Raw genomic sequence first — 57,671 nt, 5'->3', positions numbered from 1 at the left:
TTAAAGTGAGGGAAGGCGAACGTGTAAATGAAGGGGAGGTTCTTGCCCAAGTCGGTAACTCAGGAAGTTCAAGTGAACCACATTTACATATCCATCATCAAAGGCAGGATCCATCCAAGGTGAGTATGTTTTTCACGGAAGGCTTGCCACTTTATTTTCGAACTGAAAAAGGTGCGATAATGCCGGAAAGAGGGACATACATAAGTGGTAAGTAGAAGGAAATCATTTCATACAAAAAGGGTATTCCAAATCAAATTTGGAATACCCTTCTTCATTACCCTACAAATGTTTGATACAGTAAGAAAATATTTAAAACGATAATAAGTGCAGCGATTAACCACGCGATAAATGTTGTAATGCGATGGTTGACGAGTGCGCCCATAATCTTCTTATTACTTGTAAACATAATAAGTGGTACTAATGCAAAGGCAATACCGAAAGATAAGACAACTTGACTCATAACGAGAGCGTAAGTTGGATTTACACCTAAAGCGATAATAACGAGAGGCGGAATCATTGTTATAAATCGGCGTAAGTATAACGGAATATGCATTCGAATGAATCCTTGCATAATAATATCACCAGACATCGTACCAACAGAAGAACTAGATAAACCTGCTGATAAAAGTCCAATCCCAAATAATGCAGCCGATACAGGACCGACTAAATTACTGAACTGGTTAAAAGCAACATCAAGGTCTTCAACGTGCAAGCCGTTTTTAAAGAATAGTGCAGCTGCTACAATTAACATACTTGCATTAATTGCTCCAGCGATAACCATTGCAATAATAATATCGATGAATTCGAAGCGGAAAATCTTTTTCTTTTGTTCATCATTTGTTCCGACTACACGGCGCTGCGTTAAGGCCGAATGTAAATATATCGCGTGCGGCATTACTGTCGCACCTAAAATTCCAGCTGCTAAAAGGATGCTATCTACACCTTGGAATTTTGGAGTGAAAAGTCCTGAGAGTAGAGGGTTTAATTCCGGTTTTGCGTAAAAGACTTGGATACCAAAAGCGATAACAACGATAAAAATCATACCTGTTATGATAGCTTCTAATGGACGAAAGCCTCTGCGTTGAAATTCAAGAATAATAAATGATCCAACTGCTGTAATTAAAGCAGCTGGTAACATCGGAATTCCAAATAGTAAGTATAAGCCAAGTGCTGCCCCGATAAATTCAGCTAAATCTGTAGCCATAATAACGAGTTCCCCTTGTATCCATAAACCGATGGAAACTGGTTTGGGGAAGTTTTCGCGAGCTACTTCAGGAAGATTTCTCCCAGTAGCGATTCCTAATTTAGCTGATAAAGTTTGAATTAATACAGCCATTAAATTAGAAGCGAGTATTACCCAAAGCAATAAATACCCATATTGTGATCCAGCTGCGATATTTGTAGCGAAGTTCCCAGGATCAATATAAGCAACTGATGCGATAAAAGCAGGTCCTAAGAATGGTAACAGTCTTTTAAAGCCTTTTGTTTGTCCACTTAACGCTAAATGGGCTGATTGAACTGTTGTACTTTGAGAAGGGACTTGTTCATTTTTTGTTATATCTTTATTCATAGTAGTATTCCCCTTTGAAATCTTAACTTGATTAAAGTTTCACTTTATTCTTACTCGTTATTTCAATACGTTTAGATATATGATGTGGCAATTTCATTTGAACATAAAAGTTTCCTTAATGCAAATTATATGACTGTGTGCAATGAATGGTGTGACGATGCAAAAAAAATTGGGAGTTTATGGTTGCTGACTAAGGGAGAAGATAATAAATTATAGGGTTGTTTTTGAAATTTATGTGAACATACAGCCTATATTACAGCATATTAATTGATGGAAATGAAATTGTATGATATATAATATATTGGGATTACAACCTAACCGTAGTGTTTTGTTCTGTAATCTTGTTTTTATTTCTGTTAACTTATAGAAAAAATTGTAAATAGAAGAAAATAGGCTAAGTACAATTTAGTATGTATTTTCTTATTATATATGTTTTGATATGAACGTTAACTTATACATGATTTTAAAATTTAGATAGGTGGTAGAAATACATTGGCAACTACAAAACCATATAGAGTATTACTGTATTACATGTACACAACAATTGAAAATCCAGAAGAATTTGCTGAACAGCATTTAGAATTTTGTAAATCACTTGAGTTAAAAGGAAGAATTCTTGTAGCGACAGAAGGAATTAACGGAACTTGTTCTGGAACTGTTGAACAAACAGAAAAATACGTGGAAGCGATGAATAATGATCCACGTTTTGCTGGAATCGTATTTAAAATTGATGAGGCAGATGAACATGCATTCAAGAAAATGCACGTACGTCCTCGTTCAGAGTTAGTTACACTTCGTCTAGAAGACGACATTAACCCGAAAGAAATTACTGGGAAGTATTTAGAACCAAAAGATTTTTATGAGGCAATGAAACAAGAAGATACAGTTATTATTGATGCACGAAATGATTATGAATTTGATTTAGGACACTTCAAAGGTGCGATTAAACCAGATATTGAATCATTCCGTGAATTACCAGATTGGATTAGAGAAAATAAAGAAACACTTGAAGGTAAAAAGATTTTAACGTACTGTACAGGGGGAATTCGTTGTGAGAAATTCTCAGGTTGGTTAGTTCGTGAAGGTTATGAAGATGTAAGCCAGCTTCATGGCGGAATTGTAACGTACGGAAAAGATCCAGAAGTACAAGGTGAACTTTGGGATGGTCAATGTTACGTATTTGATGAGCGTATCGCTGTACCAGTAAACCAAAAAGAACATGTTATCGTTGGTAAAGATCACTTTACAGGTGAACCTTGTGAGCGCTATGTAAACTGTGCAAACCCTGAATGTAACAAGAAAATTTTATGTTCTGAAGAAAGTGAAGCAAAACATTTACGTGCATGTTCTCATGAATGTCGTGTACACCCACGTAATCGTTATATCGTGCAACACGAATTAACAGAAGAGCAAGTAGCTGCTACATTAGAAAAAATCGAAGCAGGTAAGTAAGCAAAATTAGCTTAATAAAAAAACAGATGGTAGCATCGTGCTGCCATCTGTTTTTTAGTTACTTTGTACTATCCTTTTCTTTCACAGCAGATAATACAGTTTGTTTTACCCATGCTTTTCTTCGTTTATGTTGTACACTCCATTGGTATAAACTTTGTATACCTAAAATAAGTGAAATGACTATACCACTAATCGCTATTAATAGAGCAAAAAATTCAAAAGGCGATGATATTTTGTTTGAATCGGTGTTTCTTAAAAGATCAATCATAGTAAACCCTAACATTTGGCCTACAACAGAGTAGAGCGTTAAAATTAATAATAAGAGGCTATCTTTTTTTGAAGCAACATTTTCTTGATATTTAAATAAACTATCGAGATTTTGTTTCGCGTTCGTGTACAGTACTTCAATGTTAAAAAGTTTTCTTAGACGAAAGAAAATATCTTCACTTTGTGATTGGGATACTAATTCTAAAGAAAAATAATTAGCTGTAAACGAATTTATTGAATAAATTAATTTCTCTATCTCATTTGTATCTTGTTCAATATTTAGTTCAGCATAAGCGTTTGCCATCTTTAATAAAACAACTTTATGAAATAAATTTAATAATAAAGCGTAATAAAACTCCCCGTACATTTGACTAGCAAGTTTAGTGACTGCTTGTTCACCTTCATTTGTAATACATGTGAAAATATGTTCTTCCATAATAAAGTAACGGTTAGGAGCCCATCTTTGATAAGAATGTTTTGTTAAATAATCGTGAATATAAGGAACATTATTTGCACTAATATATGGCTTACCATCATCTGATAATCCGGAAAGACTGGAAGTTCGATATACATCGATTATATGAAGGTCTGACTCTTTGTTTATGGATAATAGAGTTTGTACATACATTCGCTGGTCTTCAAAGAAAGGGAATGTTTGAAAATAAGAACTCCGCAATCTCTTGTTCTCAAAGAAGTCTGTTAAACCATGAAATAAATCACCGAATATAAGTTTTTCTACTTGTGAATATTTTTTTCCATCACATTCAATACAAATAGTCTCAGTCGTATCACTTTTAGTTTCAAGTACACGGAAGCGAGCCGCGAATTCAATTGCTTCTGATAATGTCATGTTAGGAGCGGTTTTTATTTCTGTCCGAATTGTTAAGAACCCAAGCTCATAAGGACAAAGTGTTACATCAATAGAATGTATCTTGAATGGAACGGAAATAAGGTTAGTTGTTAAATGTCCATTTAAATTAAGGTCTTTAGAATAGCGCTGTAATCCTTTTTGATGTTCTGAATGAGGAAAGAGAATTTTATTTGTAAAGGAAAGATAGTATGCTTCCATATTTTGATGTGAAACTTGAAATTTCCCGTAATATGTATTTTCATCTTCAAGATGATCGAGTCGAAAAGGTCGAAAATCATTTTTTTGTAAGAAAGGGAACATATTTTGTTCATATCCAGTTTTAAACGAAAACGGGAATATAAATTGAAATATAGCTGTTGTTACATCTTTTTCCTCGATTGTTTGTATTGCCTCCATTTACATTGTTTCCTTTCCGTATAAGCTATAGAAACAACATGCCCAATTTTTCTTGAAAATAACCTCTCTTGTTCATTAGATTAAGAATGAAAATTCAGCTTATTTAACAAGGGACATGTATAATGTTATGTATACTAAAATTAGTATAATTGTGTTAGAAAAAGGGGGATGTTGTATGCGTATTTTAGTATTAGGAGCTGGGGGCGTTGGCGGATTTTTCGGTGGCCGATTAGTAGAAAAGGGAGAAGATGTTACATTTCTCGTTCGCAGCAAAAGAAAACAGCAATTAGAAGAAAAAGGCCTTGTTATTCGTAGTGTTAATGGAGATTTTTCATTTCAACCGAAATTGGTAACGAAAGAAGATAGAACGACTCCATTTGATGTGATTTTATTTTCAACAAAAGCGTATCATTTACACGAGGCGACCATAGATTTAAAGCCGTTTGTAGGTAAAAATACTGTAATAATCCCATTGTTAAATGGTATCGCTCATTTATCACTATTACAAAAGGAATTCGGTGAAGAAAAAGTAATTGGCGGTCTATGCTTTATAGAGACGACATTAAACGATCAGGGAGAAATTGTACAAACGAGTGCTGCCAACAGACTTGTATTTGGAGAAATTAAGTCTCAAGATTCAGAGAGAATCAATCATATTTCCAAAGCATTTGCGGGTACGAAATCTAGTTTTGTTTTAAGTGAAAATATTACGCAAGATATGTGGCATAAATATTTATTTATTACTGTAATGTCAGGTGTGACAACATTAATGCGTGCACCAATAGGACCGATTCGCGAAAGCGAAGGTGGACGCGATTTTATCCAAAACTTATTTGAAGAATCTGTGCAAATCATGAGGGCATTAGGAGCTCCGGTAAAGGAAAACATTGCCCAGGAACATATGAAAACAATTGATAAAATTTCGTATGATATGAAGTCATCGATGCAACGGGATATGGAAAAAGGTTCGCTCATTGAAGGGAAGCATTTACAAGGATACTTATTGAAATTAGCAGAGGAAATGTCTATAGATGTGCCTTTATTAAGTGTTGTGTATCAAAATTTAAAGGTATATGAAAAAATGATTTTTACTAAAGAAATGGTATGAAAAAGAGTAAAGGATAGCAAAATATAAATGTTGCTATCCTTTTTTTATTTCTTTTTGACAATTTATTCGTTTCTTTTCGGTTTATCTGTCGTATTTCGTTCTCTTTCACGTTTACCATATAGCTGATTAATTTCATTTGCTACTGCATCTAAATATGAATCGGAAAAAAGTGGCTTCTTTTCTTTAGACATACGGGTCTCCTTTGTGGATTTTTAGTATTCATTATGTATATTTTTCGGTGGATTATGCGCAATCATTTTAATTTTTTTCTTTTTTAAAATTTTTGTTTACTTTTTGAAAATAAAGGAGTATTATAATCCACAGTTTCAATTTTCTAAATCGCTGAAGCCGCATGGTGCGGGGGACCCGTTCTTATGGATTAGTACTTAATCCAATGGGGTGAATCCTTGAAAAAGGTAGGGCTACTCATAGGCCCGAATCCGACAGCTAACCTCGTAAGCGTTATATTGAGAAGGAAGGTGGAGCTTGTGCGACAAAAAAAATAATGTCTACAAGTCTATTTCATTATGGCTTGTAGACATTTTTTGTTTTCTGAAGAAATAGTTTATCCGCTGTAATTAGCAGAAAAATTCGTGCAAAATTATTGGAGAGTGGACAGCGTTGGTTTCATCTATCAAAAGGTTTTTAATTGGAAGGCCGTTAAAATCAACAGAGTTAGGAGAGCAAAAGCTTAATAAAACGAAGGCGCTAGCAATTTTATCTTCTGACGCATTGTCATCGGTTGCATACGGACCAGAGCAAATATTAATTGCTTTAGCAGGTCTTGGAGCGGTAGCTTATTGGTATTCCATTCCGATTGCAATTGGGGTATTAGTATTATTGACAGCTCTTATTTTATCTTATCGACAAATTATTTTTGCTTATCCTCATGGTGGGGGTGCATACGTAGTATCAAAAGAAAATTTAGGGATGAATCCGGGATTAATAGCTGGAGGATCTTTATTAGTCGATTATATTTTAACGGTTGCAGTAAGTGTATCTGCAGGTACAGATGCGCTCACATCAGCTTTCCCTAGCTTACATGCACATAATGTAATCATTGCGATTATATTTGTCATATTGATTACCATCTTAAATTTAAGAGGCGTAACGGAATCAGCTTCCGTTTTAGCATATCCGGTTTATTTATTCGTTGTAGCATTATTTATATTAATTGGTGTAGGAATATATAATATTTTGACTGGTCACGTTTCACCCACGCTGCATTCGCCAATTGGAACACCAGTTGCGGGAATTAGTTTGTTCTTACTGTTACGAGCATTTGCTTCAGGAAGCTCTGCTTTAACGGGTGTTGAGGCGATATCTAACGCAATTCCAAACTTTAAAGATCCTGCACCTAACAATGCAGCAAAAACATTGCTTGCAATGGGTGCATTACTTGCAGTTTTATTTTCTGGAATTGTCTTTTTAGCTTATTATTACGGAATTAACCCAAGTAAGGAAGTAACAGTCGTTTCACAAATTGCTGAACAAACTTTTGGACGTAATTTCATGTACTATTTCATACAAGGTACAACAGCTTTAATATTAATTCTTGCGGCTAACACAGGTTATTCTGCATTTCCGCTATTAGCAGTTAACCTTGCAAAAGATAAATTTATACCGAGAATGTTTACGATTAGAGGAGACCGCCTAGGTTATTCAAACGGTATTATTATACTTGGGATTTCTTCGATTATTTTAATTGTAGCTTTTCAGGGAAAAACAGAACACTTGATTCCGCTATATGCAGTAGGGGTATTTATTCCGTTTACACTTTCTCAAACTGGAATGGTACTAAAATGGCTTCGTGAAAAGCCTGAAGGATGGGCTTTAAGATTAACGGTCAATTTAATTGGTGCAGTCATTAGTTTTATCGTTATGAGCATGTTCTTTTTAACTAAGTTCGCACAAGTTTGGTCAATCCTTATTTTCTTACCTTTCATTATCTTCTTGTTCCATCGAATTAAGAAGCATTATGATGCAGTGGGCGATCAATTAAGTTTAAAAACTTGTGAACCACTTGTTCCGATTGAAGGGAATGTAATTGTCGTTCCTGTAGCAGGTATGACTCATGTAGTAGAAAATTCACTGAACTATGCTAAAGCTCTTTCTGCAGATCAAGTTATCGCTGTGTATGTTGCTTTTGACAGAGAAGAGGAAAAGAAATTTGAAGAGAAATGGGAGAAGTGGCAACCTGAAGTAAGGCTTGTTACATTACATTCTCATTATAGAAGCATTATTCAGCCGCTTACAAAATTTATTGACACAGTGCAATATAAAGCGAGTGAATCAAATTACCGAGTTACGGTCGTTATACCACAGTTTATTCCGAAAAAAGGTTGGCATAACATTCTTCATAATCAGTCTAGTTTACTCATTCGTGCGTATTTACTCTATAAAAGAAATGTTGTTATTACGACAGTACCGTATCATTTGAAAAAGTAAGGAAATTTTTTAAGGATAACTTCACGAAAGTGAGGTTATCCTTTTTGTGTATATGCTATGCATAATTGCATATGGATTTAAAAAATATATTAGTATAATTTTAATGGTTATGAATATGTAGTGTTTCCTGTTGTGGTATATAGATAGTTTAATCGAGAAAGTGAATTGAATTTTATTTTGGGATAAGGACATGAGAGCTTGAAAATAAAGGGAATTAAAATACTTCTTTACGTTATATAAATAGCTGTGTTTAAATGACCTTACAGTACAAAACTTACATGAAAACAAAACGAAATTTCATACTTTCACATGTTAATTAGTTTAAAATGAATAATATTTTCATGTAATATATTCACTGTGTGAATGTGGAAATCGCAATAAAATAGAAAATTTATACAGTTTTATTCATACTAAGCACATATGAAAAGTTATGAAGTGTTTTATAGCAATAAGTAAGTACTGTAGAAATAAAGTTTGAGAGAGGTGGTTCGTACATGACTCACGGTGAGAACGTTCTCTATTTTTAACCATCTCAAATCATTTGCAAGAAAATAGAATACTAAAATGCGATAGTAATAGTTGCTAATACATAGGAGGAGTTAAAGTGAAAAAGACTTTAATTACAGGGTTATTGGTTACAGCAGTATCTACGAGTTGCTTCGTTCCTGTAAGCGCTTACGCTAAGGAGGGGCAAACAGAAGTGAAAACAGTATATGCGCAAAATGTAATTGCTCCAAATACATTATCCAATTCAATTAGAATGTTAGGATCACAGTCACCGCTTATACAAGCATACGGATTAGTTATTTTGCAACAGCCAGACATTAAGGTAAACGCTATGAGTAGTTTAACGAATCATCAAAAATTTGCAAAAACGAATGTACGAGAGTGGATTGATGAATATAATCCGAAGCTAATCGACTTAAATCAAGAGATGATGAGATACAGCACTAGATTTAATAGCTATTATAGTAAGCTCTATGAACTAGCAGGAAAAGTAAATGAAGATGAACAGGCAAAAGCAGATTTTACAAACGCATATGGAAAATTACAATTGCAGGTCCAAAGCATTCAAGAGAGTATGGAGCAAGATTTATTAGAGTTAAATCGATTTAAAACGGTATTAGACAAAGATAGTAATAACTTATCAATTAAAGCTGATGAAGCAATAAAAACACTGCAAGGATCAAGTGGAGATATTGTGAAATTAAGAGAAGACATAAAAAGAATTCAAGGGGAAATTCAAGCTGAACTAACTACTATTTTGAATAGACCACAAGAAATTATTAAAGGTTCTATTAATATCGGTAAACAAGTATTTACAATCACAAATCAAACTGCACAAACGAAAACAATCGATTTTGTTTCTATCGGTACGTTAAGTAATGAAATTGTAAATGCAGCAGATAGTCAAACGAGGGAAGCAGCTCTTCGTATTCAACAAAAGCAAAAAGAGTTATTACCGCTTATTCAGAAGTTATCACAAACTGAATTAGAGGCGACTCAAATTACATTTGTTGAAGATCAAGTAAGTAGCTTTACAGAACTAATTGATCGCCAAATTACAACTTTAGAAACGTTATTAACGGATTGGAAAGTTTTAAACAATAATATGATCCAAATTCAAACAAATATTGAAGAAGGCACGTATACAGACAGTAGTTTACTTCAAAAACATTTCAATCAACTTAAAAAAGTAAGTGATGAAATGAATAAGCAAACAAATCAATTTGAAGATTACGTTACAAACGTTGAAGTACATTAAACAGAAAAATAATTAGCGATATAGGGAGAGAAGAAAAATGACAAAAAAACCTTATAAAGTAATGGCTCTATCAGCACTTATGGCAGTATTTGCAGCAGGGAATATTATGCCGGCCCATACGTATGCAGCTGAAAGTACAGTGAAACAAGCTCCAGTTCATGCTGTAGCAAAAGCTTATAATGACTACGAAGAATATTCATTAGGACCAGAAGGCCTGAAAGATGCAATGGAAAGAACAGGTTCAAACGCTTTAGTAATGGATCTGTACGCTTTAACAATTATTAAACAAGGTAATGTTAACTTTGGTAATGTATCGTCTGTTGATGCGGCTTTAAAAGGGAAAGTGATTCAGCACCAGGATACAGCTAGAGGAAATGCGAAGCAATGGTTAGATGTATTAAAACCACAGCTTATTTCAACGAATCAAAATATTATTAATTACAATACGAAATTCCAAAACTATTATGATACTTTAGTCGCTGCGGTAGATGCAAAAGATAAAGCGACTCTTACGAAAGGTTTAACTAGATTATCAAGTAGTATTAATGAAAATAAAGCGCAAGTAGATCAGTTAGTAGAAGACTTGAAAAAATTCCGAAACAAAATGACGTCCGATACGCAAAACTTCAAAGGTGATGCAAATCAAATTACATCTATATTAGCTAGTCAAGATGCAGGAATCCCGCTTCTGCAAAATCAAATTACAACGTACAATGAAGCGATTAGTAAATATAATGCAATTATTATCGGTTCATCAGTTGCGACAGCTTTAGGGCCAATTGCAATTATCGGTGGTGCAGTAGTTATTGCTACAGGTGCAGGAACGCCGCTAGGAGTCGCGTTAATTGCAGGTGGTGCAGCAGCTGTAGGTGGTGGAACAGCTGGAATCGTATTAGCGAAGAAAGAGCTTGATAATGCACAGGCAGAAATTCAAAAGATAACAGGACAAGTTACAACTGCCCAATTAGAAGTGGCAGGACTAACGAACATTAAAACACAAACTGAGTATTTAACAAACACAATTGATACAGCAATTACAGCGTTGCAAAATATTTCAAACCAATGGTATACAATGGGATCGAAATATAATTCATTACTTCAAAATGTAGACTCTATTAGTCCAAACGACCTTGTTTTCATTAAGGAAGACTTGAATATAGCTAAAGATAGCTGGAAAAACATTAAAGACTATGCAGAAAAGATTTATGCTGAAGATATTAAAGTAGTAGATACGAAAAAAGCATAATAGCGATTAAACTGTTACAACGTTATGTATAGATAATTGGTTATTATAAAATAGAGAGCTCCTGTTCAGTAGTGAGCAGGAGTTCTTTTACCTCTAACGTTTCATATCCTCATAAAAAGAATAGGTGATAAGTATGCGTAGTAATTTCTATAAAAAATGCCTTTTAACGATAATGATTGCTGGAGTGGCAACGAGTAATGCATTTCCTTTACATCCTTTCGCAGCAGAACAAAACATAAAAACATTACAAGAGAGTGCAAAAAATTATTCTCTCGGACCAGCAGGGTTCCAAGATGTAATGGCGCAAACGACATCAAGTATATTTGCGATGGATTCATATGCAAAATTAATTCAAAATCAACAAGAGACTGATTTGAGTAAAATAAGTTCAATTAATGGTAATTTAAGAGGGAATATGATTCAGCACCAAAGAGATGCAAAAATTAATGCGGCGTATTGGTTAAATAATATGAAGCCTCAAATTATGAAAACGGATCAAAATATTATTGATTACAACAATACTTTTCAAGCGTACTATAGTGACATGCTATTAGCGATTGATCAAAAAGATAGCGTAAAGTTAAAAGCGGATTTAGAAAAGTTGTATGCGGACATTTTAAAGAATCAAAATGAGGTAGATGTATTATTAGGGAATTTGAAAGCTTTTCGCGATAGAATGGCGAAAGACACAAATAGTTTTAAAGAGGATACAAATCAATTAACAGCGATTTTGGCAAGTACGAATGCTGGTATTCCAGCTCTAGAGCAACAAATAAATACATATAACGATTCGATTAAAAAGAGTAACGATATGGTGATTGCTGGTGGTGTACTTTGCGTAGCACTAATAACATGTCTTGCTGGCGGACCGATGATTGCGATTGCGAAAAAAGATATTGCAAATGCAGAACGAGAAATAGCCAGTTTAAAGAATAGAATTTCTGGAGCACAAGCAGAAGTGGCAATTTTGACAGATGTAAAAAATAAAACAACAAATATGACAGAAACAATTGATGCAGCAATTACAGCACTGCAAAACATATCAAATCAGTGGTATACGGTAGGTGCGAAATATAATAATTTACTACAAAACGTAAAAGGAATCAGTCCCGAAGAATTTACCTTTATAAAAGAAGATTTAAATACAGCGAAAGATAGCTGGAAGGATGTAAAAGATTATACAGAAAAATTACATGAAGGCGTGGCGAAATAAATAGCGGACTAGTTCCACTGTTTATTTTTTTTATCCCGTTTTTTGTGAGAGACGAGCTTGTAATTTTACCCATAAGTTTGCCGTGTGTTTTATCAATGTAACTTTAGGATAATGTTTGATCAAATTGATACTAATAACCTCGATAAACTCCTGATCACGCTTTTTATATTTAATATTTTTAGTAAAAAAGCTATACTATAAGAAAAACTAAAAATTGGAAAGGAAATACTAGAACATGGAAAATTATTTGTTATTTATCCTTACAGCAATCCTAATCATAATAATGCCTGGTCCCGGTTTTGCTTTAGTTACAAAAAACACTATCTCGCATGGTAAAAATGGTGGGATAAAGACTGTTTTAGGAACGATATCTGGAATGATGATTCATACAATAATGGCTACACTAGGACTTTCTGCTATCCTAATGAAATTTGCTATGCTATTTACATTTATAAAATATGCTGGAGCTTTTTATTTAATTTTCTTAGCTGTAAAGTCAATTAAAAGTGCCTTACATAAAAAAGAAGATATGTCAGGTTCAGTGGGAATGAACTCTAAGGATATTGGAACGATTAAAAGTTTTAGACAAGGATTTACCACGGCAATCTTAAATCCAAAAACTGCTGTGTTTTTCCTTAGTTTTTTACCCCAATTTATTGTGAGTAATCAAAATCATTTCCTACAATTTCTTTTATTAGGAGTCACATTTACGACTTTGACAGCAATATGGTATTTACTTTATATCTCACTAATACGTCAATTAAGAACTTTTTTAAGAAAAGAAAAAGTGAACCGTACAATAGAGGGTATTACTGGCGCAGTATTGTTAGTATTTGGAGTTAGGTTATTTTTCCAAAAATAAATATGTATATGAAAAGAGAAATAATCAATGGTGGTTATTTCTCTTATTTACTTATTCTAAAACTGCCATTTTACAATTGATTTCACACCTTCATACTAATTTTATGTCCATATCTAATTTGAAGTTTAAAAATGAGTTCCTTAATAACCTGCCCAGTTTGCTTTATAAGGAAAAATATTACATTGTGAGGGAGGACTGATAATAAGTAAGGGATGGATAAAAAACCATTGATTAAAGTTTCATTGTATATACTAAGGGGAGTAGAAGTTTAGGCAGAGAAATTTAGGGAGTCGAAATTTCTTGCATAAAGCTGTATAATGCTTGTAACGAAAGGGAAATACAGGAAAGGGTTTGTAATGAGTTACTATGGATAAGGATAAACAACAATTAAGCGTTGAAGTTGCAAGATTATATTATCAATCAGATTATAGTCAGCAAGAAATTGCTAATAAATTAAATATTTCAAGACCGACGATTTCTAGATTATTGAAGTATGCGAAAGAAAAAGGATTTGTTCAAATTAGTATAGCTGATCCATTTGCTGACTTAGATAACGTTGGGAACTTACTTAAAGAAAAGTACAACTTGTTAGAGGCGCATGTTATATTTTCTCCAGTACCAGAATATGCAACGATTACGGAGTATATTAGTAAGTATGCTGCTGAGTATATGGAAAAGACAGTGAAAACTGGTGATATCGTTGGTGTAAGCTGGGGAATGACGATGTATGAAATCGCTAGAAAAATCGTACCGCAACATGTGAAAGGTGTAGAGGTTGTCCAGTTAAAAGGTGGCATTAGTCACTCAAGTGTAAATACATATGCGAATGAAACGATCGCGTTATTTGCAGATGCTTTTCAAACGACGCCAAGAAATCTACCTCTTCCAGTTATATTTGATAATGCGGTGACAAAAGAATTAGTGGAGCAAGATAGACATATTCATCACATTATTGAAATGGGGAAACAAGCAAATATTGCAATTTTCACTGTTGGAACAGTGCGTGATGAAGCGTTATTATTCCGATTAGGATATTTAGATAAGGATGAAACGAACATTTTGAAAGAACAAGCTGTCGGTGACATTTGTTCACGTTTCTTTGATGGAGACGGAAATATTAGTAGCGAAGAAATTAATAAGCGTACAATTGGAATTGAGTTAGAGGAACTTAAGTTAAAGAAACGTTCTATTTTAGTTGCAGGTGGTAATAGAAAAATAAAAGCAATTGACGGTGCGTTACGTGGCGGGTATGCAAATGTACTAATTATAGATCAGCATACAGCGAAAGAATTGTTACATTATCAAAAAGGTTAGAAATAAAAGGCTTTCTCAAAATATTAATTTTGAGAAAGCCTTTTATTTTTAGTATGAATAAATCAATGTGTAGTACCTTGTAAAGTATTTGTAAGGAACGCTCTTTGATTGATCTCCTTTTTCAAAAATTAGTGAGTTAGCCATAATATCTCTATCTACAAAACTCCAGCCATCTTGCTCCATCATATCGATAAAAGGTTCCATTTTTCCGCGCTTTACTAAGTAGGGGTATTGATTATCTATCGGTTCTACTTCCATCATTTCTTTATCTTGAATAACCATCTTAGACATAGCTAAAGCAAATGGAACTGGGTTTCCTTCTTGGAAAATAACATCCCTTTTATAAAAAATAAATATGGATAGTGAGGTGCATACTAGCAATGTGAATATAAAGAATTTTGACTTAAACAAGTGGTTCACATCCTTTATTTACAAGCTTATACTACTTTCAATGTATTACTAGAAATTCCCTTCTAAAAAAGAATGAACAAAAGTTCAAAAGTATATTTACATTTGTTCAACTAAGGGTTAGAATGAAGTTGTTAAAAGATATGAGGAGTGAAGATAATGAACATTGCAAAGTTAATTGATCATACAATTTTAAAACCAAATTCTACAAAAGAAGATGTTATGAAAGTAATCGAAGAGGCAAAGCAATACAAATTTGCTTCAGTTTGTATTAATCCTACATGGGTAAAGCTAGCTGCTGAAGAATTAGCTGGACATGATGTAGACGTTTGTACTGTAATCGGTTTCCCATTAGGAGCAAGCACTACTGAAACAAAAGCATTCGAAACAAAAGATGCTATCGCAAAAGGTGCAACTGAAGTTGATATGGTAATCAACGTAGGTGCTTTAAAAGATGGCGACAATGAGTTCGTTGAAAAAGACATTTATGAAGTAGTACAAGCAGCAAAAGGAAAAGCTCTTGTAAAAGTAATCATTGAAACTTGCCTTCTAACAGATGAAGAAAAAGTTCGTGCTTGTGAATTATCAGTAAAAGCTGGCGCTGATTTCGTAAAAACTTCAACTGGATTCTCAACTGGCGGAGCAACTGCTGAAGATATCGCGTTAATGCGTAAAACAGTTGGACCAAACGTTGGCGTGAAAGCATCTGGCGGCGTTCGTACACGTGAAGATGCAGACAAAATGGTAGAGGCTGGAGCTTCTCGCGTTGGAGCAAGTGCTAGTGTTGCAATCGTATTAAATGATGCAAAAGGTGCTACAGATAATTACTAATTAATAAAGTGTGAAAAGCAATAGATACACGTTTAAAGTAAAGTGTATCTATTGCTTTAACAATTGAAAATAATGTAAGCGGATACGAGTGGGAGGAGACGGCTTATGAAATACTTAATCGGTGTTTTAGGCCTCGTATTGATTTTAGGTATCGCTTGGCTTGCTAGTAATGATAGAAAGAAAGTCAAATATCGCCCAATCATAACGATGGTTATATTACAATTCATTTTGGGGTTTTTATTATTAAATACAAGCGTAGGGAATATATTAATTAGCGGAATAGCAGATGGTTTTGGAGAATTATTAAAATATGCCGCTGATGGTGTGAATTTCGTATTTGGTGGATTAGTAAATCAAAAAGAGTTTTCATTCTTTTTAAGTGTATTAATGCCAATCGTATTTATATCAGCTTTAATAGGTATTTTGCAACACATTAAAGTATTACCTATTATTGTGAAATCTATCGGTCTAGTATTAAGTAAAGTAAATGGGATGGGGAAACTCGAATCATATAACGCGGTAGCTTCTGCGATTTTAGGACAATCTGAAGTGTTTATTTCAGTTAAGAAACAACTAGGATTATTGCCAGAGAAAAGAATGTATACATTATGTGCATCTGCAATGTCTACAGTATCTATGTCTATCGTTGGATCATATATGGTGTTATTAAAACCGCAATATGTTGTAACCGCTTTAGTGCTTAACTTATTCGGTGGCTTCATTATTGCTTCTATCATTAACCCGTATGAAGTTACTGAAGAAGAAGATATGTTAGAAGTACAAGAAGAAGAGAAAAAGACATTCTTTGAAGTATTAGGGGAATACATTATAGATGGATTTAAAGTTGCGATTACAGTAGCAGCTATGTTAATTGGTTTCGTTGCCCTTATCGCATTCATTAATGCAGTATTTAAAGGTGTAATCGGTATCTCATTCCAAGAAATTCTTGGTTATGTATTTGCACCATTTGCATTTATTATGGGTGTTCCATGGCATGAAGCAGTTAACGCAGGGAATATTATGGCGACAAAACTTGTATCAAATGAATTTGTTGCGATGACAGATTTAGCACAAGGAAACTTTAATTTCTCAGATAGAACGACAGCGATTATATCTGTATTCTTAGTTTCATTTGCAAACTTCTCTTCAATTGGAATTATTGCTGGGGCAGTTAAGAGCTTAAATGAAAAACAAGGGAATGTAGTCGCAAGATTTGGTTTGAAATTACTTTTCGGTGCAACATTAGTAAGTTTCTTATCAGCAACAATCGTTGGCTTATTATTTTAACAGATTCATATAATATAAAAAGGAATGGTGATTGTAATGAGAATGGTAGATATTATTGCGAAAAAACGTGATGGAAAAGAATTAACAACTGAAGAAATTAATTTCTTTATTAACGGTTATACAGACGGAAGTATTCCTGACTATCAAGCGAGTGCACTTGCAATGGCAATTTTCTTTAAAGATATGACGGATCGTGAACGTGCAGATTTAACGATGGCAATGGTTGAGTCTGGAGAAACAATCGACTTATCAGCAATTGAAGGCATTAAAGTAGATAAGCATTCAACTGGCGGTGTTGGTGATACAACAACATTAGTATTAGGACCATTAGTCGCTGCTTTAGATGTACCAGTAGCAAAAATGTCTGGTCGTGGTTTAGGACATACGGGCGGGACAATTGATAAATTAGAAGCGGTAGAAGGATTCCACGTTGAAATTACGAAAGAACAGTTCATTGATATTGTAAACCGTGACAAAGTGGCTGTTATCGGACAAACAGGAAACTTAACACCTGCTGATAAAAAGATTTATGCATTACGTGATGTAACAGGAACAGTAAATTCAATTCCTCTAATTGCAAGTTCAATTATGAGTAAAAAAATTGCAGCTGGTGCTGATGCAATCGTACTTGATGTAAAAACAGGTGCTGGTGCATTTATGAAAACCGAAGAAGATGCAAAAGAATTAGCTCATGCAATGGTACGTATCGGAAATAATGTTGGACGTCAAACGATGGCAGTAATTTCAGATATGTCACAACCTCTTGGTTTTGCGATTGGTAACGCTCTAGAAGTGAAGGAAGCAATTGATACTTTAAAAGGCGAAGGTCCAGAAGATTTAACAGAATTAGTACTTGTATTAGGAAGCCAAATGGTCGTACTTGCGAAAAAAGCAAATACATTAGAAGAAGCTCGTGAAATGCTAATTGAAGTGATGAAAAATGGAAAAGCAACTGAGAAATTTAAAGAGTTCTTAAGCAACCAAGGCGGAGACAGCTCGATTGTAGACAATCCAGAAAAAATGCCACAAGCGAAGTATGTAATTGATGTACCTGCAAAAACTTCAGGTGTGATTTCAAACATTGTTGCAGATGAAATCGGTATCGCAGCTATGCTACTTGGTGCTGGCCGTGCAACAAAAGAAGATGAAATCGATTTAGCAGTAGGACTAATGTTACGTAAAAAAGTTGGCGATGCAGTAAAAGAAGGCGAGCCGTTCGTAACGATCTATGCAAATCGCGAAAATGTAGAAGATGTAAAAGCAAAAATCTATGAGAACATTTCTATCGCTGAAACAGCAGTGGCTCCTAAATTAGTTCATACAGTTATTACTGACTAATCAATATTACATTTACTTTGAGGAGGAAATAATATGGATAAGAAAAAATATATCGAAGAAGCAAATAAGATGTTATCGAAAGCGTATATTCCGTATTCTAAATTTCCTGTTGGTGCAGCATTAGTTACGAAAGAAGGTAAAATCTATACTGGTTGTAATATAGAAAACGCTTCTTACGGTTTATGTAACTGTGCAGAAAGAACAGCAATATTTAAAGCAGTATCAGAAGGTGAGCGCGACTTTAGTTACTTAGTCATTACAGGAGAAACTGACGGACCTATTTCACCATGTGGTGCTTGTAGACAAGTTATTGCTGAATTTTGTGATCCGAAAATGCCTGTATTACTAACGAATGTAAAAGGTGATGAAAAAGAAGTGACTGTGGAACAGTTACTGCCAGGTGCTTTCTCAATTGAAGATTTAAAATAAGTTAAAAGGCCATTCCACAATGAATAGTTGTGGAATGGCTTTTTTATTTTCAAAAATAGAATGTAATATTCCGTTCATATTCCGTTCATAAACTTTGCGTAAAATGATTGCATCGAATATGGAAAGTTTACAGCAGGAGGAATATGATGAAGAAATTATATAATGCAGCATTCATTTACTTAATTATTGGTTTATTATCAGGTGTATTTGCTAGAGAGTATACGAAAGCGCAAGGAATTAAAGGATCCACTATGTTGCAATTAGTGCATACACACGTATTAGTGCTCGGCTTCGTATTCTTTTTGATCGCTTTAGCTCTATTTAAAGTATTTAATGTCCGTGAAACAAAAAGTTTTCGTGCGTGGTTTGTTGTTTATAACATAGGACTTATTTTTACAATCGCTACAATGGTATTTAGAGGTATTCTACAAGTGAATGGAACTGACTTTAATGGTTTAAGCCATATGGCTGGATTAGGTCATGTCATTATAAGTATTGGGCTCGTTTGGTTTATGATTTTGCTCAGAAAATCTTTTAAATAGATAGGAGTGGAGAGTATGAGTTTAGCACTTTTATCAAGTATAGTAGCGGTTTGTATGGCTGTTGGAGTTATGTTTCTTCGCTTTAAGTCAGCGAAAAAACCGGTAACGAAAAAGAAAATTATATTACCGCCAATTTTTATGAGCACTGGTGCAATGATGTACTTCTTACCAGAGTTTCGATTAACGTCTTTAGAAATAGTAGAGGCAATTAGCGTAGGACTTATTTTCTCTATATTTCTTATTAAAACATCTAAGTTCGAAATAAGAGGCGAAGACATATATATGAAACCATCAAAAGCGTTCATATTTATTTTAGTTGGTTTATTAGCTGTCCGGGTAGCATTAAAATCATATTTAAGTCAATCAATTGATTTAGCACAATTAAGCGGGATGTTTTTCTTACTCGCATTTGCGATGATTGTATCGTGGAGAATTGCGATGTATCGCTCGTTTACTAAATTAGAAAAGACAATAAAAAGAGCTGGAATTTCTATATAGGAATTTCAGCTCTTTTTATGTTTTATACGATTGTTTTTTTAGCTTTGATTTCATTTGCTTAATTTTAAACGGATTTGAGCATCTTGTAATGCAACTGGTGTAACGTTAAGACCATTTTGATCAACGATTTTTGTGTTTAATAAAATGGAATCTAAGCTCCCGCGAAATGTTTTTGTATAGTTTTGACGCAACATTTGTTGTTCTTGTTTTTCATCAACTGTTAATCCAGATGTTCTTTCTTTTTTTGATAATTCGTTAATACGGAATAAAATGTTTTTCATTTGTTTTCACCTCTAGTTAGATTTAATTACATTAGTTACTTACTAATGTATAGTTATTGTAACGTATCTTTTAATAAGTGTCAATGCCTGTAAACATGCCTTGTTTTGTAAGTGTATGGGGTGATAAAGAATGAAAAAACTACAAATACTTGAAATAGAAAAGATGTTAATATACAATACCTAAGTAGGGTATATAGGGTATTGTTTTACTTTATGAGAGTAATAAGCAAAAAGGAGTATGTAATAATGAATTCAGTAATTTCAAGGAAAGAAACAATCATATCATATAGCATTGCAATTCTATTTATATTAGCGATGGTTACAGCTGGTGTACTATTAGATGATCCAGAAGTAATTTTGCCGGAAATAGCTGCGATGGCAATAGCTTTATGGGCATATCGTGAGCCGGGATGGCTAAGACAACCAGAAAAAATCTTTATTGCGCCGTCAATAACAGCTGTTATTGGTTTTGCAGTGAATCAAATGGACATTTCCTATATAGGAAAAGTTAGCTTAACACTTATATTAATGATGTTGTTTTTACGTGTTATTCAATCCAATTTAGCACCATCTATTGCGACAGGTTTATTACCATTAGTAACAAATGCGACGGAATGGTCATTTGTTATCTCAGTCTTCGTTTTGACATTTATTTTAATGATTGGTGTTCTTATTTTTAAATTGAATAACGGTATTGAGAGAAAAGTTAAAATCCAATATAAATATATGGTTGTATTTCTATTTTTAAATTTTGTATGGATCAATTTATGTTGGATAACTGGTTATGAACAATTAGCGGTTATTCCGCCAATTCTAGTCGTTGTGTATGAATCACTTCAAAAACCGATGTACAATGAAAAAATGGCATTTAAACAAATACTAGTATTAACTACATCAGCAACTGTTGGAACGTTATTGTACTTTGCGATTGATTCATGGATTGTAGTCACTTTATTCAATATGATATTAATGCTAATTTTATTGAAAATCGTTGGAGTACGTATTCCAGCAGCGTATGCATTCCCATTACTTCCGCTCGTATTTCCTGATGAAATGATAAAGATGTTACCAGTAGGTTCATTTGTTGCGGGGGTATTCTTATTTGGTACAGTACTACTGTATAAAAAGTGGGAGATGAAGCAAAAGGGCATGCAGAAGAGTTAAATATAATTGGTAAAAAGGTAAGTTCAAGTCACTGGAACTTACCTTTTATATTTATACCCAATATAAGGATATATCATAAAGTCCAACTAAAATGAGTAGCACCCCTGCTATAAGTTGAATGTTTTTTCCTATTTTTCGGCTCTTTTTAAGTAGTGTGTCATTTAATCCAAGGTAGGAGATGATGAACATTAATATAACGATAGGTAGAGCAGTTCCTATCGAAAAGAATGTCGGAAACAAGTATCCATAATTAGATGAGAAAGATAAAGGGATTAACGTTCCGAAAAATAGAACGAACATAGTCGGACAGAAGGCTAAGGAAAAAAAGAATCCAAGTAAAAATGAGCCAACCTCATTTTGTTTTCGTATAAATTTGATTGAGAAGAAACTTCTTCCTTTTATAATACCTGCCAACATTAGCCCCATTAAAATTAATAAAGGTCCAATTATTTTTCGTAACCATGGGAAATACAAAGTTAATATTTGCTGAATCTCTTTTCCTAAGAACCATACTAATAGTCCAAGTGTCGTAAAAGCTATTATTTTTCCTAAAATGAATAACAATATATGTTTCCATGCATGTCCCTTTTGTAAAGATTGATTGCCATAAAGTGAAACTTTAATCAGTGGGGGTTTTGTTCATCCCCCACTGATTATTAGCCTTCACCAATCGGGCATTTACGGACAGTTGATATCCCACCTAACTTCTTTGTACTATCCGAATTTTGAGGTGGGAGTTTTACTGCCCGTTAATGCGGGATAAAGTGTAATAGCGCTAATGCTTCCTGTTAATTGGCAAGGAGCAAGGGTACCTACAATGCCTAATAAAAACGCAAATAAAAGAGGAATTGATTTCGTAGCATTCGCGATATCCATTAAAGGAGACATGAGTTGATAACTCCACTCGCTAACTGTTGAAAACACGTTATATTCACCTTTCTAACTAGTTATATTGTAATGTTCCATTTTTAGTAATCTGCTTCCACGTTTTACCGTCATCCATAGAAAGAAAGACATTTGCTTTCATTGTAGCAAAAACTATTTCAGCTGAATTTTGAGGATTTTGTGATATGTACATAATTGTATCTTTAGAATCTAAAGATGGAATCTGTAAGTTTGTTTCTTCATTTGTAGCAATTGATTTCTTCGTAATCAGTTGCTCAGTTTGCTTATTAATAGAGGCATAGATAATGTCTTCATTACTTAATGTAACTGCGGTCGATTCAACTGGTTTAGAAAATAGTTCAAATGTATTTCCATAATCTGTAGACAAATATACACCGTCTTTAGCACTTACCGCGACTACACTAGATTGATCTGGATGTGCTGAAAAGGAATGGATTGTACTTGAAAGACCGTTTAATTTACTATTTTTCCAATCTTGTCCGTTGTTCGTACTGAAATAAAAACCTTGTTGTAATTTAGAATTTGGACGCTCATTGTATAAATAAATTGCTTCCGTATTATATCCGACAGCAAGGTTATGAAAATCAGATTCTCCATAAAACGCTAGCTTTTCGAGGGTATTACCGCCATCAGAACTTTTCATTAGCCCTAAAGGATTTTTTAAATTTGCACCTGGTTCAGGATGACCGCTGGCAACGAATCCATTCTTTGTTGCCTGAAATCCCATGTAATCATGTAGCTCAGTCGTAGTTTCAAACCATTTACCATCTTGATAAACTTTTATACCACTGTGAGTTGCGATAGAAACCCCAGGCATATTTCCCGCGTAGCCAATTCCATGAATGTGCTCGATTTTTCCAGAGGTAATTTCTTTATAGAAGTTTTGCGGAATCGTATTTGCTGTTTCTTTATTTTTTGGCTGAGATTGCACCGTTTCTTTTTTAGCTGGTGCTGTTTCAGCATTACTAGAACATCCTGTAATTATTAATAAAGAAGTAATTGCTAACCCTGTTGCTACATAATGTTTCACTTTTGTAGACTCCTTTCCATATATATGAGATTTTAAGTATATGGAATAAATGTCAAGAAATTGTGGAGTGGTATGCATAATTTAGAGTGGAAGGGGCCCTAGTAATGAAGATTTTCTTTTCTCTATGAGCACTATTAATTGACGAAAAATTATAACAATAATAGAATGAATTATATTGGATAATCAGTTTCAAAATTATACATAGAATGCTAGGGGGATTATTATGAAATCAACATTTTTTGCTCAAAATAGAGAACGATTAGTAAACACATTACCGGATGAATCTATTACTATTTTATTTGCTGGGCAAGCACCTCATATGTCAGCCGATGCACATTATAAATTTGTGCCGAATCGAAATTTTTACTATTTAACGGGAATCGATGAGCCAAATGTTATTTTCATGTTGAAAAAGTTTGGAAATAGTGTGGAAGAAACTCTTTTCATTGAAAAATCAGATCCAGTAATGGAAAAATGGGACGGTAAAACAGTTTCTAAAGAAGATGCAGAACAAATTTCAGGCATAAAAAAAGTTGTATATATAGAAAGCTTTGAGAAGACAATGGCAAATACACTTTTCACAGAAAATGTGAAGCATCTGTATTTAGATTTAGAGCGTCGTGAGTGGAAGGGTACTGAGACGAAAACGTTAGCGTTTGCTAAATATGTAAGAGAACAGTATCCACACGTTTTAATTGGTAATGTATATCCGCATATTTGTGAATTACGAGTGTTTAAAACGGAAGAAGAAATTGAAATCATTAAAGAAGCGATTGCTGTAACTAAAGAGGGTATTTATAACGTGCTGAAGCATGCAAAAGCAGATGTGATGGAATATGAATTAGAAGCTCATTTTGATTTTACGCTTAAATCATCTGGAATTAAACATCATGCATTCAATACAATTTTGGCGAGTGGTAAAAATGCTACAGTCCTTCATTATGAAGATAATGATGCACAAATTCAAAATGGTGATTTAGTGCTGCTCGATTTAGGTGCTCAAAAAGATTACTACAACGCTGATATTAGTTACACATTCCCAGCTAGTGGAACATTCTCTAGTCGCCAAAAACAAATATATAATATAGTGTTAAAAGCATTGAAAGAAACAACTGAGCTTATTAAGCCAGGATTAAAGTTTACTGCATTAAATGAGCATACAAAAAAGGTACTGGCAGAAGAGTGTAAAGCAATTGGTTTAATTCAAGAAGATGAAGAGTTATCAAAATACTATTATCATGGCGTCAGCCATTTCCTTGGTTTAGATACTCACGATGTAGGAACATACAAAGATAGAGTGTTAGAAGAAGGTATGGTTATAACAATCGAACCTGGTCTTTATATTGAAGAAGAATCAATTGGAATTCGTATTGAGGATGATATCCTTGTAACAAAAGATGGGTATGAAAACTTGTCAAAAGATATCATTAGAGAAGTTGAAGAGATTGAAGAGTTTATGAGTGAAAATAATGTGAATGTAAAAGAAGATGAAGTTGTTACGAAATAATTATTAGAAGAGGCGCTCAATTTTGGGCGTCTTTTTATTTAGGCCATTTTAAACCTCCATATTTTCTTGAAAATTGACTTCTATAATAATCTTGAAAAAGAAAAAGGAGGGATTTTCATTGAAGAGATTTGTATTAACAGCAGTTACAGTCTCCGTAATATCTTTAATTGCTGCATGTTCTGCGACCACGAATACAACAAATGATCATAAAAATATGGACGATAAAAAAACAACACAGACTGAAACGGCTACAAAACCATTGAAAGTTGTAAAAGGGCCAGAAGTTACTTTAGTAGCGAAAGAAGAAAAGCAAAAGCTAAGTAGCGGTGTTATTGTTCCGGTCTGGACATTTAATGGTTCATCTCCTGGACCAGAAATCAGGGTGAAAAAAGGTGAAAAGGTTAAAGTGACATTAAAAAATGAATTATCTGCACCAGTATCTATTCATTGGCATGGATATCCAGTCCCAAATAACATGGATGGAATTCCGGGTGTGACACAAGATGCGGTTGAATCAGGAAAAAGTTTCACCTATGAATTTGAAGCGAACGTACCAGGAACGTATTGGTATCATTCACATCAAGATTCTGTAAATCAACTAGATAGAGGTTTGTATGGTGCTCTTATTGTAGAGGATACAAGTGAAAAGTATGATAAAGATTACACATTAATGTTAGATGAATGGGTAACAGATAAAGAAGAAATTAATAAGCAGTTAAAAGAAATGACAAAAGGGCCAACAGGTAATAAATCTAAGGGTAATGAAAATACGAAAAAGAATGATGATATGAAAGGCATGGATCATTCCGGTATGGACAGTGATAAAAAAGACTCTAGTAATATGGCAGGAATGGACCATGGAAATATGAAGATGGAAGGTCATGATATGAGTATGTATGACTTATTCACAATCAATGGTAAAAGCGGAGATTTAGTAGAGCCATTAAAAGTGAATAAGGGTGATAAAGTTCGTCTTCGACTCGTTAATGCGGGTTATCTATCACATGATATACACGTTCACGGTCATGATTTAAAAGTAATTGCAACAGATGGTCAACCAATTAATGATCCAAAAGTTATAAAAGACAAAGTAATTTCAATCGCACCGGGTGAACGTTATGATATTGAATTTACAGCTAACAATCCTGGGAAATGGTACGTTGAAGACCATTCGAAAAATAAGGGTGCAAAAGGAATGAAAGCTGTTATTGAATATGAAGGTAGTAAAGAGATGAAAGATAAAGCAAACGAAAAAGAAAAACTACCAAAATTAGATATGACGAAATATGGTGCGAAAAAATTAGGTAGTTTCACGTTAGACCAGCAGTATACTGCCACATATAATATGGACTTGAATACGCAAATGAATGGAAAGGAAATGGTATATACAATTAACGGAAAAATATTTCCGGATATTGATCCAATTCCAGTGAAAAAGGGTGATTTAGTAAGAGTAAAATTAGTAAATCGCTCTAAAGCGGACGATCATCCGATGCATTTACACGGTCATTTCTTCCAGGTGTTAAGTAAAGACGGAAAACCGGTAGAAGGTTCTCCAATTGTTAAAGACACTTTGAACTTAAAACCAGGAGAAGAATATGAAGTAGCCTTTGTAGCAGACAATCCGGGTGATTGGATGTTCCACTGTCATGATTTACACCATGCTTCAGCGGGGATGGTAACAGAAGTGAAATATACAGATTATAAATCTGATTATGTTCCAAACCCTAACATTCCTAATAAGCCAGAATAATATGAAGCAGTTATCCTATGGATAGCTGCTTATTTATTTTCGTTGCAAGTGTTAATGCATATGTTGATCGTGCCCGGATGAAGATGGGGGAGTATGATCGGGGAATGTCACGAACACGGCAACGATAATTACCACACTAATTGAAAGTAATAATAAAAAACGCCGTTGGATAAAAGTAGAAAAGGTTTCTGATAAAAGTTGAATTATACAGGACATAGTTATTGTTATAGTAAGTAAAAGACTAATGAACAGTATACTGTGGGCTTGTTGAGCGTTTAACATTTCTGTAATCATAGCTCCCATCATACTTGCCATTAATCCAGAGAACAGTCCTTCTAAAGCAGTATATAGGTGAAAACGTAGACCGACTAAAAAACCGATAAACCCACTAATCAAAATAGCAAGCAAAGTAGAATATAGTAATTCTCCTTTGAAGAGAATCCCTAAATAAAAACCTATACTTAAACCGATACACATACTAAAAGACATAATAAATACCATATACTCCATTAGGGTACCCTTACGTTTAGAAATATATGATGTAATAATAATCGAGATACAACAAAGTGTTAAGGCAGTTAACGTATAAGCGAACATCATGATACCTCCCTGTCCTATCATTCACTTCATCATATGTTCAAATGGAGAGTACTTATGCTAATATATATCTGCAAATTATCTGCACAATTTAAAAAAGGTAAGTTCAATATAATTTTCAAATAATGATGGTTCTCTTAGTGGACGATGCTTCATAAAGAATTGTTGTATTTTTATTTTGAGAGAATATATGTAAGCAAGTAGTAGTGAATGGAAAAGATGTTCGATTTTTGAGCGTCTTTTTTGTCTATAAGCATGAGAAAGAAAGTGTTATATAATGAGTTTCTATTGTGAAGCCATAAAGAATAAGCGTATAATATTATAGGTCTCCCATTTGTGAGGCAAACCGCGAATGATAAATAAGATGGTTGTTTTATCATCGCTTCTAAACAGATAGACAATGAAAGTAACACTGGAATACAGATAGGGAGTTAGAAGATGAAATTAATTATTGCCGAGAAACCAGATCAAGGTTTGGCTCTTGTTTCACAGTTTAAATATCGCCGGAAAGATGGGTATTTAGAAGTAGAAGCAAATGAGTTATTTCCAAATGGAGCGTACTGTACATGGGCAATTGGTCATTTGACGCAGTTATGTAATCCAGAACATTATCACGCTGAGTGGAAGAAATGGTCACTTAATACATTGCCGATGATTCCAGAGCGTTTTCAATTTGAGGTAACAAAGTCAAAGTATAAGCAATTTAACGTTGTGAAACAGCTGTTACATAATCCACAGGTAACAGAAATTATTCACGCGGGTGATGCTGGGCGTGAAGGGGAACTGATTGTAAGAAATATTATTAATCTTTGCAACGTGCAAAAGCCAATGAAGCGTCTTTGGATTTCATCTTTAACGAAGCAAGCTATTTATCAAGGATTTAAAAACTTACTAGATGAAGCAGATACGATTAATACGTATTACGAAGCATATACAAGATCTTGCGCTGACTGGGTCGTTGGTATGAATGCATCGCGTGTCTTTAGTATTTTGCTAAAGAAAAAAGGAATGAATGATGTGTTTTCCGCTGGTCGTGTACAAACACCAACATTAGCACTCATTGTAAAGCGTGAAAAAGAAATAGAGAACTTTAAGTCAGAGCCGTTTTGGGAAGTGTTCGCAACCTTTAATATAGAAGGAAAGAAATATGAGGGGAAATGGGAGAAAGATAATGAGTCCCGCTTAAATGACCCTGATTTGGCAAATAAAATTGCAGCGTTTTGTCAAAACAAACCGGCTGTAGTAAAAGAAATGAAAACGGAGCGTAAAGAGTTTCAGCCGCCGTTTTTATTTAATTTATCAGCACTGCAAGCGACAGCGAATAAAGCCTTTAAATTTTCACCAAAAAAGACACTTGATATAACGCAAGCACTATATCAAAAAGGGATTGTCTCTTACCCTCGTTCGGATTCTAACTATGTAACACAAGGAGAGGCAGCGACGTTCCCTGATATTTTACAGAAGTTAAGTCAGTTTGATGAATATAAAGGTTTATTGCCAGCACCAATTGAATCGATTATGAATAATAAGCGTTATGTGAATGAAAAGAAAGTTACAGATCACTACGCAATTATACCGACAGAGCAAGTTACAAATCCAAGCAAACTATCAGGTGATGAAAAGAAAATTTACGATATGATCGTAAGAAGGCTGATTGCGGCGCATTATGAAGTAGCAATCTTTGATTACACAACGATTACAACTCTTGTAGACGAACGTGCTGCGTTCATTTCGAAAGGAAAACAGCAAATTCAAGAAGGTTGGCGTAAAGTTATTTTCCAAGACGATAAAGATGACGAAACGATTCTTCCAATTGTAGCTGAAGGTGAACAAGGAAAAGTTGTAAAGGTGAAAGTGAAAGAAGGAAAAACACAGCCACCGAAACGTTATACAGAAGGACAACTCATTACGTTAATGAAAACGGCCGGTAAGTATTTAGAAAATGAAGAGCTTGAGAAAGTATTGAAGAAAACAGAAGGTTTAGGTACTGAGGCCACTCGTGCTGGTATTATTACAATGCTGAAAGACCGTAAATATATAGATGTACAGAAAAACCAAGTGTACGCAACCGATAAAGGGAAAGTATTAATTACAGCAATCGGTGATAAAATACTGGCTTCACCAGAAATGACAGCAAAATGGGAGCAACGCCTTGCGGAAATTGGAGAAGGTACAGCTTCACCAGCGACATTTATGGAGCAAACGAAAAAGCTATCAGCTAAAATTATTGAAGATGCGGTAGAAATGTCGGAGAAATGGGATTTCACCGGATTACATGTTGAATCGATTGAGCGAAAAGGATCGAAATTTACAACAGGTAAAAAGGTCGGGAACTGTAAAAAATGCGATGGCGATGTTATTGATAAGTCGACGTTTTACGGTTGTTCTAACTACAATACAACACAATGTGATTTTACCATCTCGAAGAAGATTTTAAGCAAAGCTATTTCGCAAAAAAACATGACGAAACTATTAAAAGGTGAGAAGACCGATTTAATTAAAGGCTTTAAAAAAGGCGAGAAAACGTTTGATGCGAAGTTAGAGTGGAAAGATAATAAGATTAATTTTGTGTTTGAGAATTAAGTGGTTTTAACAAATGAAAAAGCTCTTTCCCGAGTAAGATGTGCTGTATTAGGTTTGAAAATATAGATAGAAAAGAAAAAGCATGACAATTTTATGTCATGCTTTTTTATTTTATAATTACAGAGTTTTGTATACTAGCACTAAAATTTATTTGAAATAATTGTTTGAAAAGATGGTATGAAATAGTGTTAAGTAGCAATAAAGTCTTTTAAAATATAAAAAAGTTGTTTAAAGATCCTTCTTTAACTAAACGGCAGGTTAGTTTTAATACAATATTTGTTTTATCATTTAACCAAAGTGATAGAAGGTCAAAGAAAAGGCAGTAATAAAGAAGTGCCATTCCTAATGTGGACTGGCACTTGGTAAGGTGTAAAATTCATTATTTGATTTCGGCTGAGGAATTTGATTCATCTATTTTTCCTGTACTTTATTATGATTCCTTAGACAGCCTTTTCTGTTTTAAATACCCATTGTTGGAGAGGTGGTTGATAATACGGTATCATCCACCCTAAAATTTTGCCGATAAAATAGGCGGCAATTAGTGTGCCGATTCCGATTGAGCCTAATGATTGAATGAAAACTATACAGATTGCACCAGCCACACAAATGTTTATTAAATCGCTCAAAATTTTTGCTTTACCGAATTTTAAATTAAATTTTTCACTAATTGCATAAGTTAACGCATCATACGGCATTAATGGCAGTTTCGCTGTTGTATAGCCCATTAAACCGACCGCTATAACAAATAAACTAACAATCAAATATACACTTCGAGCAAGGAGAGTTTCAGGTGCAGGGAAAAGTTGTACAAGGAAGAGCGTTGCATCCATGAAAAAACCAAATAAAAATGAAATAATGAATTGACTCACAAATTCATTTAACTCCATTCGTTTACTTAATATCACTTGAATAATAATGTATAAAACATTTGCAAGCGCCATTGTCACACCAACCGATAAACCAATCGTTAGCGTACTTGCATATGCTAATGATGACACAGGCGATACACCAAATCCTGCTTGAATCGACATGCTAATGCCAATCGACATAAAAAATAACCCGAGCACGTATAAGATGATGCGCTTCAAGGTTCTACTCCAATGATTCATAGTATCTCTCACTTTCTAGTTAATATTATCAATATAAAGACTATAGCTATAGAATTAAATATAACGCTAAATTCGACATATGAAAAATATATATATGATAAACTAATTATATCAAAAAACATATGACGGAGAGATACAATGGATTTCAGGCAATTATATTACTTTAAAGAAATTGTGAAACAAGGAAGCATTTCTAAGGCAGCAGAAGTGCTCCATATCGCGCAGCCCCCACTTAGCCAATTATTAAAAAAGCTTGAAACTGATCTTGGCACAACTTTAATTCATCGATATCGTCAAAAATGGGAGCTTACAGCAACAGGTGAAATACTATACCAATATGCCAATCAAATGTTAATGCAAATTCAAGATGTAAAGCAGCAAATTCAAGAAATTGAACAAGGTATAGGCGGAACAGTAAGTATCGGTGTATCGTCTACATGTTCGAATATGCTCATTGACTATGTTAGTACGTTTAGAACACAATACCCTAATGTCAAAATAAAAATAGTAACTGGAAATTCAGAAGAATTATTAAAAAGACTAGAACAAAGAGAAATTGATGTTGCCTTACTTTTACGATTGGGCAATAGTGAACAATATGAGATGAAAATATTAAAAAAACAACCAACCGCTGTGATTATTCCATCAAGTTGGGCAACATCGTTTTCATCACAGCATGTGACGATTGAACAGATTGCCCAGTTTCCATTCATTATGCTAGGAGCGATGGAAGGACTCTCCTTCAATGAAGACCTTTTCAAAGTATTTGATGAACATCAAGTCAAGCCAAATATCATTATCGAGTGTAAAGATATAAGGATGGTTGTAGCACTTGTTAGTAGAGGACTAGGATTATCCGTTATTCCAAGAATGGATTACACATCATCATTTTTAGAACATACAACGCTTTTTGAATTGAAACAATTTGATTTTCAGTTAGAGCCTGTAATAGTAAAATTAAAAGACCAAAGAATTTCCAAAGTAGCATCTCAATTTTGGGAAATGGTTGATTAGGAGATATGAACAAAGCAAAAATAGCCTTCAATCAAGTAATAAAGACATCTTACGAAAAATTGAGCCGGGATAAAAAGTTCTTTACTTGAGGAAGTTTCAAAACTGACTGTAGCTATATAAATAAAAGGTAAAAAGTTCTTTACTAATTTGAAAAACGCAGTAATTACATTACTTATTAGTAAAGAACTTTTTATACAAGGACATAAGTGGTTTCAACAAATGAAAAAGCTCTTTCCTGAGTAAAATGTGCTGTATTAGGTTTGAAAATATAGATAGAAAAGAAAAAGCATGACAATTTTATGTCATGCTTTTTTATTTTATAATTACAGAGTTTTGTATACTAGCACTAAAATTTATTTGAAATAATTGTTTGAAAAGGTGTTATTAAATTGGACGTTTATATCATTTTGATCATTTCTTTGAATGAGGAATGCTTTTTGTTTTTGCTTGGAATAAAAATATACAACAAAAATACTATCTAAAATAATAAAATTTTATTGCAAAACGATAAATTCTATATTAAAATCAAAAACATAATAAATAAGTGTGGTGCTTTTTATGGAAAAGGTAACAACTTTATTTTTTAAAATAGAGGAGGTATAAATATGGAGGTTAACAATTTAATAATTGAAAATATGGATAACCCTCATGAGTTGGAGAGACTGTATAGAAAAGACCCGAAAGCTTTTAAAAAGTCATTCTCACAAGCATGGGATGAAAACCCTGATTCTCAGCTTCTAGCTGCTTGGTATGAAAGGATGCATTTCAAGGAAACGGAAAATGCAGAAAAAATATCGCTGTTTCAAAAAGGTTTCTTATTCATGGGCATGTTAGCTATTCTAGCTGGGCTAAGCACCAGAATCATTTTTCACTTTGTCGAGCAGGAAGCAATTGCTCCAATTAACCTAGCTTTTGGTGTAATTCCTTTTATTGTTGCTTATTTTATTTACAATAATACTCCGAAGAAAAGTATTATTTATTTCCTTGCGGCGTTGTTCCTAATTTCCGGGTTGTATCTTAATATGTTGCCATTAACTTATAAAGACAGCATTATCCTTGCTTATTTACATCTTCCTATATTGTTATGGGTCTTAGTAGGGTTTGCGTTTACAGGAAATGAATATTCAAAAGGAAGTACGAGATTAGCTTATATTAAATTTAATTTGGAATATGGTATTCTCTACGCCAGCATGGCAGTGAGCGGAATGGTACTAGCAGCATTAACCATGCAGTTATTTAGGTTTGTTGACTTGAATATAGAAGACTTCTATTTTAGTAATGTTATTTTATTTGGTGCTGCCGCTCTCGCTATTGTGGCTGCATACTTGGCATCAATGAATCTTAAACTTGCTAAGAATATTACACCATACATATCTAAAATTTTTAGTCCTCTCGTCCTGATCACATTGTTGATTTATCTTATAACGGTTATATGGGTCGGGAAAAATCCGTTCTTGGACCGCAATTTCCTAATGGCCTTCAACGGAATACTCCTTGGTGTATTGGCTGTTACCATATTTTCCATTGTTGAGAGTGAATCAGACGAGAAAAAGAACATTTCAGATTATATCAATTTTGCCTTAATTGTTCTTGCGCTTATTATTGACACTGTAGCTTTGTCAGCCATCGTATTCAGACTTTCTTCTTATGGGATTACACCTAATAGACTTGCTGTTTTAGGAGTAAACATACTGATTTGGGCAAATCTCATTTGGATTATGTTATCCTATATGCGTTTTCTACAAAACAAATCAGGACCGACAGCTATCCAAGACGCCGTTACGAAGTATTTGCCAATCTACGGACTTTGGGCAGCTTTCGTTATATTTACTTTTCCTATAATTTTTAATTAGAAAGACTTTGTTAACGTAACGACAAGCTAATTTTCTATAACGTATAAAATCCTTAGAGCTGATAAGTATCGTTACTTCTATACTTTCTCGACAATAAAAAAAACGTCCCAAAGTAGGACGTTTTTTTATGTGTATTGCTGTTTTTTCTTAATAAGTAATAACACTTGTGACACACACGCTAGTACTGGTAGTTCTATTAACGGTCCAATCACTAATGCAAGCGCGATAAGAGGTTCGTCTGGAAAAGCTGTTACAGCAATAGCGAGTGCAACAGGCGAGTTTCTCGCTAATGTTGTTAAGCTTAGGCTTACAGTGTCTTCATAGGATAAATGCATCATACGTCCTACAAACTGTCCTAGTATAAAGTTAATTATGAAGAACAGTAATACTGGTATAAGTAACAATAAAACAACATTCATATTTTGTAATAAGTACTTACCTTGTGAGGCAAACATCGCTACTATTGCTAAACTTAAAAATACAATTTGCGCAGAGCTGAAAAACGGAATGAGTTTATTCTCGAGTGTTTCAGCTTTTTTCATTTTATTCATAATGAATTTTGTAGCGTGTGCAAGTACAAATGGTAAGACGATTACGATAACAATGCTTTCCACTAAAAGAGAAAACGCTACAGTCTTCATGACACCAGCAAATAAAAATAAATAAATGGGAAGGAGTAGTACTTGCAATATTAAATTTACAGGTAAAATTGCAGTAGAAAGTGCTACATTTCCTTTTGCTATTTCAGTAAAGATTAAGTACCAATCTGTACATGGAGTAACCATTAACATAATAAATCCAACCCAAAGTGCCGGGTGATCTGAAAGAAATAGTGCTCCTAACCCCCAAGCGAGTAAAGGTGTCCATAAAAAATTAATGGTGAGGCTCGTTCCAGCGAATTTTAAATTACGGAATCCATTTTTTATTTCTTTCAATGGGATGCTGAGGAATAATCCATAAAGCATGAAAAATAAGAAGGGAACAATAAATTTTTCCGAATACATATGTATCATATTAAATTGTCCTAATATAACCCCGAATATAACAGCTGCAAGAATGATAAAGGTTTGAATCTTTTCTAAAGTACTCATTAATTAATCCTCTCTATAGATGAATTTCCCTCTCTAGTTGTATTATACAAGGTATTTCCCTTATGTGTTTTTGAATTAATCATTTTGACTGAGGAAATATCTGCGTTAAATATTTTTAATTCGAGATTCTTTTCTTTTTAAAAAGTAACTTGACTAAAGTAAGTAGATATATTACAATCACTTACATAAGGTAATTAAATAACAAAAAGTTTTAATTTACTTAGGTTAAGGTATCTATTGGAACTTTTTATTAGAATAAGAATTTTTATGATGATGAATAATGAATATGATAAGAAAGTTTAGGTGAAGAAAATGGGATTATTTAGCTCATTGTTTGGTAAAAAAGAAGAAAATACAAAAGTAGAGGAGAATAAAACAATGTCAAAAGTATTATTTGTAAAAGCAAACGATCGTCCAGCGGAGCAAGCAATTAGTTCAAAAATGTATGAAACATTTGTAAGTGCTTATAAGGAAGCAAATCCGAATACAGAAATTACGGAGTTAGATTTATTCGCATTAGATCTTCCGTATTACGGAAATATCGCTATTTCAGGTGGATATAAACGTAGTCAAGGAATGGAGATAACAGCTGAAGAAGAGAAGGCAGTTGCTACAGTGGATAAGTACTTAAACCAGTTTTTAGAAGCTGAAAAAGTAGTATTTGCATTCCCATTATGGAACTTTACAGTACCAGCACCATTAATCACGTATATTTCATATCTTTCTCAAGCGGGAAAAACGTTTAAATATACAGCGAACGGTCCAGAAGGTTTAGTTGGTGATAAGAAAGTAGTTGTTTTAGGTGCTCGTGGTTCAGATTACTCTTCTGAACAAATGGCTCCTATGGAAATGGCTGTTAATTACGTTACAAACGTACTTGGGTTCTGGGGAATTGCAAATCCAGAGACAGTTGTAATTGAAGGACACAATCAATATCCAGATCGCTCACAGCAAATTGTTGAAGAAGGTTTAGAGAACGTTAAGAAAGTAGCGGCGAAATTTTAATTAATGATAGTAAATGTAAAACCAACATGGATGACCATGTTGGTTTTTTAGTCTAATTTCCATGTTAAAAAATGTATATTCATAAAATGAATGAAAAGTTTGAAAATAGTATTGCAAAATATTATATAACAAACTATAATGAGTTCAAGAATAGTTGATACTTAAATTAAATGTTCAGAAAATTCAATTAGTTAAAATTGGAAATAAGATAAGGAAATTTGAATGGGGGTTATATTATGGCGAATAAAGTACCGTTTTCGTTCATAGTAGTTATCGGATTAATGTTATTTGCACTATTTTTTGGAGCAGGAAATTTAATATTCCCAGCGATGCTTGGTCAATCGGCAGGAGAGAATGTATGGATTGCTAACGCTGGATTTTTAGTAACAGGAGTAGGTTTACCATTACTAGGTGTATTAGCATTTGGGATTTCAGGTAAAGAAGATTTACAGTCATTAGCAAGCCGAGTGCATCCAGTATTCGGAATTGTATTTACGACAGTTTTATACTTAGCAATCGGTCCGTTATTCGCTATTCCTAGAACAGGAAGCGTTTCTTATGAAATTGGTATTAAACCTTTCGTGCCAGAAGGCTTAAGTTCTACAGCGCTAATTCTTTTTACAATTGTATTCTTTAGCATCACTTGTTTTTTTTCGCTAAATCCTGCGAAAATTGTCGATATTGTTGGAAAAATCTTGACGCCAATTAAATTAACGTTTATTGGAATTTTGGTAGTCTTTGCTTTTATTCATCCAATGGGAGAAATGCAAGCACCTGCAGAGGCTTATACATCACATGCGTTCTTTAAAGGGTTCCAAGAAGGATACTTAACAATGGATACGTTAGCATCATTCGTATTTGGTATTATCATTATCAATGCTATTAAAGAAAAGGGCGCAAAAACAAAAAAAGAAATTATGATTGTTTGTGCAAAAGCAACATTGATCGCTGCATCTATTTTAGCAATAATTTATTCAGCACTTTCATTTATGGGAGCTTCAAGTGTTGCAAAACTTGGTCACTTAGATAACGGTGGTGCAGTGTTAGCAAAAGTTTCAAGCTATTATTTTGGTTCATATGGCGGAGTTATATTAGGTATAATGGTTATAGCAGCGTGTTTAACAACTAGTGTTGGACTTGTCTCAGCGTGTTCTTCATTTTTCCATAAGCTATTCCCAAGTATTCCATATAAAACGATTGCAATTATGTTATCAGTTTTCAGTGCAGTTGTTGCAAATGTAGGTTTAACACAATTAATCTCAATTTCAGTTCCTGTATTAACAGCGATTTATCCATTAGCAATCGTATTAATTTTCCTAACGTTCCTTCACCCATTGTTCAATGGAAGAGCTGAAGTGTATCAGGGAAGTTTATTAGTAACATTTATTGTAAGTATGTTTGATGGATTAAGTGCTGCTGGTGTGAAATTAGCAGTAGTGAGCGATATTCTTACTAAGTTACTTCCAATGCATGAGGTTGGATTAGGCTGGGTGTTACCAGCAGTAATTGGTGGATTAATTGGATACGGCATTAGCGTTGTGAAAATGAAAAATGGAGTTCGCCCAGCAGCTAGTGCGAATAAGAAAATAAGTTAAATGAAAAAAGTTATAGAATTTGATTCTATAACTTTTTTTGTTACTATTGATAAGAATAGAAAAAATAAAGTAATAGGGGAAATAAAATGAAAAAAACAATTGACCATATCGGGATCGCAGTTCGTGATATAGATACTACGATACAGTTTTATGAAAAGGTTTTATCAGGAACTTTAATAGATCGATACGTAAGTGAAGCACCTGGTGTTGAAAGCGAAGTAGCTATTCTTGAAGTTGATGGTGATAGAATCGAATTACTTGCGCCAACGAATAATTCGACTTCTCCAATAGCACGATTTATAAAGCAAAAAGGGAAAGGTGTCCATCATGTTGCGTATCGTGTAGACGATTTAGATGTAGCTTTAGAAGAATTAAAGGAACAAGGGATTCGAACGTTAGAACATACGCTTCGAATTAATAAACATGGTAGACGATTAATTTATCTTAACCCAGCGGATACAGAGGGAACAATCATTGAGTACTGTGATTATCCGGAAGAGAAGTAAAGGAAGTTTATCCTTGAGAAAAGGTGTTACGTAATAACGTAACACCTTTATAATGTGAGCTTTTAATTTTTAGTTTTTTAATCATCCCCTTTGTAGAGGAAGAGTGCAGCAGCGAAAAGATCCGCCAGATTTTATAATTTCTCCAAAGTCGATTTCAATAACCTCATAACCTCTAAGTCTCAGCTCTTTATTTGTTGTAGTATTAATGGGTAAACTAATCATCTTTTTATTGCCTAAAGATAATACATTGGTTGCTAAAGTAAATTGCTCTTTTTTAGATACTTCTATTAAATTATAACGATCTGATAACATTTTTAATGTACTATTACTAAATGCATGTGGATATATTAAGGCTTCTTCCTTTGAAATGATATTAAAAACACAATCTAAATGTAAAAAATCTTTGGAAAAAGGAACAGGAATTATTTTATAGTGTGTGAGCAACTGTTGAAGTTTTATTACAGAGTTAAATAACGTTCGATTGCTTACGCCAATATATACAATATCTTGATCGATAATGACGTCGCCGCCTTCTATATGACTATTAATACAATCTATATAAGTAATATCTTTTTCTAATAATATTTTCTTGAAAATTTGCTCTTCTCCTTTACGAACTTCATTTTTCATGTTAGAAATGAAAACAGTTTCCCCTACAGTAAAACCGATATCTCTCGTGAAAACTTGTTCGGGAAAGCGTACTTCAGGAGGTAGCATTAAAGTGTGTATTCTATTTTCTTTAAGTATATCAATAAATTTTGAGTATTGTTCTCTCGCTAGATTTACATTAAAGCCTAAATTGATAAAATATTTTTGGGTCTTGTTTATACCGCTAGAAATATTCATATATAATGGTTCGCATAGTACAACTTTTTTTAACGTACTATATTCACTTGAGCAATATGACTTTAAAATACTCATTCTAATAATCCTCCAATATAGGTGATTTTTAAATTGTTATACGATGATTGAAGCTTAAAATATTTTTGGATACAGAAGATAAAACGTAATAAAATATCAACTTAAAAAAGATTGAGCTTATAATAATTAAAGTGATTATTATAAGTTGTTATTTTTCTGTATTTTCAGTTTTTTATAACGGCGGGTGTATCATTGCTCTAGAAAAAACGTAAAATAATTATAGGAACTCAGAATAATCTAGTATCTTTATAGATGAATTGTTTATCTGTTCCAAATCTGTATAACAAACCGCGATAGTGTAATTTTGCTCTAACCGATTTAGGCAGAAATAGAATTGACTAAAATCGGAATTAGTGTTCCGTAAGGTTATTTTATTTTGGGACCAATCGTCCATATTGAAGCCAAAACTATCTAATGGATATAGAAGTCCTTTTCCAATTGCTTTAACAAATGATTCTTTTAGAGTCCAAATATCAAAGAAAAACGATAACTGTCTATCGTGAGGAATATACTGAAAATAGTCAATTTCTTCTTGAGTAAAGCATAGTTCGGTTACGGAAAGATCTATAGGTTGAATTTTTTCAATGTCTACACCAATTCGTCCAGTTGAAGCAAGTCCACATATAATCCATTCTTCAGAATGAGATAAATTAAAATCCCCCTTCCAACCATGATATTTATTTAAAAAAGGGCGGCCTGTTCGATCTCTTTTAATAGAGATAGTATCTGCAGGTATGAGCAATAATCTTTGCAAACGTTTTCTGATGCATAGATGAGCTAATAATGTTCTTTGTTGATCTTCTAATTTATGAAATCTTAAAATTCTTTCCCTTTCATTTTTAGGTAATTCTGTGAGTTTCAGCTCTATGTCTTTGTAGGGTAGTAAAATTCCTAATTTAACTGCAATAATTTCTAAGTAACTATCAATTTTTTTCATAATGACCTCACTAACAATATAAATAATAGTCTCAAGAGAATTTAAATGTATAATTAATTTTATTATTTATCAACTACCATTAAATTATAGAGAGCGATATAAGATTTATTGAGAAATCATGTGAATTATATTAAGTGTTATTGTATAGCTATTTTGAAGAAATGAACAAACTTATGTTTTATTTTTTTTTTGAAGTCAATTCAATTATTAAAAAAGTTTCTCAAGGTTTGTTATGTATTTTAGATTGCTTTGAAAATTAAATGAAGTTACAATTAATCCTGTTTAATAGTTGGAAAAATCAGAAAAATAAAAGGGGATTGGGTAAGTGATAATTTCTGGAGAAATAAAAGAATTTATAAAGAATTATGATGATAAATTACCATTCTCAGGTGCGATTTTAATTCAAAATAAAAAAAAGATCTTTGAAGATGGATTTGGATATGCGAATAGAAGTGAACAAATTTTTAATACATCACGTACTCGGTTTGGTATGGCTTCTGGGTGTAAAATTTTCACTGCAGTGGCAATATGTCAATTAGTTGAAAAGGGTGTTTTAACTTTTGATACCTGTTTGAAAGAGTGTTTAGAAGACTCATTCCCACATTTTTATGAAGGCATTACAATTCATCATTTATTAACTCATACTTCGGGCATACCAGATTATTTTGATGAAGAAGAAATGGATGATTTTGAAGATTTATGGAAGGATACCCCAATGTATTCTATTAAATCTCCTGCAGATTTTCTGCCTATGTTTCAAAATTATCATATGAAGTTTAATCCTGGAAGTAAATTTTCTTATAGTAATGCAGGTTATATTTTACTTGGGTTGATTGTAGAAAAATTGACAGGGATGAAGTTTGCAGAATATGTAAAAGAGAATATATTTCAGGTTTGTGGCATGTCAGATTCAGGATATTTCCGGATGGATCAACTGCCGGAACGAACTGCACTTGGATATATAGATAATAAAGATGATAACACTTGGAGAACTAATATCTATTCGGTCCCTATAATTGGTGGGCCAGATGGAGGGGCTTTTACAACAGTTTTAGATTTAGGAGAATTTTGGAATGGATTATTTAATGGGAAACTCCTAAATAAAGAGTACACTAATCAGTTGTTAACTCCTTATGTGAAAAATAATAGTTTACATTATGGATATGGTGTTTGGATTTCGATGGAAAATGATGAGATTCTCAAATATTTTGTATTTGGATTTGATCCAGGTGTGAGGGTTCATTCATCTGTAAATGCAAAGTCTAAGATGCAATTCCATATTATGTCTAATGTGGAACGAAATGTAGTTCCTCTTAAAAGTGGGATTGATAAATTAATTTCTGAAAAAAAGATTTAGTTTTTGAGATTCATGGATGTTTTTTGATACCTACAAAATAAAAAAGGATATGAATATTTAACTAAGAGTTAATATGCTTATAAAAACTGTTGGATTGTTCGCTTTAAATGATTAATTAGAGTATAAATTTTGAGAGCCTAAGGGTGTTTGTTAAGGATTTAAATGAAGGATTCCTGATATAAATCAACAGCATTAATTTCTATATAAAGGAGTTAATAATATGATTAGAGGAACTACCGATTTAGGGGAAAGTCAAAAGAAAGAGTTAGAGAAGCATCGTTTTTCGAAAGAAATCAACTTGGAAATTCGCGAATTACAAAAAACCAACAATTGGTATAATTTTTTTGCCATAGGATTGGATTGGGGTATTGTGTCCTTAGTAATTGCATTGAATTATTTTATCCCTACTATGTGGATGTATTTGATTAGTATTGTTATCATTGGTAGCCGTATGCGTGGCCTTGATATTATGATGCATGAGTCAAGTCATCGTATGCTTTTTAAAAATCGTAAATTAAATAAGTGGGTTGCATGTTTCTTTGCTGCTTATCCGATAATGATTTCTTATAAAGCATATTGTAAGAGTCACATGAATCACCACAGGTATTTATGGAGTGAGATAGACCCTGATAAGCAAAGGTATCAAATTGTTGGGTTAGATAAACCGACTAAAAATAAAATGGAATTTTTTATTCAGCATTGCTTAAAGCCTTTGTTCTTAGTACATGTGCCGAATTATTTGATTGGAATGATCAAAGTAACAGCATATGCAAAAGAGGAACCTAGATTTGATCAAATAATCAGGACTCTATATTGGGGCGCTATCATTATTTGTTCAATTGTTTTCGGTTTCTGGCAAGAGTTGATTTTATTTTGGGTAGTTCCGTTTTTAACAACTTTTCAAATGTTAAAATATTGGGCTGAAATGGCCGAACATGCAGGACTAGAATCGGAAAATGAGATATTTGCATCAAGAAATTCTTTTGGGAATTTTTTTGAGCGTTTTCTCATTCATCCTCATAGAAACTCATACCATTTGGTACATCACTTGTTCCCTGCTGTTCCACACTTTAATATAAAGAAGGCTCATCTTATTTTAATGAAAGATGAAGAATATCAAAAAGCGCATCATTGTACAGGGTTCTTTTTTTCCACTGCACCAGGATTCTCTTCTGTAATAGATGATATACAAGGACGGATACCATTTTGGAATAAAGTGAAAGGGAAATAGATCATTATACATGTTGTGCTACATAGGCTGTATGGAAATTTAATGGTTTACCAAAGATAATTCCTGATTGCACCCTAAAATATAAATGGGAGCTAGATTAATAAAAAAAATTGGGAGATGTTAGGTGGCTAATTAAGTTCTATAGAGCCTTTTAAAATTTAGTAAATAATTTTGATTCATAGGAAAGGAGAGTATATGAATAACACGATGCTTTTTTGTTTTCCTTATGCTGGTGGATCCGGTTCGATATATAGTAAGTGGAAAAATTACTTACATCCTAGTATTGAATTGAAACCAATTCAATACGCAGGAAGGGGTAAAAGATTTCAAGAAGATTGTTATGATGATATGAATCACGCGATTAATGATATATTCGAATGTATATATAGAGTTGTAGGTAATTGCGATTACGCGTTTTTTGGTCACAGTATGGGCGGGCTTATCGCTTATGAACTTTGTAAGGAAATAGAAAGTAGAAATCTTAATGCTCCTGTGCATATTTTTCTATCAGGTGTAAAGCCCCCAAATTTTATTAGAGAACAAAAAGTGTCTAACTTACCAGAAAAAGAATTTAAAGATGTGATATTAAATTTAAATGGTACTCCAAAAGAAATTCTTAATAATCAGCAGTTAATGGATATATTTATCCCAATTTTAAGATCTGACTTTAAATTGATAGAAGAATATAAATTCAGTAATGAATTGTACAAGTTAAATACGTGTATTACTGCAATGTACGGTAAGCTGGATGATGTTACTGAGGAATACATGAAAAAATGGTGTGAGTTTACTTCGAGAGATACTGTTGTTTATGGCTATCCAGGAGATCACTTTTTTATTAATGAAAATTACATTGATATTATAAATCTTATTAATTCAACATTGGTTGGGAGAGGAGATTATTATGAGCAATGATGTTTATAATGCAGATTTGTTAACTAAAGAGGAGAAGTTTTGGTTGGATCAACTATCAACGGATTTAGAAATGAGTAGTTTTGTAAATTTTAATAAAAAAGTTGGTGTGAAAAATCAGGAAGAAAAAATATTTACATATAGGTTATCAGAAAACATATCACATAAAATTAGTGAAATAAGTAATCATTCTGAATATGGAATGCTTATCATTTTGATTGCTAGTGTGAAATATTTGCTCTCAATATACACGGATAGTAAAGATATTTCTATTGGAACGCCAGTAATTCAATCAAAATCTGGCACAGCATATTATGATCATCTTTTGATTATAAGAAGTAATGTCCATAGTAATATGACATTTAAAGAGCTTCTATTAAAAGTACAACAAAACATTACAGAGGCAAATAAAAATCAGAAAGTATCGCATAAGCGATTAGCAAAACTTTTAGGAGATGAGAATGCAAATTCTAATAAACTGAATCCTCGTACAGTCATACAGTTTGAAAATATTCAACATAATATTTCTAATCATTATACAAATGCAGATACCGTCTTTAATTTTACATGGCATGGAGATAAACTAGAGTGTTGTATCACTTGTAAAGAAAGTGTAGGAGACTTGATTGAAAGAGTTATAAATCAATTGACTCATTTGTTAAAAGCAGTAGTAGCTAATCCGAGTATAAGGCTCTCTGAAATTGATATTTTATCCAATGAGAGAAATCGTATTCTAAATGAGTTTAACAACACAAAAACAGGTTTTCCTAAGGATCAATCTGTTGTTGACTTGTTTGAATTTCAAGTAGCTAAAAGTCCACATAAGCTAGCAGTCTTTTACCAAAATCAAAATTTAACTTACGAGGAATTAAATATAAGAGCAAATCATATAGCACATAAATTAGTTGAATTAGGAGCTAAAAAAGATTCTGTAATAGGAATTATGTTAGATAGATCGCTCGAACTTCCAATTGGTATATTAGGTGTTTTAAAGGCAGGAGCTGCATATTTACCCATTGATCCAAACTATCCAAATGAACGAATTAATTATCTTTTAAGTAATTCTAATGTAGATATCATTTTGAAGTGCAGCAATAATGAATTTAATTTTATAATTGAAAACACTAGATTTATTGATATAGATACAACTTTGAGAGACGGTACACCTATAGAAATGAGTGGGAATTTAGAATTGAAAATCCCATTAGAGAGCTTAATGTATGTTCTTTATACATCTGGAAGCACTGGTGACCCTAAAGGAGTTATGGTGAAAAGAAATTCATTTATGAATTTGCTCAACTGGTATACCAATGAATTTGATATGAATCCAACCGATAATGTATTATTAATTGCCCCAATTAGTTTCGATACAGCGCATAAAAATTTATTTGCTCCATTGATAAAAGGGGGGCGATTGCACCTTTTTGAGTCAGGTATGTATGATTACAATAAAATGTCTGATTATATAAATATTCATAAAATCACGAGCGTTAATTGTACCCCAAGTGGTTTTTATCCATTGGTTGATTATAATGAGAGAACTAATTTTAGCAGGTTAATCACGTTGAAGCGTATTTTTTTAGGTGGTGAATCGATAAATTGTAAAAAACTCAAACCTTTAGTTAAATCAATAAATTTCAAGAGCGAAATTATAAATACGTATGGTCCCACGGAATGCACGGATTTAGCCGCTTTCTATAGAATTAGTAATCAAGAGATAGAACAATTGAAGGTGATTCCAATCGGGAAGCCTCTTAATAATGTCGAAATATACATTGTTGATCAAGAAATGAATCTTGTACCTATTGGTGTAACAGGAGAACTGTGTATTGCTGGGGTTGGATTGGCACGTGGGTATTATAATGCTCCAGATTTAACGAGAGAAAAATTTGTAGAGTTTCCGAAAATTACCGAAAAAAAAGTTTATAAAACAGGAGATATGGCAAGGTGGATGCCTGATGGGAATATTGAATTTATTGGAAGGAAAGATAATCTTACGAAAATAAGGGGGTTTCGGGTAGAAGTTGGGGAGATAGAGACTGGTCTTATGAAGCATCCAGATGTAGATGAGGTTGTTGTTGTTGCAATCGAAGATACTTTCGGTACGAAAGTATTAAGTGCTTATTTTGTTGCCAATGTGAATATAACAAACTCAGAATTAAGAAATTTCCTTATTAAAAGTTTGCCGAATTTCATGGTGCCAACCTACTTCACTCAACTGAAAAAAATGCCACTCAATCAAAACGGGAAAATTGATCGTAAAGCATTGCCAGTGTCCAACTTGGATCCAGTATCAGACTTCGACTATGTTGCACCAGAAGGCGAATTGGAAAAAAAGGTTGCACATATATGGAGAGATGTTCTTAATATTCAAAAGATAGGAGTGTATGATAATTTTTTTGAGTTAGGTGGGCATTCTTTAAATGCTGCTTCGATTATATTGAAAGTTAACCAAGAATTTGACGTGAATATACACTTAAGTGAAATGTTTAAAAAGCCAACTATAAAAGAATTTACAACTCTAATACTGGATGGGGAACAACATAAAAGTTCAATTATATTACCTGTTGAAGCAAGAGAATACTATCCTGTTTCATCACAGCAAAAAAGGCTATTTATTATGTGGCAACTTAATCGTGATTCAGTAGCTTATAATTTACCGTCGGGGACAATCATAGAGGGTGATCTCGAATATGATATGTTGGTGAGAGCTTTCCAACATCTTGTTGATCGTCATGAATCTTTACGTACATCGTTTTCATTCATCAATGGACAAGTGGTGCAGTATGTACATCCTAAATTAAAGGTTATTGTTGATATCGTTGAAGCATCGGAAGAAGAATTAATGGAGTATGTACATGGGTTTGCTACACCTTTTAATCTGGGACAACCTCCTCTATTTAGAATCAAAGTTATTAAAATCAGAGAAAATAAGCATTTGCTGTTAACTGATGCTCACCATATTGTCTTTGATGGTATATCGATGGACATAATTATGGAGGAATTTTATGATAGTTATTTAAATAAAGATTTGCCTCCGATTAAATTACAATATAGAGACTATGCAGTATGGCAGGCAGAATTTTTTCAGACTGATGATTTTAAGAGTAAAGAAAAGTATTGGCTAAACATATTTAAAGATGAACCTCCATTACTGGAGTTAAATACAGATTATCCACGACACCCGGTGCAACTTTATGATAGTGATTATGTACCAATTATGGCGGGATACGATTTGACAAAGCGTTTGAAAAAGATAGCGAAGGAGAATGGGACAACCCTATATACGGTGCTACTTGCTGCTTTAAATGTATTGTTTTTAAAATATACGGGTCAAGAAGATATTACGATTGGTACCCCTACAGCTGGCCGATCTCGTCCAGGTTTGGAACGGACTATTGGTATGTTTGTGAATACGGTAGTAATAAGAAATTTCCCATGTCGCAAAAAAACATTTCTGAATTTTCTGGATGAAGTGAAGGATAATACAATAAAAGCCATTGATCATGAGGAATATCCGTTTGAATTGTTAGTAAATCAAGTAGATGCTTATCGAAATACAGGGAGAAATCCAATATTTGATATTATGTTTTCTTTGGATAATGATGAGTATTTCTTTAAGGATAAAGGGGAATTAACTTTCCGAAAATTCCCATTTGAAAGTAGTATGACTCAATTTGATATGTTCATTCATGTATTAGAAATTAATGAAGATATGCATTTTAAGTGGAAGTATCGTAAGGATATATTCAAGAAGGATACAGTACAAAGATTAGCAGAACATTTTATTTATCTACTTGATGAGATTACCGAAAAGATGGATATACCATTACAAGATATCCAGATGATGTCTGAATCAGAGATGAAAACCGTTCTTTATGAATTTAATAATACGACGGATGAATATTCGTATCAAATGACGGTGCATGAGGTATTTGAGCAGAAAGTGAAAGAAGGTCCATCAGAAAATGCCATCGTGTATAAAGAAATGACACTAACGTACTCTGAGCTGGATGCAAGGGCAAATCAACTGGCCCGCACTTTAAGAAAAAAGGGAGTGCAAAGAAATAGCGTTGTTGGACTTATTGCAGAGCCTTCCTTAGAAATGGTCATAGGAGTTCTCAGTGTGCTAAAAGCAGGAGGGGCATTTTTACCGATTGACCCCACTCTTCCAATAAGCAGGATAAAATATTTTTTGAGAGACAGTGATTGTCAGTTGGTTCTGGCCCGAAATAATATGAAGGAACGCTTTACTTTTGAACAGGAAGTAATTAGGTTGGATGATGAAATAAACTGTAAAGAAGATGGTTGTTATCTTGAAAACATAAACCAGCCCGACGATTTGGCATATGTAATTTATACCTCTGGAACAACCGGTAACCCTAAAGGGGTTATGGTCGAACACAAGAATATTGTGAATCAGTTGATAGGACTCATTCGGAAATTAAAATTTAATCAAGAAATGAATCATTTATTGCTAGCAAAAATCACATTCGATGTTTCTGTTCAACAAATCCTTCTCCCGATTCTCTCTGGGGGTAGGTTATATATTCCTGAGGAAGAGCTAATCGCTGAGCCAAGAAATATGTGGAACTTTATTGAGAAAAACAAAATTAATGTCTTGGGTGCTGTACCTACCCATTTGAAAGTTTTAATAGATAATATTGTCATAAGTCAACCTCTTAACTATGTTCTTGTAGCCGGTGAGGTCTTTACAAAGAGTCTTTATGATCAATTAAAGAGTACTGTTAATGCTGAGATGATTATTAATCTGTATGGTCCAACCGAGACGACGATTTTTTCAACATACTATATTTGTCGTGAAAATGAAGAGGGTTCGAGCATACCAATAGGTAAGCCTCTAAGTAACTATAGGGCATATATTTTAAATCAAGATTATTATCCTGTACCTATTGGTGTGACTGGGGAGTTATATATTGCTGGGGCAGGTGTAGGAAGGGGATATATCAATAAGTCAGATTTGACAGATGAAAAATTTATGTCCAATCCATTTATTCCAGGTGAGAAAATGTATAAAACGGGAGACCTTACAAGGTGGCTCCCTAATGGGGACATTGAGTATCTTGGAAGGATTGACCATCAGGTAAAGGTTAAGGGAGTCCGAGTAGAGCCAGATGAAATAAAAAACCACATTTTAAATCATGAATATATTGATAATGCAATTGTTGTTGCGAAACAAAATCAAAGTAATGAAAGCTATTTGTGTGCGTATCTAATTACAAACCAAGAGGTTACCAGTACAGAATTAAGGGAGTATTTGAGGAATAAGTTACCTGAATATATGATTCCGTCACATTTTGTGCAATTAGAGAGTATGCCTGTAACGAATAACGACAAAGTCGACGTAAGAGCCTTGCAAGAAAGGGATGATGAGAATTATATATCGTTAGGTACTACTTATATAGCACCTGGAACGAATCTAGAAAAAATGATAGCGGAGATCTGGAAACAGGTACTTGGGGTAAATCAGGTCGGTATTTATGATCATTTCTTCGAACTTGGTGGGAATTCACTGAATATTATTCAAATAAATGAACGGTTGAAAAATGATTTGAACATCGACATAACTGTAATGATGCTATTTAGATATCCTACAATTTATTCTCTATCCCAGCAATTAAAGATGACCGATGAGAGCAGGGTACAGGAAAAAATGAATTCAAATAGAGTTCAGGTAATAAAGGAATCGAAAAATAGGTTAAAACAAAGACGTCAAAGAAAGAGGGATTCGAATGAATGATAGTGCACAGGAACCGATAAGAAATGGTATAGAGATTGCTATTATTGGAATGTCTTGCAGATTTCCTGGTGGAGATACTATAAATGAATTCTGGGAAAATTTGAAGAATGGTGTAGAATCGGTAACTTTCTTCACAGATAAGGAGTTACAGAAAGGAGGAATTGATCTAGAAACGATCCAAAATCCCAATTATATAAAGGCTGGTGGGGCTATTACAGGAACAGAATGGTTCGACAATAAATTATTTAATTACTCACCTAGGGAATTAGAGGTAATGGATCCACAGCTGAAAATTTTGCACGAGTGTGCTTGGGAAGCATTAGAGAGTAGTGCTTACTTTTCGGATACCTTTAATGGTTTAATTGGTACTTATATTGGAGCATCTACAAACTTATATTGGTTAGAAGCGGTATATGATGGAGCGAAAGATTTTATAAAAGAAGCAGAATTTTTAAATGGTTCTCAATTTTTCGGCACCAGATTATCACATAAATTAAATTTGAAAGGTCCTAGTTATACAGTTCAAACTGCATGTTCCTCTTCATTGGTTGCTGTGCACTTGGCATGTCAAGCTCTATTAAGTGGAGATTGTGACATTGCTTTGGCTGGAGGGGTTTCACTTACATTACCTGAGAAAAGAGGGTATTTATACAAGGATGGCATGATTCTTTCACCAGATGGACACTGTAGACCTTTTGATGATAATGCTAGGGGAACGGTCAATGGAAATGGAGCGGGAATTGTTGTTTTGAAGCGTATGGAGGATGCGATTGCTGATGGAGATTTCATCCATGCTGTTGTGAAAGGATCCGCAATAAATAATGATGGCGCTGATAAGGTTAGTTTTAATGCGCCAAGTGTAGAAGGACAAGCTGCTGTTATTAGAGCAGCTCATCACATGGCCGAGGTAGAATCTGAAAGTATATCATATGTAGAGGCTCATGGTACTGGAACAATGCTAGGTGACCCGATTGAGGTTGAAGCCTTGAAGTTGGCATTTAATACAGAGAAGAATAATTTTTGTGGTATTGGATCGGTTAAAGGGAATATTGGTCATCTTGATAACGCTGCAGGTATAGCAGGTTTGATAAAAACTGTAGTTGCTTTGGAGAATCGCATGATTCCACCAAGCATTAACTACGAGAAAGCAAATGAAAAAATTAATTTTGGTAATAGTCCATTTTATGTACAGGATACATTGGCGGAATGGAAGAACCAAGAGTTTCCTTTAAGAGCAGGAGTAAGTTCATTTGGTATGGGAGGAACAAATGCCCATGTTGTACTTGAGGAACCTCCCCAAAGAGAAGCTTCTGAGCGGAGTAGGAGATATCAATTACTTTCTTTTTCTGCACAAACGAAAAAATCTCTTGAAGAGCAAACTAAAAAGTTAGCTGAATATTTAAATCATAACAATAATGTGAATTTGGCTGATGTAGCTTATACACTTTTAAATGGAAGGAAAAATTTAAAATATCGAAGAGCATTAGTGGTTTCGGATATAGAGGAAGCGAAGCGAGAATTTTTTATTCAAAATTCTGCTAAGGTTCAAACTAACATTTGTGATGGCGGTAGTAAGCAAATAATTTTCATGTTTCCCGGGCAGGGTGCACAATATGTAAATATGGGATTGGATTTATATAATGAAGAGAAGAGATTTCGAGATGAAGTGAATCTTTGTTGTGAGATTTTAGAAGAGATTAGTGGGATTGATTGGAAGGAAGTCTTATATCCAAAGGACCTGGAAGCTAGAATGAGAGATGATATAAATCAAACATCTAATACACAGCCTGCAATATTTATTTTTGAATACTCATTAGCAAAAACACTAATGGAATGGGGCATCTATCCGGACGGCATGATTGGACATAGTATAGGGGAATATGTGGCTGCTTGTTTGGCGGGAGTGTTTTCATTAAAGCAAGCGCTTCAGTTGGTGTATGAGCGGGCGACCTTAATGCAACAATTACCTAAAGGCAGCATGATAAGTGTAATGGCTTCGGAAAATGAAATTTTACCACTAATGAATCAAGATGTATCTATTGCCGCAGTGAATAGTCCAATATCATGCGTAATCTCAGGTTCTGATGAGGCAATCTATACTTTTGAGGGGGAATTGATTAGGAAAGGTTTTCAGTTTAAAAAACTTACAACTTCCCATGCCTTTCATTCATCCATGATGGACTCAATTTTAGATACCTATGGAAAGAAGTTAAAAGAAATTAATTTCCAGGACATTAAAATACCATTTATATCCAATTCTACAGGAGAATGGATTACGGAAGAACAAGCAAAAAGTGCAGATTATTGGGTGAATCATCTGCGACATGTAGTGGAATTTTCTGAGGGCATTAAGCATCTACTATCGGGTACGGAAAGTATTTTTGTGGAGGTTGGACCAGGTAGAACATTAAGTAGTTTTGTTAGACAACATACTCAAGGAGAATCAAAATGCCCAATTATTAATACTGTAAGGCATCCTAAAGAAAAAATTTTTGATGACAATTACTTGCTTCAAAATATTGGTAAGTTGCATATTCATGGCGTGAAGATTAACTGGTCCAAGTATTTTTCGCAAGAAAGAAGATATCGTGTTCCACTCCCTACGTATCCTTTTGAACGGCAGTTCTTTAGCCTTTCTAAGGATATTGAAATGGAAGAGAGTTCCCCTTTATCGCAAAGTGACTATGTAGAAGAGCTAAAGAGGAATGTTGTTCCGAAAGATGATAAACAGCGGAAAATTATAGAATCATATAAGAGAGTTACGGGAGTAAAACAAGTTAGTATCCATGATGATTTCTTTGAATTAGGAGGTAGCTCATTAACGGCTATCAATGTTGTTTCGAGCTTACAGAAGGATTTTGATATTTCTATTAATCATTTATTTGAATACCCTAGAGTCTCTGATCTAGCGCAGCATATGACATATAAAAAGGAGAAGACCATTCCAGATGCATTAGCAACTTATCTGATTGCTAGAGGAGAAAGGCATCGGTTAATGGAGGAGAAGATAAGAGGCGACATAGCGATACGAAGTTTATATGATGATAGAAACAAAAAGTATTACGAAATCAACCTTTCTTGCCAAACCGGTTATAAGGAAGTTCTATTGACAGGAAGCACGGGATATTTGGGCGTTTACTTATTACATGATTTATTAACTGAATTAGATTGCAATGTACATTTGATTGTAAGAAGTGACAATTGTATAAAAGCAGAAAATCGCATTAAAGAAAAAGTTTGCTCTTATTTTGGAACATCTTTTTATGATAAGTATAAGAAAAGAATTTTTGTATATAGTGGCGACCTGACAAAAAAATATATGGGCTTAGATTTGCCGAACTATCAATATTTGAGTGAAACAATCCAATGTATTATACATTCAGCAGGCAGTGTTAGTCATTATGGGAAATATGAAAAATCCTATGAAGCAAACGTTCTAGCTACGAGAAATGTAATTGATTTTTCGCTTAAGGGAGTAAAGAAAGATGTGAATCATATTTCTACATTGGCTGTAGCTTCTGGTGTAGTAAAGAATAACGAAGATATATTGTATACGGAGTATGATAATGATTTAGGGCAAATTATTGAAAATCCTTATCCAAAGACAAAGTTAGAAGCTGAAAAGATTGTACTGGAAACGAGGGATAAGGGAATAAATGTAAATGTTTTTCGAGTGGGAAACATTGGTTTTGATTCTAAAACAGGAAGGTTTCAAGAAAACATAGAGCAGAATGCATTATACTCAATGATGAAATCATATATAAGAATTGGATTGGTTCCAGAAATGGAAAGAGATATAGATTTTGCATGTGTGAATGATGTTAGTCAGGCAATTATTAAGTTGTTTAATAAAAAAGAATTAATGAATGAGACTCATCACATTTTCAATCCTAACCATGTAAGCTTATCAGCTCTTTTAACAACGTATGGATTAGACATAGATGTAAAAGAAACTTCAATTGATAAATTTATAGATTATATCTTTGATGAAAAGCAATTTAATCAATATGCATCAGATATATATAATTTACAGCTGCATTGTATAGGAGATGAATTGAAAACATTTAATGATGTCGAACAAACATTGTTCCATATAATGGGAGATAAAACGAATATGCTGTTAAGAAAAACGGGTTTTGTATGGAATAATATTACGGATGAAATGACGAAAAAAATGATTAGATATGGTCAAAAAGTTAATTATTTCGAAAAACATTAAATATAAAGTGGTGATAATTTGAAGTATAGAGAATATTTTTCACTAACTCATCCTCAACAAAGGATTTGGTATATGGAGAAAATTAATCCTCATCAGCCATTGCATAATATTGGGGGAACAGTAAAGATACAAGGAGAAGTGGATTTTGATTGTCTTGAGAAAGCAATTAATTATTTTATAAAAAAAAATGATGGAATCAGGCATCGATTTGTAGAATCGGATGAGAAGGTTCATCAATATGTGGAGAAATATCATAAATATCAAGTTCGATATACTATTTTTAATAGTCAGAAGGATTTAGATGCCTGGGTTCAGCAGGAAGCTGCAAAACCTTTCGATATCAATGAACAAGACTTATTTGATTTTGCTTTGTTCAAGTTACAAGATACTAAAGAAGGGGGATATTTCGTTAAGGTCCATCATATAATTTCTGATGGTTGGTCTATGAATCTTTTAACTGAACAGATTTGTAATGCATACACTCAAATTTTGAAAGGTGAAAAAATAACAGATCAGCTTAATAGTACCTATATGTATTGCCTTGAGAAGGAAGAATCCTATTTAACTTCAAAAAGATTTATGAAGGATAAAAATTTTTGGAATGAGAAGTTTAGTAAGCTCCCAATTGTGAAGCGGAAGAACGAAGTAGATTGTGCAAAGGCAAATAGAAAAACATATTCTTTAACAAATAATCAATCGGATGAAATTAAACAATTTGCTACTGACATAAATGTTTCTGTGTACGCATTCTTTGTTGCCCTATATTATATTTACTTAAATAAAGTAAATGGGCAGGATGATTTAATTATTGGAATGCCTGTACTTAATCGAGCGGGGAAAAATGAAAAAAATATTGTGGGGATGTTAACAAGTACTATGCCATTTCGTCATACTGTTGATAGTGAAATGACAGTCATAGATTTTATAAAAGGCATTAATCGTGAATTGGTTCGCTGTTATTATCATCAAAAATATCCATATGATGTATTGGTGAAAGATTTGGAATTAAAGAAAAAGGGATACGGTGATTTATTTGATACATGTATTAACTATTACAATACAAAACTTCCTACTGAAATTAATGGTACACCAATAGAAAATGAAGAATTTTACAATAGGAATCAGATTTATTCAATTCAATTGATTATTCGAGAATGGTCTAGATTAGGAGGATTTAATCTAGATATAGATTATAAGGATCATATGTATACAGAAAAGCAAATTGAACAAATGTATCTTGGAATCAGTCATTTACTGGATCAGATGTTGGAGTCGCCCAATAAAAAGTTGATGGAATTAGAAATTTTACCAGAAGATATGTGGAATAAATTGATATATGAATTTAATGCAACGAATAGGGAGTATCCAAAGGACAAGACAATTCATCAGCTTTTTGAAGAACAAGTAGAAAGGACACCAGATAGAGTTGCGATTTGCCTGGAAGATAAGGAACTTACGTATCGTGAATTGAATGATAGATCTAATCAATTAGCGAGGTATATATTAAAGAAAAATGTAACAAAAGGTACAGTAATAGGAATATCAACTACGCATTCTCTAGAAACAATTATTGGAATTTTAGGGATTTTAAAAGCAGGAGCGGTATATTTACCTATTGATCCACAATATCCATCTGAACGGGTCAATTATATGCTGCAAGATTCAGATATCAATATTCTGTTCACTAATTTTGATATTTCGCATCAATGGGATCTTTCTTTGTATGCGGTTGAGGTTATCCATATAAATGCAGCTCATATTTATATGGGAGATACTTCTAATATTAAAAATAGAAGTGAGCCGACTGACCTTGCTTACATCATATATACATCGGGTTCTACGGGAAACCCTAAAGGTACAATGATTGAACAGAAAGGATTGGTTAATTATATTTCCTGGGCAAATCAAGTATATGTAGGCGCAAGTGAAAATCAAGTTTTCCCATTGTATTCATCTCTTGCTTTTGATCTTACTGTTACAACTATATTTACCCCATTAATTAGTGGTAATCAGATTATTATTTATCCTGCTGATGCAAACGAATATGTATTATATAGAATATTTAAAGAAAAAAAAGCAAGTATTATTAAATTAACTCCATCTCACCTGTTTTTATTGAAAGATTCAGACTTTGTTGGGTGTTCAATTAAAAAAATTATTGTTGGTGGAGAAAATTTAACAGTAGACCTTGCCGCAAACATACAGAAAAAATTAGGTAGAGAAACAAAAATATATAATGAATATGGGCCCACAGAAACAGTTGTAGGATGTATGATTCATCAATTCGATATTGAAAAAGATAAAGGGGTATCTGTTCCTATTGGTGTACCTGCACAAAATATGAAAATATATGTGTTGGACTCCGATCTTCGCCCAGTACCAATGGGAGTTGTTGGAGAAATTTATATTTCTGGGGAAGGTGTTGCAAGAGGATATTTTAACAATCAGGATTTAACAAGAGAGAGATTTATTGTAAATCCATATTCGGCAAAAGAGCAGATGTATAAATCGGGTGATTTAGCTAGATTTATTGAAGGAGATAAGATTGAGTATTTGGGAAGGAAAGATGATCAAGTAAAAGTTCGTGGGTTCCGCATAGAACTAAAAGAAATCGAAATAAACTTGCAAAAATATCCGAGCATTAAGGAAGTGGTAGTGATTGATCAAGAGGATTATGATGGAAACCACTATCTTTGTGCCTACTATACTGAGAATGCTAAGGTGAAGACATCCGAACTATTTAGATTCTTAAAAGAGATCTTACCAGTTTATATGATTCCTTCGTATTTTATTGTGTTGAAAGAAATACCGTTGACGTTTAACGGAAAGCTGGATAGAGAGGCCTTGCCGAAACCTGAAGTTAAAATAGAGAAAAAAACTGAAGGTGAGATAGAAAGTGATTTAGTAGGTATTATACGTGAAGTATTAAATGTTGAAAAAGTAAGTATAAGAGACAACTTCTATCATCTAGGCGGGGATTCCATTAAAGCAATTCAAATTTCTTCTAAGATACGTGAGAAAGGGATTAAAATAAAAACAAAGGATATTTTGGCTAATCCAGTTATTGAAGATATGATTTTATATTTAGAAATGACTAGCACAAAAGAGCAGAAGAGTAATCAACAATGTGTTGGTAGTATTGAAACGATACCATCTATCTCATGGTTTTTTTCGCAAGATTTGAACAATATAAACCATTATACACAGTCAGTGTTAGTCAAAGTAAAGGATGACGTTGAGGTTGGGATACTTGAATCGGCATTTAGCTTATTAGTTTGTCATCACGACGCTTTTCGCTTGAATTACCGGATGGAAACGAAGGAATTATTTTATAATCAAAATAATTACAATAAAAAAATAAAAATAGAATCATTAGATTTATCTGAATTATCAAAAACAGAGCAAGGTATTCGTATTGCTAGTATTGGAGAAATATTGAAATCGAGCTTTAATATTGAAAATGAAATTCTTCTTAAAGTTTGTATATTTGATTTGGGCGATTTTGGTAAAAGATTGTTAATGACAGCTCATCATTTAGCTGTTGATGGTATATCTTGGCGAATTATTTTTGAAGATATAAATCAATTATATAAACAGATAGAAAATAAGCAGAAAACTTCTTTGCCGCCAAAAGATAATTCGGTACAGGATTGGGCAATTGAGTTAAAGAGAATGAGTAAAAAAATTCCAGAATCAGAAAAGCGATACTGGGAGCATGTATATCAATATGAAGAGAATTCATTTAATGATTTTGATTTAGGATTGGATCGTATGGAATTTTGCGAGAAAATGATTAAGAAGTTAACAGAAGAAGAAACTATGCAGCTGTTACAAAAAGCAAATGAAGCTTATCGAACAAAAGGTAATGAACTAATGATTATAGCGCTATCATTGGTAATGGCTAAGTATATTAAAACAAATGATGTGATTATTGAAATTGAAGGGCATGGGCGTGAAGAATTAAATGATGAAATTGATGTATCGCGAACTATTGGATGGTTTACGAGCCTATTTCCAATTCGGTTACAATTTGAGGATGTAGATATATCACAACAAATTAAACAATTAAAAGAGCAATTGCGTAGCGTTCCAAGTAAAGGTCTAAATTATGGAGTTTTAAAGTATATTTCGAAGGAATTAAGTTCCGAATCTCGAAAGTATGTTCGTTTTAACTATTTAGGTGATTTTAATGCTACATTTTCCAATGGAATTTTTGAATTTGCGTATGAAAATTCCGGTCAAGATAACAGCAATAAAAATGAGATGGATTGTTTGCTAGATATCGTTGCGTATACAGTAGATAAAAAGTTGAATTTGTCGATTACGTATAGCAAAAACAAATTTAAACAAGAAACAATATCGCAATTTTTCATGGAGTATATGAATCAATTGAGAGATTTGATTCAACATTGTTGTCAGAGAAAACATGCTGAATTCACCCCATCTGATTTTGAAACGGCAAACCTCTCGAGTGAAGATCTTGAAAATATATTT

The 57,671-nt window shown here is 33.5% G+C and carries 43 protein-coding genes and 1 riboswitch (2 of these 44 only partly in view); of the genes, 30 read left to right on the top strand and 13 right to left on the bottom strand.

What is annotated here, in order from left to right; translation table 11 throughout:
* On the top strand, positions 1-215 hold the final stretch of the coding sequence (locus MKX66_RS10525) for a M23 family metallopeptidase (RefSeq protein WP_078421900.1). The gene continues 646 nt to the left of window position 1, outside the view; 215 of the gene's 861 nt are visible here — the last part of the coding sequence; its start codon lies off the left edge, out of view; the stop codon is at positions 213-215.
* A 59-nt stretch (positions 216-274) separates the two neighbouring features.
* Here the strand turns inward: MKX66_RS10525 and MKX66_RS10520 are convergent, their stop codons facing one another.
* Positions 275-1,570, bottom strand: coding sequence for an Nramp family divalent metal transporter (locus MKX66_RS10520; protein WP_240380179.1), 1,296 nt, complete (start codon positions 1,568-1,570; stop codon positions 275-277).
* 492 nt (positions 1,571-2,062) lie between these two features.
* Here MKX66_RS10520 and trhO point away from each other — a divergent pair, with 492 nt between their 5' ends.
* Complete coding sequence (gene trhO / locus MKX66_RS10515) at positions 2,063-3,022, top strand: oxygen-dependent tRNA uridine(34) hydroxylase TrhO (protein WP_002086277.1); 960 nt, start codon at positions 2,063-2,065, stop codon at positions 3,020-3,022.
* Positions 3,023-3,080: 58 nt separating this feature from the next.
* Here the strand turns inward: trhO and MKX66_RS10510 are convergent, their stop codons facing one another.
* Positions 3,081-4,556 (bottom strand): hypothetical protein, encoded by a 1,476-nt coding sequence (locus tag MKX66_RS10510; RefSeq protein ID WP_016103142.1) that lies wholly within the window; start codon positions 4,554-4,556, stop codon positions 3,081-3,083.
* Between the two features lie 175 nt (positions 4,557-4,731).
* Between MKX66_RS10510 and panE the strand changes: the two genes are divergently transcribed.
* Positions 4,732-5,664 carry a 2-dehydropantoate 2-reductase gene (gene panE / locus MKX66_RS10505; RefSeq protein ID WP_088293568.1) on the top strand — a complete coding sequence of 311 codons (933 nt, stop codon included), beginning with the start codon at positions 4,732-4,734 and terminating at the stop codon, positions 5,662-5,664.
* Between the two features lie 62 nt (positions 5,665-5,726).
* Here the strand turns inward: panE and MKX66_RS10500 are convergent, their stop codons facing one another.
* Positions 5,727-5,855, bottom strand: a complete 129-nt coding sequence (locus MKX66_RS10500) for a hypothetical protein (protein WP_002086273.1) — start codon at positions 5,853-5,855, stop codon at positions 5,727-5,729.
* A 139-nt stretch (positions 5,856-5,994) separates the two neighbouring features.
* Positions 5,995-6,141: riboswitch (cyclic di-AMP (ydaO/yuaA leader) on the top strand.
* Positions 6,142-6,285: 144 nt separating this feature from the next.
* Here MKX66_RS10500 and MKX66_RS10495 point away from each other — a divergent pair.
* From MKX66_RS10495 to MKX66_RS10470, 6 genes are all read left to right on the top strand, one after another.
* Entirely contained in the window at positions 6,286-8,112 is a 1,827-nt protein-coding gene (locus tag MKX66_RS10495) for an APC family permease (protein WP_016103145.1), read from the top strand.
* Between the two features lie 604 nt (positions 8,113-8,716).
* Positions 8,717-9,877, top strand: coding sequence for a non-hemolytic enterotoxin NHE subunit A (nheA, locus tag MKX66_RS10490; RefSeq protein WP_002135640.1), 1,161 nt, complete (start codon positions 8,717-8,719; stop codon positions 9,875-9,877).
* Between the two features lie 37 nt (positions 9,878-9,914).
* Positions 9,915-11,123, top strand: a complete 1,209-nt coding sequence (gene nheB / locus MKX66_RS10485) for a non-hemolytic enterotoxin NHE subunit B (RefSeq protein ID WP_000162968.1) — start codon at positions 9,915-9,917, stop codon at positions 11,121-11,123.
* A gap of 133 nt (positions 11,124-11,256) precedes the next feature.
* Positions 11,257-12,336 (top strand): non-hemolytic enterotoxin subunit C, encoded by a 1,080-nt coding sequence (gene nheC, locus MKX66_RS10480; RefSeq protein WP_044440495.1) that lies wholly within the window; start codon positions 11,257-11,259, stop codon positions 12,334-12,336.
* A 235-nt stretch (positions 12,337-12,571) separates the two neighbouring features.
* Positions 12,572-13,198, top strand: a complete 627-nt coding sequence (locus tag MKX66_RS10475) for a LysE family translocator (RefSeq protein ID WP_044440497.1) — start codon at positions 12,572-12,574, stop codon at positions 13,196-13,198.
* A 366-nt stretch (positions 13,199-13,564) separates the two neighbouring features.
* Complete coding sequence (locus tag MKX66_RS10470; RefSeq protein ID WP_088039203.1) at positions 13,565-14,512, top strand: sugar-binding transcriptional regulator; 948 nt, start codon at positions 13,565-13,567, stop codon at positions 14,510-14,512.
* Positions 14,513-14,560: 48 nt separating this feature from the next.
* Here MKX66_RS10470 and MKX66_RS10465 read toward each other — a convergent pair whose 3' ends face one another.
* Complete coding sequence (locus tag MKX66_RS10465; RefSeq protein ID WP_215591148.1) at positions 14,561-14,923, bottom strand: hypothetical protein; 363 nt, start codon at positions 14,921-14,923, stop codon at positions 14,561-14,563.
* Positions 14,924-15,079: 156 nt separating this feature from the next.
* Here MKX66_RS10465 and deoC point away from each other — a divergent pair, with 156 nt between their 5' ends.
* The 6 genes from deoC (at position 15,080) to MKX66_RS10435 (ending at position 19,845) form a co-directional block, all read left to right on the top strand.
* Positions 15,080-15,751, top strand: coding sequence for a deoxyribose-phosphate aldolase (gene deoC / locus MKX66_RS10460; RefSeq protein ID WP_002012110.1), 672 nt, complete (start codon positions 15,080-15,082; stop codon positions 15,749-15,751).
* Positions 15,752-15,856: 105 nt separating this feature from the next.
* Positions 15,857-17,038, top strand: a complete 1,182-nt coding sequence (locus MKX66_RS10455) for a NupC/NupG family nucleoside CNT transporter (protein WP_002035026.1) — start codon at positions 15,857-15,859, stop codon at positions 17,036-17,038.
* 36 nt (positions 17,039-17,074) lie between these two features.
* Positions 17,075-18,376, top strand: coding sequence for a pyrimidine-nucleoside phosphorylase (locus MKX66_RS10450; RefSeq protein WP_002165965.1), 1,302 nt, complete (start codon positions 17,075-17,077; stop codon positions 18,374-18,376).
* Positions 18,377-18,409: 33 nt separating this feature from the next.
* Positions 18,410-18,805 carry a cytidine deaminase gene (locus MKX66_RS10445; protein ID WP_000358532.1) on the top strand — a complete coding sequence of 132 codons (396 nt, stop codon included), beginning with the start codon at positions 18,410-18,412 and terminating at the stop codon, positions 18,803-18,805.
* 146 nt (positions 18,806-18,951) lie between these two features.
* Positions 18,952-19,347, top strand: a complete 396-nt coding sequence (locus MKX66_RS10440) for a DUF2871 domain-containing protein (protein ID WP_326996443.1) — start codon at positions 18,952-18,954, stop codon at positions 19,345-19,347.
* 15 nt (positions 19,348-19,362) lie between these two features.
* The gene (locus MKX66_RS10435; RefSeq protein ID WP_060751261.1) at positions 19,363-19,845 is read left to right on the top strand and encodes a CcdC family protein; all 483 of its coding nucleotides are present in this window, start codon (positions 19,363-19,365) and stop codon (positions 19,843-19,845) included.
* A 50-nt stretch (positions 19,846-19,895) separates the two neighbouring features.
* Here the strand turns inward: MKX66_RS10435 and MKX66_RS10430 are convergent, their stop codons facing one another.
* Positions 19,896-20,126 carry a DUF896 domain-containing protein gene (locus tag MKX66_RS10430; protein WP_002035023.1) on the bottom strand — a complete coding sequence of 77 codons (231 nt, stop codon included), beginning with the start codon at positions 20,124-20,126 and terminating at the stop codon, positions 19,896-19,898.
* Between the two features lie 246 nt (positions 20,127-20,372).
* Here MKX66_RS10430 and MKX66_RS10425 point away from each other — a divergent pair, with 246 nt between their 5' ends.
* Positions 20,373-21,290 (top strand): HPP family protein, encoded by a 918-nt coding sequence (locus MKX66_RS10425; protein ID WP_113769362.1) that lies wholly within the window; start codon positions 20,373-20,375, stop codon positions 21,288-21,290.
* 51 nt (positions 21,291-21,341) lie between these two features.
* Here the strand turns inward: MKX66_RS10425 and MKX66_RS10420 are convergent, their stop codons facing one another.
* From MKX66_RS10420 to MKX66_RS10410, 3 genes are all read right to left on the bottom strand, one after another.
* Positions 21,342-21,914 carry an urease accessory protein UreH domain-containing protein gene (locus tag MKX66_RS10420; protein WP_137077125.1) on the bottom strand — a complete coding sequence of 191 codons (573 nt, stop codon included), beginning with the start codon at positions 21,912-21,914 and terminating at the stop codon, positions 21,342-21,344.
* Positions 21,915-22,004: 90 nt separating this feature from the next.
* A complete protein-coding gene (locus tag MKX66_RS10415) occupies positions 22,005-22,178 on the bottom strand; it encodes a hypothetical protein (RefSeq protein ID WP_193652712.1) in 174 nt (57 codons plus the stop codon).
* Positions 22,179-22,233: 55 nt separating this feature from the next.
* Entirely contained in the window at positions 22,234-23,226 is a 993-nt protein-coding gene (locus tag MKX66_RS10410) for a F510_1955 family glycosylhydrolase (protein WP_137076148.1), read from the bottom strand.
* 223 nt (positions 23,227-23,449) lie between these two features.
* On the opposite strand from MKX66_RS10410, the gene MKX66_RS10405 reads away from it, so the two are divergent.
* On the top strand, positions 23,450-24,733 hold the full coding sequence (locus MKX66_RS10405; RefSeq protein ID WP_002012280.1) for an aminopeptidase P family protein: 1,284 nt from the start codon (positions 23,450-23,452) through the stop codon (positions 24,731-24,733).
* A gap of 118 nt (positions 24,734-24,851) precedes the next feature.
* The gene (locus tag MKX66_RS10400) at positions 24,852-26,486 is read left to right on the top strand and encodes a multicopper oxidase family protein (RefSeq protein ID WP_341086078.1); all 1,635 of its coding nucleotides are present in this window, start codon (positions 24,852-24,854) and stop codon (positions 26,484-26,486) included.
* 51 nt (positions 26,487-26,537) lie between these two features.
* Here the strand turns inward: MKX66_RS10400 and MKX66_RS10395 are convergent, their stop codons facing one another.
* The gene (locus MKX66_RS10395; RefSeq protein ID WP_002141309.1) at positions 26,538-27,083 is read right to left on the bottom strand and encodes a hypothetical protein; all 546 of its coding nucleotides are present in this window, start codon (positions 27,081-27,083) and stop codon (positions 26,538-26,540) included.
* A gap of 438 nt (positions 27,084-27,521) precedes the next feature.
* Between MKX66_RS10395 and topB the strand changes: the two genes are divergently transcribed.
* Positions 27,522-29,666, top strand: a complete 2,145-nt coding sequence (gene topB / locus MKX66_RS10390; RefSeq protein WP_002012275.1) for a DNA topoisomerase III — start codon at positions 27,522-27,524, stop codon at positions 29,664-29,666.
* A gap of 440 nt (positions 29,667-30,106) precedes the next feature.
* Here topB and MKX66_RS10385 read toward each other — a convergent pair whose 3' ends face one another.
* A complete protein-coding gene (locus MKX66_RS10385; protein ID WP_033708127.1) occupies positions 30,107-30,775 on the bottom strand; it encodes a YczE/YyaS/YitT family protein in 669 nt (222 codons plus the stop codon).
* Positions 30,776-30,913: 138 nt separating this feature from the next.
* Between MKX66_RS10385 and MKX66_RS10380 the strand changes: the two genes are divergently transcribed.
* Together MKX66_RS10380 and MKX66_RS10375 are read left to right on the top strand one after the other, a co-directional pair.
* The gene (locus MKX66_RS10380) at positions 30,914-31,789 is read left to right on the top strand and encodes a LysR family transcriptional regulator (RefSeq protein WP_000347551.1); all 876 of its coding nucleotides are present in this window, start codon (positions 30,914-30,916) and stop codon (positions 31,787-31,789) included.
* 605 nt (positions 31,790-32,394) lie between these two features.
* Complete coding sequence (locus tag MKX66_RS10375; protein WP_002031260.1) at positions 32,395-33,642, top strand: DUF4153 domain-containing protein; 1,248 nt, start codon at positions 32,395-32,397, stop codon at positions 33,640-33,642.
* A gap of 125 nt (positions 33,643-33,767) precedes the next feature.
* Here the strand turns inward: MKX66_RS10375 and MKX66_RS10370 are convergent, their stop codons facing one another.
* Complete coding sequence (locus tag MKX66_RS10370; protein ID WP_341086077.1) at positions 33,768-34,733, bottom strand: arsenic resistance protein; 966 nt, start codon at positions 34,731-34,733, stop codon at positions 33,768-33,770.
* A 312-nt stretch (positions 34,734-35,045) separates the two neighbouring features.
* On the opposite strand from MKX66_RS10370, the gene MKX66_RS10365 reads away from it, so the two are divergent.
* From MKX66_RS10365 to MKX66_RS10355, 3 genes are all read left to right on the top strand, one after another.
* Positions 35,046-35,738 carry an FMN-dependent NADH-azoreductase gene (locus MKX66_RS10365; RefSeq protein ID WP_113734675.1) on the top strand — a complete coding sequence of 231 codons (693 nt, stop codon included), beginning with the start codon at positions 35,046-35,048 and terminating at the stop codon, positions 35,736-35,738.
* 236 nt (positions 35,739-35,974) lie between these two features.
* Positions 35,975-37,333: a branched-chain amino acid transport system II carrier protein gene (gene brnQ / locus MKX66_RS10360; protein WP_002141315.1), complete on the top strand. Its 1,359-nt coding sequence runs from the start codon at positions 35,975-35,977 to the stop codon at positions 37,331-37,333.
* An 86-nt stretch (positions 37,334-37,419) separates the two neighbouring features.
* Positions 37,420-37,839, top strand: a complete 420-nt coding sequence (locus MKX66_RS10355) for a VOC family protein (protein WP_341086075.1) — start codon at positions 37,420-37,422, stop codon at positions 37,837-37,839.
* A gap of 81 nt (positions 37,840-37,920) precedes the next feature.
* Here the strand turns inward: MKX66_RS10355 and MKX66_RS10350 are convergent, their stop codons facing one another.
* Together MKX66_RS10350 and MKX66_RS10345 are read right to left on the bottom strand one after the other, a co-directional pair.
* The gene (locus MKX66_RS10350) at positions 37,921-38,760 is read right to left on the bottom strand and encodes a dimethylarginine dimethylaminohydrolase family protein (protein ID WP_002141317.1); all 840 of its coding nucleotides are present in this window, start codon (positions 38,758-38,760) and stop codon (positions 37,921-37,923) included.
* A 217-nt stretch (positions 38,761-38,977) separates the two neighbouring features.
* Complete coding sequence (locus MKX66_RS10345; protein WP_002141318.1) at positions 38,978-39,697, bottom strand: 4'-phosphopantetheinyl transferase family protein; 720 nt, start codon at positions 39,695-39,697, stop codon at positions 38,978-38,980.
* 325 nt (positions 39,698-40,022) lie between these two features.
* On the opposite strand from MKX66_RS10345, the gene MKX66_RS10340 reads away from it, so the two are divergent.
* The 6 genes from MKX66_RS10340 to MKX66_RS10315 form a co-directional block, all read left to right on the top strand.
* Complete coding sequence (locus MKX66_RS10340) at positions 40,023-41,054, top strand: serine hydrolase (protein WP_193653588.1); 1,032 nt, start codon at positions 40,023-40,025, stop codon at positions 41,052-41,054.
* Between the two features lie 220 nt (positions 41,055-41,274).
* A complete protein-coding gene (locus MKX66_RS10335) occupies positions 41,275-42,285 on the top strand; it encodes a fatty acid desaturase family protein (protein WP_002141320.1) in 1,011 nt (336 codons plus the stop codon).
* Between the two features lie 195 nt (positions 42,286-42,480).
* Positions 42,481-43,200, top strand: a complete 720-nt coding sequence (locus MKX66_RS10330; protein WP_002141321.1) for a thioesterase II family protein — start codon at positions 42,481-42,483, stop codon at positions 43,198-43,200.
* Positions 43,190-48,958 carry an amino acid adenylation domain-containing protein gene (locus MKX66_RS10325; RefSeq protein ID WP_341086069.1) on the top strand — a complete coding sequence of 1,923 codons (5,769 nt, stop codon included), beginning with the start codon at positions 43,190-43,192 and terminating at the stop codon, positions 48,956-48,958. The genes MKX66_RS10330 and MKX66_RS10325 overlap by 11 nt, the downstream gene beginning before the upstream one ends.
* Positions 48,951-53,177: a type I polyketide synthase gene (locus MKX66_RS10320; RefSeq protein WP_341086068.1), complete on the top strand. Its 4,227-nt coding sequence runs from the start codon at positions 48,951-48,953 to the stop codon at positions 53,175-53,177. Before MKX66_RS10325 ends, MKX66_RS10320 begins: the two co-directional genes overlap by 8 nt.
* A gap of 18 nt (positions 53,178-53,195) precedes the next feature.
* On the top strand, positions 53,196-57,671 hold the 5' portion of the coding sequence (locus MKX66_RS10315; RefSeq protein WP_341086065.1) for an amino acid adenylation domain-containing protein. The gene runs 9 nt beyond the window's last position; only the first 4,476 of its 4,485 coding nucleotides appear in the window; the start codon lies at positions 53,196-53,198; the stop codon falls past the right edge of the window.

The sequence above is a fragment of the Bacillus sp. FSL R9-9530 genome (assembly GCF_038008145.1).
Taxonomy (GTDB): domain Bacteria; phylum Bacillota; class Bacilli; order Bacillales; family Bacillaceae_G; genus Bacillus_A; species Bacillus_A mycoides.
The sequence above is the reverse complement of the archived record's forward strand: the minus strand, read 5'-3'. Positions and strand labels throughout refer to the sequence as shown.

Bases quoted from the DNA above. Each gene is read 5' to 3' on its own strand.
- MKX66_RS10440 (WP_326996443.1), top strand. From the start codon at position 18,952: ATGAAGAAATTATATAATGCAGCATTCATTTACTTAATTATTGGTTTA.
- MKX66_RS10385 (WP_033708127.1), bottom strand. From the start codon at position 30,775: ATGAATCATTGGAGTAGAACCTTGAAGCGCATCATCTTATACGTGCTC.
- MKX66_RS10470 (WP_088039203.1), top strand. From the start codon at position 13,565: ATGGATAAGGATAAACAACAATTAAGCGTTGAAGTTGCAAGATTATAT.
- MKX66_RS10520 (WP_240380179.1), bottom strand. From the start codon at position 1,570: ATGAATAAAGATATAACAAAAAATGAACAAGTCCCTTCTCAAAGTACA.
- MKX66_RS10435 (WP_060751261.1), top strand. From the start codon at position 19,363: ATGAGTTTAGCACTTTTATCAAGTATAGTAGCGGTTTGTATGGCTGTT.
- MKX66_RS10335 (WP_002141320.1), top strand. From the start codon at position 41,275: ATGATTAGAGGAACTACCGATTTAGGGGAAAGTCAAAAGAAAGAGTTA.
- MKX66_RS10425 (WP_113769362.1), top strand. From the start codon at position 20,373: ATGAATTCAGTAATTTCAAGGAAAGAAACAATCATATCATATAGCATT.
- MKX66_RS10445 (WP_000358532.1), top strand. From the start codon at position 18,410: ATGGATAAGAAAAAATATATCGAAGAAGCAAATAAGATGTTATCGAAA.
- deoC (WP_002012110.1), top strand. From the start codon at position 15,080: ATGAACATTGCAAAGTTAATTGATCATACAATTTTAAAACCAAATTCT.
- nheB (WP_000162968.1), top strand. From the start codon at position 9,915: ATGACAAAAAAACCTTATAAAGTAATGGCTCTATCAGCACTTATGGCA.
- MKX66_RS10455 (WP_002035026.1), top strand. From the start codon at position 15,857: ATGAAATACTTAATCGGTGTTTTAGGCCTCGTATTGATTTTAGGTATC.
- MKX66_RS10450 (WP_002165965.1), top strand. From the start codon at position 17,075: ATGAGAATGGTAGATATTATTGCGAAAAAACGTGATGGAAAAGAATTA.
- MKX66_RS10500 (WP_002086273.1), bottom strand. From the start codon at position 5,855: ATGTCTAAAGAAAAGAAGCCACTTTTTTCCGATTCATATTTAGATGCA.
- MKX66_RS10415 (WP_193652712.1), bottom strand. From the start codon at position 22,178: ATGTCTCCTTTAATGGATATCGCGAATGCTACGAAATCAATTCCTCTT.
- MKX66_RS10405 (WP_002012280.1), top strand. From the start codon at position 23,450: ATGAAATCAACATTTTTTGCTCAAAATAGAGAACGATTAGTAAACACA.
- MKX66_RS10475 (WP_044440497.1), top strand. From the start codon at position 12,572: ATGGAAAATTATTTGTTATTTATCCTTACAGCAATCCTAATCATAATA.
- MKX66_RS10330 (WP_002141321.1), top strand. From the start codon at position 42,481: ATGAATAACACGATGCTTTTTTGTTTTCCTTATGCTGGTGGATCCGGT.
- MKX66_RS10395 (WP_002141309.1), bottom strand. From the start codon at position 27,083: ATGTTCGCTTATACGTTAACTGCCTTAACACTTTGTTGTATCTCGATT.
- MKX66_RS10510 (WP_016103142.1), bottom strand. From the start codon at position 4,556: ATGGAGGCAATACAAACAATCGAGGAAAAAGATGTAACAACAGCTATA.
- MKX66_RS10370 (WP_341086077.1), bottom strand. From the start codon at position 34,733: ATGAGTACTTTAGAAAAGATTCAAACCTTTATCATTCTTGCAGCTGTT.
- brnQ (WP_002141315.1), top strand. From the start codon at position 35,975: ATGGCGAATAAAGTACCGTTTTCGTTCATAGTAGTTATCGGATTAATG.
- MKX66_RS10375 (WP_002031260.1), top strand. From the start codon at position 32,395: ATGGAGGTTAACAATTTAATAATTGAAAATATGGATAACCCTCATGAG.
- panE (WP_088293568.1), top strand. From the start codon at position 4,732: ATGCGTATTTTAGTATTAGGAGCTGGGGGCGTTGGCGGATTTTTCGGT.
- MKX66_RS10350 (WP_002141317.1), bottom strand. From the start codon at position 38,760: ATGAGTATTTTAAAGTCATATTGCTCAAGTGAATATAGTACGTTAAAA.
- MKX66_RS10380 (WP_000347551.1), top strand. From the start codon at position 30,914: ATGGATTTCAGGCAATTATATTACTTTAAAGAAATTGTGAAACAAGGA.
- MKX66_RS10365 (WP_113734675.1), top strand. From the start codon at position 35,046: ATGGGATTATTTAGCTCATTGTTTGGTAAAAAAGAAGAAAATACAAAA.
- MKX66_RS10355 (WP_341086075.1), top strand. From the start codon at position 37,420: ATGAAAAAAACAATTGACCATATCGGGATCGCAGTTCGTGATATAGAT.
- MKX66_RS10345 (WP_002141318.1), bottom strand. From the start codon at position 39,697: ATGAAAAAAATTGATAGTTACTTAGAAATTATTGCAGTTAAATTAGGA.
- nheC (WP_044440495.1), top strand. From the start codon at position 11,257: ATGCGTAGTAATTTCTATAAAAAATGCCTTTTAACGATAATGATTGCT.
- topB (WP_002012275.1), top strand. From the start codon at position 27,522: ATGAAATTAATTATTGCCGAGAAACCAGATCAAGGTTTGGCTCTTGTT.
- MKX66_RS10325 (WP_341086069.1), top strand. From the start codon at position 43,190: ATGAGCAATGATGTTTATAATGCAGATTTGTTAACTAAAGAGGAGAAG.
- MKX66_RS10320 (WP_341086068.1), top strand. From the start codon at position 48,951: ATGAATGATAGTGCACAGGAACCGATAAGAAATGGTATAGAGATTGCT.
- MKX66_RS10430 (WP_002035023.1), bottom strand. From the start codon at position 20,126: ATGAAAAACATTTTATTCCGTATTAACGAATTATCAAAAAAAGAAAGA.